This is a genomic window from Microbacterium testaceum StLB037 (genome assembly GCF_900104345.1).
GTDB classification, from domain to species: Bacteria; Actinomycetota; Actinomycetes; order Actinomycetales; family Microbacteriaceae; genus Microbacterium; species Microbacterium testaceum_A.
The window spans coordinates 223,132-279,878 of the sequence record NZ_FNJN01000004.1 but is presented as its reverse complement, the minus strand read 5'-3'; the positions used below and the strand labels follow the sequence as shown (position 1 = coordinate 279,878).

At 70.9% G+C, this 56,747-nt stretch carries 53 protein-coding genes (2 of these 53 only partly in view); 11 read left to right on the top strand and 42 right to left on the bottom strand.

What is annotated here, in order from left to right; all coding sequences use genetic code 11:
- The 4 genes from BLS25_RS10455 to gabT form a co-directional block, all read right to left on the bottom strand.
- Positions 1-1,250, bottom strand: the 5' portion of a protein-coding gene (locus BLS25_RS10455; RefSeq protein ID WP_074695545.1) for an APC family permease. Its footprint begins 313 nt before the window's first position; the window shows 1,250 of its 1,563 coding nt (coding positions 1-1,250); its start codon is at positions 1,248-1,250; the stop codon falls past the left edge of the window.
- Positions 1,247-2,119 (bottom strand): universal stress protein, encoded by an 873-nt coding sequence (locus tag BLS25_RS10450; protein WP_074695543.1) that lies wholly within the window; start codon positions 2,117-2,119, stop codon positions 1,247-1,249. Before BLS25_RS10450 ends, BLS25_RS10455 begins: the two co-directional genes overlap by 4 nt.
- Entirely contained in the window at positions 2,116-3,576 is a 1,461-nt protein-coding gene (locus BLS25_RS10445) for a flavin monoamine oxidase family protein (protein WP_074695541.1), read from the bottom strand. Before BLS25_RS10445 ends, BLS25_RS10450 begins: the two co-directional genes overlap by 4 nt.
- A gap of 93 nt (positions 3,577-3,669) precedes the next feature.
- On the bottom strand, positions 3,670-5,019 hold the full coding sequence (gene gabT / locus BLS25_RS10440) for a 4-aminobutyrate--2-oxoglutarate transaminase (protein WP_176786350.1): 1,350 nt from the start codon (positions 5,017-5,019) through the stop codon (positions 3,670-3,672).
- Between the two features lie 92 nt (positions 5,020-5,111).
- Here gabT and BLS25_RS10435 point away from each other — a divergent pair, with 92 nt between their 5' ends.
- A complete protein-coding gene (locus tag BLS25_RS10435; RefSeq protein ID WP_056230387.1) occupies positions 5,112-6,641 on the top strand; it encodes a PucR family transcriptional regulator in 1,530 nt (509 codons plus the stop codon).
- Positions 6,642-6,763: 122 nt separating this feature from the next.
- Here the strand turns inward: BLS25_RS10435 and BLS25_RS10430 are convergent, their stop codons facing one another.
- Genes BLS25_RS10430 through BLS25_RS10405 form a run of 6 tightly spaced genes read right to left on the bottom strand, consistent with a single transcriptional unit; the run spans position 6,764 to position 11,718 of the window.
- Positions 6,764-7,612, bottom strand: a complete 849-nt coding sequence (locus tag BLS25_RS10430) for a MurR/RpiR family transcriptional regulator (RefSeq protein ID WP_056230390.1) — start codon at positions 7,610-7,612, stop codon at positions 6,764-6,766.
- Positions 7,602-8,426, bottom strand: coding sequence for a phosphonate ABC transporter, permease protein PhnE (phnE, locus tag BLS25_RS10425; RefSeq protein ID WP_074695537.1), 825 nt, complete (start codon positions 8,424-8,426; stop codon positions 7,602-7,604). The genes BLS25_RS10430 and phnE (BLS25_RS10425) overlap by 11 nt, the downstream gene beginning before the upstream one ends.
- Entirely contained in the window at positions 8,423-9,217 is a 795-nt protein-coding gene (phnE, locus tag BLS25_RS10420; RefSeq protein ID WP_056230394.1) for a phosphonate ABC transporter, permease protein PhnE, read from the bottom strand. Before phnE (BLS25_RS10420) ends, phnE (BLS25_RS10425) begins: the two co-directional genes overlap by 4 nt.
- The gene (gene phnC / locus BLS25_RS10415; RefSeq protein WP_081349777.1) at positions 9,214-10,032 is read right to left on the bottom strand and encodes a phosphonate ABC transporter ATP-binding protein; all 819 of its coding nucleotides are present in this window, start codon (positions 10,030-10,032) and stop codon (positions 9,214-9,216) included. The genes phnE (BLS25_RS10420) and phnC overlap by 4 nt, the downstream gene beginning before the upstream one ends.
- Positions 10,029-11,006, bottom strand: coding sequence for a phosphate/phosphite/phosphonate ABC transporter substrate-binding protein (locus tag BLS25_RS10410; protein WP_074695535.1), 978 nt, complete (start codon positions 11,004-11,006; stop codon positions 10,029-10,031). Before BLS25_RS10410 ends, phnC begins: the two co-directional genes overlap by 4 nt.
- A gap of 25 nt (positions 11,007-11,031) precedes the next feature.
- Positions 11,032-11,718: an HAD family hydrolase gene (locus BLS25_RS10405; protein WP_074695533.1), complete on the bottom strand. Its 687-nt coding sequence runs from the start codon at positions 11,716-11,718 to the stop codon at positions 11,032-11,034.
- Between the two features lie 125 nt (positions 11,719-11,843).
- Between BLS25_RS10405 and BLS25_RS10400 the strand changes: the two genes are divergently transcribed.
- Positions 11,844-12,467, top strand: coding sequence for an amino acid deaminase (locus BLS25_RS10400; protein ID WP_256335573.1), 624 nt, complete (start codon positions 11,844-11,846; stop codon positions 12,465-12,467).
- Positions 12,468-12,503: 36 nt separating this feature from the next.
- Here BLS25_RS10400 and BLS25_RS10395 read toward each other — a convergent pair whose 3' ends face one another.
- From BLS25_RS10395 to BLS25_RS10375, 5 genes are read right to left on the bottom strand one after another with little or no spacing between them, the layout of a single operon-like run.
- Positions 12,504-13,631: a LacI family DNA-binding transcriptional regulator gene (locus BLS25_RS10395; protein ID WP_074695529.1), complete on the bottom strand. Its 1,128-nt coding sequence runs from the start codon at positions 13,629-13,631 to the stop codon at positions 12,504-12,506.
- A 10-nt stretch (positions 13,632-13,641) separates the two neighbouring features.
- Entirely contained in the window at positions 13,642-15,519 is a 1,878-nt protein-coding gene (locus BLS25_RS10390) for a glycoside hydrolase family 3 protein (protein ID WP_074695527.1), read from the bottom strand.
- A 50-nt stretch (positions 15,520-15,569) separates the two neighbouring features.
- Positions 15,570-16,466: a carbohydrate ABC transporter permease gene (locus BLS25_RS10385; RefSeq protein WP_074695525.1), complete on the bottom strand. Its 897-nt coding sequence runs from the start codon at positions 16,464-16,466 to the stop codon at positions 15,570-15,572.
- Positions 16,467-16,477: 11 nt separating this feature from the next.
- Entirely contained in the window at positions 16,478-17,425 is a 948-nt protein-coding gene (locus tag BLS25_RS10380) for a carbohydrate ABC transporter permease (protein ID WP_074695523.1), read from the bottom strand.
- Positions 17,426-17,429: 4 nt separating this feature from the next.
- The gene (locus BLS25_RS10375; protein WP_074695521.1) at positions 17,430-18,692 is read right to left on the bottom strand and encodes an extracellular solute-binding protein; all 1,263 of its coding nucleotides are present in this window, start codon (positions 18,690-18,692) and stop codon (positions 17,430-17,432) included.
- 394 nt (positions 18,693-19,086) lie between these two features.
- On the opposite strand from BLS25_RS10375, the gene BLS25_RS10370 reads away from it, so the two are divergent.
- On the top strand, positions 19,087-19,908 hold the full coding sequence (locus BLS25_RS10370) for an endonuclease domain-containing protein (protein ID WP_074695807.1): 822 nt from the start codon (positions 19,087-19,089) through the stop codon (positions 19,906-19,908).
- Positions 19,909-20,081: 173 nt separating this feature from the next.
- Here the strand turns inward: BLS25_RS10370 and BLS25_RS10365 are convergent, their stop codons facing one another.
- The 9 genes from BLS25_RS10365 to BLS25_RS10325 form a co-directional block, all read right to left on the bottom strand.
- Positions 20,082-20,687 (bottom strand): TetR/AcrR family transcriptional regulator, encoded by a 606-nt coding sequence (locus BLS25_RS10365; RefSeq protein ID WP_074695519.1) that lies wholly within the window; start codon positions 20,685-20,687, stop codon positions 20,082-20,084.
- A 75-nt stretch (positions 20,688-20,762) separates the two neighbouring features.
- Complete coding sequence (locus BLS25_RS10360) at positions 20,763-22,379, bottom strand: glucoamylase family protein (protein WP_074695517.1); 1,617 nt, start codon at positions 22,377-22,379, stop codon at positions 20,763-20,765.
- A gap of 192 nt (positions 22,380-22,571) precedes the next feature.
- Entirely contained in the window at positions 22,572-24,074 is a 1,503-nt protein-coding gene (locus BLS25_RS10355) for a PucR family transcriptional regulator (protein ID WP_074695515.1), read from the bottom strand.
- The gene (locus tag BLS25_RS10350; RefSeq protein ID WP_074695513.1) at positions 24,071-25,078 is read right to left on the bottom strand and encodes an S-methyl thiohydantoin desulfurase domain-containing protein; all 1,008 of its coding nucleotides are present in this window, start codon (positions 25,076-25,078) and stop codon (positions 24,071-24,073) included. Before BLS25_RS10350 ends, BLS25_RS10355 begins: the two co-directional genes overlap by 4 nt.
- Positions 25,079-25,080: 2 nt before the next feature.
- Positions 25,081-26,208: a DUF917 domain-containing protein gene (locus tag BLS25_RS10345; protein ID WP_074695511.1), complete on the bottom strand. Its 1,128-nt coding sequence runs from the start codon at positions 26,206-26,208 to the stop codon at positions 25,081-25,083.
- On the bottom strand, positions 26,205-27,293 hold the full coding sequence (locus BLS25_RS10340) for a DUF917 domain-containing protein (protein WP_074695509.1): 1,089 nt from the start codon (positions 27,291-27,293) through the stop codon (positions 26,205-26,207). Before BLS25_RS10340 ends, BLS25_RS10345 begins: the two co-directional genes overlap by 4 nt.
- The gene (locus BLS25_RS10335) at positions 27,290-28,843 is read right to left on the bottom strand and encodes a hydantoinase/oxoprolinase N-terminal domain-containing protein (RefSeq protein ID WP_074695507.1); all 1,554 of its coding nucleotides are present in this window, start codon (positions 28,841-28,843) and stop codon (positions 27,290-27,292) included. The genes BLS25_RS10340 and BLS25_RS10335 overlap by 4 nt, the downstream gene beginning before the upstream one ends.
- Positions 28,844-28,875: 32 nt before the next feature.
- The gene (locus tag BLS25_RS10330) at positions 28,876-30,216 is read right to left on the bottom strand and encodes a purine-cytosine permease family protein (RefSeq protein WP_074695505.1); all 1,341 of its coding nucleotides are present in this window, start codon (positions 30,214-30,216) and stop codon (positions 28,876-28,878) included.
- Positions 30,217-30,336: 120 nt separating this feature from the next.
- On the bottom strand, positions 30,337-31,815 hold the full coding sequence (locus BLS25_RS10325; protein ID WP_074695503.1) for an XRE family transcriptional regulator: 1,479 nt from the start codon (positions 31,813-31,815) through the stop codon (positions 30,337-30,339).
- 129 nt (positions 31,816-31,944) lie between these two features.
- On the opposite strand from BLS25_RS10325, the gene aceA reads away from it, so the two are divergent.
- Both aceA and aceB read left to right on the top strand, forming a co-directional pair.
- Complete coding sequence (gene aceA, locus BLS25_RS10320; protein ID WP_074695501.1) at positions 31,945-33,261, top strand: isocitrate lyase; 1,317 nt, start codon at positions 31,945-31,947, stop codon at positions 33,259-33,261.
- Between the two features lie 184 nt (positions 33,262-33,445).
- Positions 33,446-35,059, top strand: coding sequence for a malate synthase A (gene aceB / locus BLS25_RS10315; RefSeq protein ID WP_371129338.1), 1,614 nt, complete (start codon positions 33,446-33,448; stop codon positions 35,057-35,059).
- Positions 35,060-35,116: 57 nt separating this feature from the next.
- On the opposite strand, the gene BLS25_RS10310 is transcribed toward aceB, so the two are convergent.
- The 8 genes from BLS25_RS10310 to BLS25_RS10275 are packed head-to-tail and all read right to left on the bottom strand — an operon-like array spanning position 35,117 to position 44,077.
- Positions 35,117-36,463, bottom strand: a complete 1,347-nt coding sequence (locus BLS25_RS10310; RefSeq protein WP_074695497.1) for an AMP-binding protein — start codon at positions 36,461-36,463, stop codon at positions 35,117-35,119.
- Positions 36,456-37,064, bottom strand: a complete 609-nt coding sequence (locus BLS25_RS10305) for a phosphohydrolase (protein WP_074695495.1) — start codon at positions 37,062-37,064, stop codon at positions 36,456-36,458. Before BLS25_RS10305 ends, BLS25_RS10310 begins: the two co-directional genes overlap by 8 nt.
- The gene (locus BLS25_RS10300) at positions 37,057-38,874 is read right to left on the bottom strand and encodes a vWA domain-containing protein (protein WP_256335572.1); all 1,818 of its coding nucleotides are present in this window, start codon (positions 38,872-38,874) and stop codon (positions 37,057-37,059) included. Before BLS25_RS10300 ends, BLS25_RS10305 begins: the two co-directional genes overlap by 8 nt.
- Entirely contained in the window at positions 38,871-39,512 is a 642-nt protein-coding gene (locus BLS25_RS10295) for a hypothetical protein (protein WP_056223839.1), read from the bottom strand. The genes BLS25_RS10300 and BLS25_RS10295 overlap by 4 nt, the downstream gene beginning before the upstream one ends.
- Positions 39,509-41,080 carry an AAA family ATPase gene (locus tag BLS25_RS10290; RefSeq protein WP_074695493.1) on the bottom strand — a complete coding sequence of 524 codons (1,572 nt, stop codon included), beginning with the start codon at positions 41,078-41,080 and terminating at the stop codon, positions 39,509-39,511. The genes BLS25_RS10295 and BLS25_RS10290 overlap by 4 nt, the downstream gene beginning before the upstream one ends.
- A 9-nt stretch (positions 41,081-41,089) precedes the next feature.
- Positions 41,090-42,184 (bottom strand): AAA family ATPase, encoded by a 1,095-nt coding sequence (locus BLS25_RS10285; protein ID WP_256335571.1) that lies wholly within the window; start codon positions 42,182-42,184, stop codon positions 41,090-41,092.
- On the bottom strand, positions 42,153-42,761 hold the full coding sequence (gene pnuC / locus BLS25_RS10280; protein WP_074695491.1) for a nicotinamide riboside transporter PnuC: 609 nt from the start codon (positions 42,759-42,761) through the stop codon (positions 42,153-42,155). The genes BLS25_RS10285 and pnuC overlap by 32 nt, the downstream gene beginning before the upstream one ends.
- Before the next feature lie 20 nt (positions 42,762-42,781).
- Positions 42,782-44,077: a chloride channel protein gene (locus BLS25_RS10275; RefSeq protein WP_056223844.1), complete on the bottom strand. Its 1,296-nt coding sequence runs from the start codon at positions 44,075-44,077 to the stop codon at positions 42,782-42,784.
- 80 nt (positions 44,078-44,157) lie between these two features.
- Between BLS25_RS10275 and BLS25_RS10270 the strand changes: the two genes are divergently transcribed.
- Positions 44,158-45,357, top strand: coding sequence for a pyridoxal phosphate-dependent aminotransferase (locus tag BLS25_RS10270; RefSeq protein WP_074695489.1), 1,200 nt, complete (start codon positions 44,158-44,160; stop codon positions 45,355-45,357).
- A gap of 482 nt (positions 45,358-45,839) precedes the next feature.
- Positions 45,840-46,472, top strand: a complete 633-nt coding sequence (locus BLS25_RS10265) for a PDDEXK family nuclease (protein ID WP_074695487.1) — start codon at positions 45,840-45,842, stop codon at positions 46,470-46,472.
- A gap of 143 nt (positions 46,473-46,615) precedes the next feature.
- Here BLS25_RS10265 and BLS25_RS10260 read toward each other — a convergent pair whose 3' ends face one another.
- From BLS25_RS10260 to BLS25_RS10245, 4 genes are read right to left on the bottom strand one after another with little or no spacing between them, the layout of a single operon-like run.
- Positions 46,616-47,752 (bottom strand): UDP-N-acetylmuramate dehydrogenase, encoded by a 1,137-nt coding sequence (locus tag BLS25_RS10260; RefSeq protein WP_074695485.1) that lies wholly within the window; start codon positions 47,750-47,752, stop codon positions 46,616-46,618.
- The gene (locus BLS25_RS10255; protein ID WP_074695483.1) at positions 47,752-48,156 is read right to left on the bottom strand and encodes a MaoC/PaaZ C-terminal domain-containing protein; all 405 of its coding nucleotides are present in this window, start codon (positions 48,154-48,156) and stop codon (positions 47,752-47,754) included. The genes BLS25_RS10260 and BLS25_RS10255 overlap by 1 nt, the downstream gene beginning before the upstream one ends.
- A complete protein-coding gene (locus BLS25_RS10250; RefSeq protein WP_074695481.1) occupies positions 48,153-48,602 on the bottom strand; it encodes an FAS1-like dehydratase domain-containing protein in 450 nt (149 codons plus the stop codon). The genes BLS25_RS10255 and BLS25_RS10250 overlap by 4 nt, the downstream gene beginning before the upstream one ends.
- 40 nt (positions 48,603-48,642) lie before the next feature.
- A complete protein-coding gene (locus BLS25_RS10245; RefSeq protein ID WP_074695479.1) occupies positions 48,643-49,440 on the bottom strand; it encodes a sulfite exporter TauE/SafE family protein in 798 nt (265 codons plus the stop codon).
- Between the two features lie 308 nt (positions 49,441-49,748).
- Between BLS25_RS10245 and BLS25_RS10240 the strand changes: the two genes are divergently transcribed.
- Positions 49,749-50,384, top strand: coding sequence for an NADPH-dependent F420 reductase (locus tag BLS25_RS10240; RefSeq protein ID WP_074695477.1), 636 nt, complete (start codon positions 49,749-49,751; stop codon positions 50,382-50,384).
- A gap of 137 nt (positions 50,385-50,521) precedes the next feature.
- Here BLS25_RS10240 and BLS25_RS10235 read toward each other — a convergent pair whose 3' ends face one another.
- From BLS25_RS10235 to BLS25_RS10210, 6 genes are all read right to left on the bottom strand, one after another.
- Positions 50,522-51,682: a cystathionine gamma-synthase gene (locus BLS25_RS10235; protein ID WP_074695475.1), complete on the bottom strand. Its 1,161-nt coding sequence runs from the start codon at positions 51,680-51,682 to the stop codon at positions 50,522-50,524.
- Entirely contained in the window at positions 51,679-52,767 is a 1,089-nt protein-coding gene (locus BLS25_RS10230; protein ID WP_256335570.1) for a pyridoxal-phosphate dependent enzyme, read from the bottom strand. The genes BLS25_RS10235 and BLS25_RS10230 overlap by 4 nt, the downstream gene beginning before the upstream one ends.
- A 44-nt stretch (positions 52,768-52,811) precedes the next feature.
- Positions 52,812-53,660, bottom strand: coding sequence for an SDR family oxidoreductase (locus BLS25_RS10225; RefSeq protein WP_074695473.1), 849 nt, complete (start codon positions 53,658-53,660; stop codon positions 52,812-52,814).
- Positions 53,661-53,732: 72 nt separating this feature from the next.
- Positions 53,733-54,053: a hypothetical protein gene (locus BLS25_RS10220; RefSeq protein WP_056223863.1), complete on the bottom strand. Its 321-nt coding sequence runs from the start codon at positions 54,051-54,053 to the stop codon at positions 53,733-53,735.
- Positions 54,050-54,622 (bottom strand): Asp23/Gls24 family envelope stress response protein, encoded by a 573-nt coding sequence (locus BLS25_RS10215; protein WP_056223865.1) that lies wholly within the window; start codon positions 54,620-54,622, stop codon positions 54,050-54,052. Before BLS25_RS10215 ends, BLS25_RS10220 begins: the two co-directional genes overlap by 4 nt.
- A 5-nt stretch (positions 54,623-54,627) precedes the next feature.
- Positions 54,628-55,170, bottom strand: a complete 543-nt coding sequence (locus tag BLS25_RS10210) for an RNA polymerase sigma factor (RefSeq protein ID WP_056223866.1) — start codon at positions 55,168-55,170, stop codon at positions 54,628-54,630.
- Positions 55,171-55,291: 121 nt separating this feature from the next.
- On the opposite strand from BLS25_RS10210, the gene BLS25_RS10205 reads away from it, so the two are divergent.
- From BLS25_RS10205 to BLS25_RS10195, 3 genes are all read left to right on the top strand, one after another.
- Positions 55,292-55,705, top strand: a complete 414-nt coding sequence (locus BLS25_RS10205) for an Asp23/Gls24 family envelope stress response protein (protein WP_056223868.1) — start codon at positions 55,292-55,294, stop codon at positions 55,703-55,705.
- A gap of 124 nt (positions 55,706-55,829) precedes the next feature.
- The gene (locus BLS25_RS10200) at positions 55,830-56,672 is read left to right on the top strand and encodes an NAD-dependent epimerase/dehydratase family protein (RefSeq protein ID WP_056223870.1); all 843 of its coding nucleotides are present in this window, start codon (positions 55,830-55,832) and stop codon (positions 56,670-56,672) included.
- Positions 56,673-56,728: 56 nt separating this feature from the next.
- A protein-coding gene (locus BLS25_RS10195) for a hypothetical protein (protein WP_056223872.1) crosses the window boundary here: on the top strand, positions 56,729-56,747 show its beginning. It continues 275 nt past the right edge of the window; only the first 19 of its 294 coding nucleotides appear in the window; its start codon is at positions 56,729-56,731; the stop codon falls past the right edge of the window.

Below are 56,747 nucleotides of genomic sequence, written 5' to 3'. Positions count from 1 at the left end.
CACGCGAACGCGGTGAGCCCGTAGTAGAAGCAGATCATCGCGCCGAGGGCCGTGATCGTGTCGGTCAGCACGTTCTCGCTGAGCACGCGCATGACCGCGTAGAACACCGAGGCGACGATCGCCGAGACGATGGTGGCGTAGCCGGGGGTGAAGAAGCGCGGGCTGACCTTGGCGAACTTTTTGGGAAGAGCGTCGTAGTGCGCCATGGCCAGAAGCGTGCGCGCCGGGCCCACGAAGGTCGCCTGCAGCGAGGATGCCGAGCTGGTGAGCACCGCGAGCGAGACGAGGAACGCGAGCGGCCCGAGAATCGGCCCCGACAGGTGGAAGAAGACGTTCTCCTGGATGTCCTCGTTGCCCAGGCCCAGCTCCCCCGTGCCGTTGCCGGCGAACATCAGCAGCGCGACGGCGATCAGCAGGTACAGCGCCACGATGAGGAACACCGTCACGGTGGCGGCCCGACCGGGCGTCTTGTCGGGGTCCTTCGTCTCTTCGTTCATGGTGAGGATGACGTCCCATCCCCAGAAGATGAAGATCGACAGCGAGAGCCCGGCGGCGAACGCGCTGAACGAGTCGACCTCGAAGGGGTTGAACCACGACAGCTGCACCGGGCTCGCATCGAACGCGTTGCCGTTCATCATCTCGACGACCGCGGCGCCGGCGAAGACGAGCAGCACGACGATCTGGAAGCCGACGAGACCGTACTGCAGACGCTGCGTGGTCTGCAGGTCGCGGTACGACACGATCGTCGCCAGCAGCATGAACAGCAGGCACACCGCGATGTTGATCGGGACGACCCGCGTGAGCTCGGCGATCTCGGGGTTGCCCGTGACCTGTGCGATCAGCAGGAACAGGAAGTCGACGGCGATGCCGGCCAGGTTCGACAGCACGATGACCGTGGCGGCGATCAGGCCCCACCCGGCCATCCACCCGACCCAGGGGCCGAAGGCTCGAGCCGCCCAGGTGAAGGAGGTGCCGGCATCCGGCATCCGCGAATTCAGTTCTCGATAGCCGAGGGCCACCAGCAGCATCGGGATGAACCCGACGAGGATGATCGCCGGCACCTGGAAGCCGACCGCCGAGACGGTCGGGCCGAGCGCTCCGGTGAGCGTGTAGGCGGGCGCGATGGTCGAGACGCCGATGACGACGGCGCCGATCATGCCGATCGAGCCGACGCGGAGTCCCTTGTTGGAGATGCCGGTGGTGACGGCGCTGTCGGGTGCGGGGCTCGCGTCGTTGCGAGGGGTGGTCATGAGGAAGCCTCCGAGGTGCGGGGCACCACGATCATGGGGACGGGAAGGGCGCGCAGGATGCGCCCGGCGGTGGAACCGAGGAAGAGGCGACGCGGTTGCGCGAGACGGCTCGAGCCGACCAGGGCGACTTCGCCCGGCATCCAGTCGATGCGAGAGACCGCGTCCTCGATGTCGGATCCGGCTCCGACCAGGGCCTCGGCCTCGATCTCGGCGGGGAGGGCGGCGCGGACCGACTCCAGCACGCTCTCGGCGTGGGCCTGACCGGTCAGCCGGGTCAGCGACGCGTCGACGCGCCCCGGAAGATCGACGCCCGCGAGCGAGAGGAGTCGCAGCAGTGCCTTCGCCCGGCGGGAGACGGATGCCGCCGTCTCGAGCAGGACGTCCGCCCCGGGGCGCGTGCCGATCGCGGCGGTGATGCGCGGGAGCCCCACACCCGGGTCGACGTCGCGCGCGCCCTCGGGGGCGAGGGCGACCGGGACGGGCGCTGAATGCACGAGCTCTTCGGCGGTGGTGCCGAGGCGGTGTCGACCGCGCGGCCCTCCCCCGCCGGTACCGACGACAATCACGCCGGCGTCGAACTCCTCGGCGGCGGCGACGAGACCGTCCGACACCGCCTGCGCGAAGCGGACGTGACCGCGAATGCCGGGGTACGGTGCCACGGCCTCGCGCAACCAGCCGCGGGCGGTGTCCTGCACGAGCCGCTCGTAGCCGGCATCGGTCGGGATCGAGACGTTGTTCTCGGCGGAGGGAAGCACGACCACTGCGTGCACGGGGGCGTCGAGGGCCGCGCCCAGACGCGCCCCGAGCGCGAGCGCGTCGGCACCGGCGTCGGTCGCGGTGTATCCGACGACCACGCGGCGCGCGGTCATCCGCGCGTCCGCTCGAGGATCTCGGCGGCGGCGCGGCGGCCCTGACGGATGGCGCCGTCGACGTGCTGGAACCCGGCACCGGCCATGTCGCTGCACGCGAGGTGGATCGCGCCGACGGGCTCGCGGAGGTCGGCACCGTAGCGGTGCAGACCGCCCATGTCGAAGCTCGCGGCGTACGCCCCGCGGGTCCACTCCTCGGTGCCCCAGTCGCTCTCGTAGTAGACGACGGGGTTCTTCGCTTCGGGGCCGTAGTAGTGCGACAGCGACTCGAGGATGCGCTCGCGGCGCTCCTCGGCGCTGAGCCGGAACAGGTCGTCGGCGTTGTGGTCCGAGACGAAGCCCACGAGGGTTCCGCGCTCGTCGCCGTGGTTGGTGTTGTCGTAGGCCTCGTGGGCGAGCTCGTAGGGGCTGAAGGCGGTGCCCGACAGGCCCTTCTCGCGCCAGAACGGCGTCTCGTAGACGGCGTGCACCTTGATGACGAAGCCCATGGAGATGTGCTGGTGCATCTGGTGCTGCAGGCGCGGCAGCGGGGGCTCGAACGAGATGCGCGAGTACAGCACCGGCGCGAGGGCGAGGATCGCGAAGCGCGCGCGGACCGTCGCGCCGTCGGCGATCACGGTGACGCCGTCGGTCGAGGACTTCGCCGCGTCGACGCGCGCGGTCAGGGCGCGCAGGTCGTCGACCCGCTGCCCCGTCGCGCTGTCGGCGGAGCGAGCGGGCGTCGGCGCCTCGGCACCCCAGACGATGCGGCGCACCGGCTGGTTGACGATGACGTCGTCGCCCAGACGCTCGGCGAGCATCTCGGGCACCTGCTGGAGACCGCCGACCACGCGCTTGTCGAGGATGAAGTCGGCGTCGACGAGGTTCGAGTACGAGCCCGCGGATGCCGCCATGTGCAGCGACTGCAGCAGCGAGAACGTGTGCGTGGGCTTGGTGAGCATCGCCGAGCCCGTGGCGAACGCGAGGTTGCGGATCGCCTCGTCGTCGTCGGTCTGCTGGCGGAGCCACGCGTCCCACGAGATCGCATCCCACTCCGCGGCTCGGGGGTGCGCCCACGGCCGGTCGGGGTCGATCTCGGCGACCATGGCGTCGAGGCGCGCGGTGACCTCGTCGATGACCTTCTCGGTCTCGGGCGCGACCGGGAACATCTCGCCCGTGAACCGCTTCGCCTCACCGTCGGGACCGACGTACACGCTGTCGCCCTCGCGGTAGCGGCTGTACAGGGGCAGGCCGAGGTCGGCGGCGGTGTCGATGAGGGCCTGCTGGTCGGGCGAGACCCACTGGCCGCCGAGCTCGAGCATGGCGCCGTCGATGACGTCGGTCCAGAGGCGACCGCCGACGCGGTCGCGAGCCTCGAGCACGACGACCGAGAGGCCGGCCTTGCGCAGGTCGTTTGCGGCGGTGAGGCCGGCGGCGCCGGCTCCGATGACGACCACGTCGCGGGTGATCTCGTCCATGAAAGCGTCCTTACTTGTCGTGCGTCTGTGCGAACTCGGAGTGGCCCCGACGGCGGCGGGCTCTCGGGTCTTCCGCCGCCGTCGGGACGGCTGTCAGCTGTGGGCCAGGGCCGCGGCGACGACGTCGAGACCCTCGGTCAGCAGGTCGTCGCCGATCGACAGCGGCGGCAGGAACCGGATGACGTTGCCGTAGGTGCCGCAGGTGAGCACGATCACGCCCTCGCCGATGGCGGCCTTGGCCACCGCGGAGGTGAGGGCCGCGTCCGGCGCACCGGTCGCGGGGTCGACGAATTCGGCGGCGATCATCGCGCCGTGGCCGCGGACGTCGCCGATGCGCGGGTCGCTCTGCTGCATCTCGCGCAGGCGGCCGAGCAGCAGCTCGCCGATCTCGCGGGCGCGCTCGACGAACCCTTCGTTCTCGAAGGCGTCGATCGAGGCCAGGGCGGCGGCGCAGGCGATCGGGTTTCCGCCGTAGGTGCCGCCGAGGCCGCCGGTGTGCGTGGCGTCCATGATCTCGGCGCGGCCCGTGACCGCCGCGAGCGGCAGACCGCCGGCGATGCCCTTGGCCGTGGTGACCAGGTCGGGCACAATGCCGAAGTGCTCGCTGGCGAACATCGCGCCGGTGCGGGCGAAGCCCGACTGCACCTCGTCGGCGATGAAGACGACGCCGTTGTCACGGCACCAGTCGACGATCGCGTTGAGGAAGCCGTCGGCGGGGACGATGAAACCGCCCTCACCCTGAATGGGCTCGATGATGACAGCGGCGAGGTTCTCGGCGCCGACCTGCTTCTCGATCAGCGAGATGGCCTTGGCCGCGGCATCCGGTCCCGAGAGTCCGTCACGGAACGGGTACGACAGCGGAGCGCGGTAGACCTCGGCGGCGAAGGGGCCGAAGCCGCTCTTGTACGGCATGTTCTTGGCCGTCAGCGCCATCGTGAGGTTGGTGCGGCCGTGATAGGCGTGGTCGAACGCGACGACGGCCTGACGACCGGTGAACTTGCGGGCGATCTTGACGGCGTTCTCGACCGCCTCGGCGCCGGAGTTGAACAGCGCGCTCTTCTTGGCGTGGTCGCCGGGGGTGAGGCGGTTGAGCGCCTCGGCGACGGAGACGTACGAGTCGTACGGCGAGATCATGAAGCAGGTGTGGGTGAACGCCGCCACCTGATCCTGCACGGCCTTCACGACCGCGGGGTGGGCGTTGCCGACGCTGGTCACGGCGATGCCCGAGCCGAGGTCGATGAGCGAGTTACCGTCGGCGTCGACGACGACTCCCCCACCGGCGGCGACGGCCTGGATCGGCACGGTGTGGCCGACTCCGGATGCCACGGCGGCGGCCTTGCGCTCGAGCAGCTCCTGCGAGCGCGGGCCGGGGATGGCGGTGACGAGGCGGCGCTCCTGCGGAAGGGTCGGACCGCCGACGAGGGGAAGGGTGTCGAGGCTCATGCCGGCGATGCTACGGACGCCGCGACGCGCCGCGCACTCTCCCCCCTGTACAGTCGCAGGCACTGTCATATACGAGTCGTACAGGAGCTGACATGGTCGACACTGCCGTCGCGCCGCCGAGTCTGCGCGCCCTCCTCGCGCGCCGTGACCTGCGACTGCGCCTCGTCGCCGGCGAGGACGAACTCCCGGCCGGGAGCATCGATCGCCCCGTTCGGTGGGTGCACTCCAGCGACCTCGTCGACCCCACCCCGTTCCTCAGCGAGGGGCTCGTCCTGCTGACGACGGGGACGCAGTTCGCCGACACGGACGACTACACCGCGTACGTGTCGCGGCTGCTCGCCCGGGGCGTTCGAGCCCTGGGTTTCGGCACCGAGGTCGTACGCGACGGCATCCCGGTGGGCCTCGCCGCGGCCTGCCTCGCCGCGGGCGTGCCGTTGTTCGAAGTTCCCTACCGCACCCCCTTCATCGCCGTGGCCCGCGCCGGTGCCGAGGCGATCGCCGCGGAGTCCTACGCTCGGCGCAGTTGGTCTCTCGCGGCGCAGCGCGCGGTCTCGCTCGCAGCCCTGCGCCCCGACGGCCTCTCGGCGACGCTCGCCGAACTGTCTCGACAGCTGGACTGCTGGGTCGGCCTCTTCGACGCGGCCGGCACCCTGAGCACCGAGCACCCGGCGGGTGGACTCGGCGCGCCCGCCCTCGACGTCGTCGCCGCCGAGGTCACGACGATGCTCCGCCGCGGCACGCGCGCGGCATCCACCGTGCGCCCGAACGACACCTCGGTGAGCCTGCAGACCCTGGGCCGCGGCGGGCACCTCCGCGGCGTGCTCGCGCTCGCGGCCGACGACCTCGACCACGAGGCGCGCAGCGTCGTGACCGCCGTGGTCGCGATGGCCGCCCTCGCCCTCGAGCAGCAGGACGGGCTCGGCCGGGCCATCGGCACCTTCCGCGCCGGTCTCGTGCACTCGCTCGCGACCGACGATCCCGCGCTGGCCCGACGCGCGGGCCGCGATCTGTTCGGCCCGCTGCCGACCGCCCCCGTCGTGGTGGCGGTGACGCCCGCGGCATCCACTCGTTCCACCGCCCTCACCGAGTGGCTCGAGCTGCGCGCGCAGGAGCGTCGCGGCGAGATGTTCTTCGGTCGCGGTGACGACGGGCTCGTCATCGTCGTTCCCGCCGCAGCCCGCGACGCGCTGGCCGAGGTCGCCGACCGGTTCGAGATCGTCGTCGGGTGCTCGGCGCCCACCGGCTACGACGCCTTCTCGGCCGCCCTGACCCAGGCGCGCACCGCGCGCGACCGGCTCGCCACTCCCGGCGTCGCCGACTTCGCCGACACCGCGCGCGCGGGTCTTCTGGCCGCCCTCGGATCCGAGGCGGCGCGCACCGTCGCCGCGGGTGCCCTGGTTCCGCTGCGGACCTACGACGAGGCGCAGGGGTCCGCGTTGCTCGAGACGTTGGACGCCTGGCTCGCCCACGACTGCTCGCACGAGGCGACCGCGCAGGCCCTCGGCATCCATCGCCACACCGTGCGCGCCCGGGTCGCCCAGGCCGAGCGCGTGCTCGATCGCGACCTGTCGTCGTTCTCCGCGCGCGCCGAGCTGTGGGCGGCGCTGCGGCTGGCCGAGTAGCGCGGGCTCCGTCGTACGGAGCTGACGCCCGATACGCCGGATGCCGGCACCCCCGGGCCCGCGCGTCGCCCGCCCGATCCGCACGACGGGGCGACCGCACCGCCGTGACGCGGAAGCGGGTGTCAGCCGGCGTCGCCGAGGTTGTCGGAGAGGATCTCGAGCACGCGCTCGCGGGCGAGGTCGGCATCGCCCGCGCGGGCGCGGGCCACGGCGTCGACGAACGCCTCCGCGAAGACCGCGTGCGCGATGCGCGAGGTGTGCTCCAGCTCGTCGCGGAACGTCCCGCCCGACGCGAGGACCAGCGACAGGTCGGCGCGCTCGGTGAGCGGCGAGGCGACGAACGAGGTCAGGGCGATCACTCGCGCCCCGGCCGCGCGTGCAGCGGTGGCCGCGCGCAGGCTCGCCTCGTTCGCCCCCGAACCGCTGACCACGACGCAGACGTCATCGGGCGAGAGGTGGCGCGCGGCGATCTGCTGGCCGATCGGATCGCCCAGGGTCTCGGCCGGGCGCCCCACCGCCGTCAGGCGCATCGCGAGATCCGTTGCGACCGGAGCCGACAACCCACTCGCCACCACCAGCAGGCGACGGGCCCCCACGACCGCGTCGACGGCGGCATCGACCCCGTCGGCGTCCAGCAGGCTGGTGGCCGCGCGAAGATCGTCGGCGATGCGGTCGATGGCGGAGCGGATGCCGCCGAGCACGCCGTCCTGGGCGACCGGGGGCACCACGCGGCGTCCGCGCTCCGCCGCGAGCGCCACCCGCAGCTGCGGGTACCCGCGGTAGCCGAAGGTCTGGCAGGCGCGCACGACGGAGGAGCGACCCACCCCCACGCGGTCGGCGATCTGCTGCGCGGTGAGCTCGATCACGGCATCCGGATCATCGACGATGAGGTCGGCGACCCGACGCTCGCTCGGCTGCAGCGAGTTGCGCACGGCGGCGATGCGGGCGGTCACGGGAATCTCAGCGGACACGCTGGCCCTCCATGATGCGGCGGCGGATGCGGCCCGAGACCGCGTCGATCGCGACGGTGACGACGACCACGACGATCAACAGCATGCCGACCGTCGACCACTCACGGTACTGGGTGTACGAGGTGAGCATGTCGCCGATCCCGCCGACGCCGATCAGGCCGAGCACGGCCGAGGCGCGCACGTTGATCTCGAAGCGGTACAGCCAGAACGACAGGAACGTCGGCGAGGCCTGGGGCCACACTCCCCAGCGCAGCACCTGGGCGGTCGAGCCGCCCGCCGCCCGCGCGGCCTCGATGGGGCCGGGGGCGACGTTCTCGACCGCCTCGTAGCCCCACTTGCCGAGGGTGCCGATCCCCCCGATCGCGAGAGCGAGCGCCCCGGTCAGCGGGGTCAGACCGGTGACCGAGAGGATGATGATCGCGAAGACCAGCTCGGGCACGGCCCGCACCAGCGAGAAGACGAAGCGCAGGACGACGCGCACGGGCGCCGGGCCGAAGCCGCGCGCGGCGACGAGCGAGAGCGGGGTCGCGATCAGGATGCCGAGCACGGTGCCGATCCACGCCATCTCGACGCTGCGCCAGGTCTGCCAGAGCGCCTCGGGCAGCTTCTCCCACGCGGGCGAGAGGAACATCAGGCCGAGGTAACGCACGATCTCGGCGGGGAGCTCCCCGAGCCGCGACCAGGTGATGTCGGCCGACCAGAAGGCGGCGATGACGACGACCGTGACGACGACCCACGACAGGGTGCGCAGGGGCTTCCGACGGCGCGGCGGCAGCGCGAGGCTCACGGGCCGCGAGGGGGCGAGGGTGGTCATACGAGCCTCCGGCGGATCGCGTCGCTGACGGTGTCGAGCACGACGACGATCACGAGGATCTCGACGATGACGAGCGACAGCTGGTCGTAGCGGTAGAAGGTGCGCACGGCATCGATCAGCAGCCCGATGCCGCCGGCCCCCACGAGGCCGAGCACGGTCGAGGCGCGGACGTTGAGCTCGAAGACGTAGAGCGTCTGCGAGACGAACGCGGGCCAGGTGTCGGGCAGAGCGATCGCGCGGTTGATCTGCGTCTGGGTCGCCCCGGCGGCACGACCGGCCTCGAGGGGGCCGGCGTCGGTGGCGTCGATCGACTCCGACACGAGCTTGACGATGATGCCGACGTTGAACAGCACGAGCGCCAGGATGCCCGGGAGGGCGCCCACCCCGACCATCGCGACGAGGACCGCCGCGTAGACGAGCTCGGGCACGGCGCGGATCACGTTCAGGATGCCGCGCACCAGCGCCCGCGTCGGAGTGAACGGGTTCGTCGGCCGGGCCGCCCAGAAGCTCACCGGCAGAGAGATCGCCGCCCCGACCGCGGTGCCGATGACCGCCATTTGCAGCGTCTCGAGGATCGGACCGACCGTGCGCGGGAAGAACGACCAGTCCGGGGTGAGCAGTTCGCCCACCCGCAGCGCACCCTGCTGCCAGTTGCGCGCGATCGCACCGACGTCGAGGCCCACCCCGACCACCGGCAGGCACATGAACACGGTCACCGCGACGACGACGCCCGCGGCGGTCCACGGCATCCATCGCCCCTTCGGACGAGGCGGAACGGTGAGCACGGTCATCGCTCGAGCCTGTCGGCCGCGGTCACCGAGCGTCCGTAGATCTGCGCGAAATCGGCATCGGTGGCGGATGCCGCGGGGCCGTCGTAGACGACCTCTCCGGCGCGCATGCCGATCATGCGCGTGCCGTACTCGCGGGCGAGATCCAGCAGGTGCAGGTTGACCAGCACGGTGATGCCGAGGTCGACGTTGATGCGGCGCAGGTCGTCCATCACCCCGCGGGCGGTCGGCGGGTCGAGGCTCGCGACCGGCTCGTCGGCGAGGACGATACGCGGTTGCTGAGTGAGCGCGCGGGCGATCGCGACGCGCTGCTGCTGGCCTCCCGAGAGCGCCGATGCGCGGTCCCAGACCTTCGGCAGCAGCCCGACCCGGTCGAGAGCCTCGAAGGCGAGCCGGCGATCCGCGTCACGGTACGCACCGAACAGCGTGCGCCAGAGCGGGGTGTGCGCGAGGCGACCGACCAGCACGTTGTTGAGCACTGTGGTGCGGCCGGCGAGGTTGAAGCTCTGGAACACCATGCCGATGTGGCCGCGGAGTTCGCGCAGGCGACGCCCCGAGGCGTTGTCGACGCGTCGGCCGCCGACCTCGACGACACCGGAGGTCGCGGGCACCAGGCCGTTGATGGTGCGGATGAGGGTCGACTTGCCCGAGCCCGACAGTCCCACCACGGCGACGAGCTCGCCGGGCGCGATGTCGAGGGTGACGTTCTTCAGTCCCACCGTGCCGTTGGGGTAGCGCACCGAGACCCCGGCGAGACGGATGCCCCAGGGCGCCGAGGCGAGAGCCTCGACGCCCGGGGTGAGCGATCCGGTCGTCACTGGAGTCCGAGCTGCTGGGCGGCGCGCGCGACGACGTCGAGCGACGACGGGTCGGCCGGGGCGAGCTTGGTGATCGAGTAGACGGCCTTCAGGGCGGCGGAGCCCTCGTCGGTCGCGGAGTAGTCGGCGAGCGCCGTCGAGATCTTCTTCTGCAGCTCGGGCGACAGATCCTTCGAGACGGCCACACCGTCGTTGGGGATCTCGTTGGTCAGGCCGAACACGACGACCTTCTGGCCCACGTCGGGCTTGTCCTTCTTCACGAGCGTGCGGGCGTCCCAGAAGCTGAAGCCGACCTCGGCGTCGCCGTTGTAGACCGCCAGGACGGACGCGTCGTTGGCCGTGACCGGTACCTTCTGGAAGCCGCTGTCGATGTCGACGCCGGCCTCCTTCAGCGCGAGCATCGGGTAGATGTACCCCGCGGGCGAGCCGGGTCCGAGCACGGCGACCTTGGCACCGGCGATCTTGGTGATGCTGTCGAGACCCGCGGGGCCCTGCAGCGCGTCGGCGCCGTTGCAGAACGACATGCCGTCGCGCTCGACGACGGGGGTGCCGCAGTACTTGTCGGGGTCGTTCGTCATGAACTGGCCCGGGTAGGTGATGTTGCCGTTGCGCTCGGTCTGCAGCAGGACCGAGGCGCCGTAGCGGTCGTTCGCCTGCCACAGCTGCAGCGAAGGCAGGAAGCCGATCTGCGCCTGGCCCGCGCCCATCGCCTCGACGGCGGCCTGGTAGTCCTTCGACACGACGCCCGTGACCGGGATGCCGAGCTTCTCGGTGAGCATGTCGGTGAGGGGCTTCGCGGTGTCGACGAGGTTGGCCTGGTCCTGCGAAGGAACCAGCGCGAGCACGAGGGAGCTCGGGTCGGCGGCGGGGGCGGCCGAGTCGGCGCCGGCGGCACCGGAGCAGCCGGCCAGGGCGATCGAGGCGAGAGCGGCGGTGGCGAAGGCCGCGACGAGACGGGAGCGACGAGTGTTCATGATTCCTCTGCGGTTCGGGTGGGATTCAGGCGTGGGACGGGAGGTGTGCGGCGGGGGGAGCGTCGACGTGGGCGGCGTCGACCCACGCGGCGAGCGCGGGCAGCAGCTCGTCGAGGGTGTCGGCACGGAAGGTGGGGGTGGCGGCGGCATCGACGTAGCCGCCGACGAGCGCCGTGTCGAGACCACGGGCGTGGGCGGGGGCGAGGTCGTTGCGCCAGACATCGCCGACCGTGAGCACCGGCACGCCCTCGCCGAGGCTGTCGAGCAGGGCGTCGAGTCCGGCGGGCTTGGCGGCGTCGGTGATCACGCGGTCGAACAGGCCGGCCAGTCCGATTCCGGACAGGGCGGCGTCGAGACGGGTGGCGGGAGCGTTCGTGACGAGGAGTCGCTCGGCATCCACCTGCGCCAGGAACTCCGCCAGCCCCGCCGCGGTCGACACCGGCGCGTCTGCGCTACCGAGCTGCGTGCGGCTGAGGGTGTACGCCGCGGCCAGGGCGTCGTCGTCGACCCCGGCGTCGAGGGCGAGGCGGCGAACGGCGTCGTACCCGTCGATGACGTCGGCGGTCGGCGCGGCGAGGTGGGCCGAGACGGCAGAGACGAAGGCGTCGGCGGATGCCGTGTGGGCGGCGACCGCGCGGGCGTAGGCCAGCAGTGGGCCGTCGCCGACGGCGACGGTACCGTCGAAGTCGAAGATGAGGACGGGGCGGGGCACGGGGGAACTCCTGTCGTGGACGTTGCGTCCATGGTGCACGCCAAATGTGGACGGGATGTCCACGTCGTGTAAACGCTGGATGAACGGCGGCTGTGCGCCCCCGGAGCCCGCTTAGCGTGGGAACCGTGACCTCCACCGCCGCCCTCGACGTCGCCGCCGTCCTCGCGGCCGAGCACCCCTCGGCGGCGATCGCCTCACTCCCCTGGCTCGCGGCGTCGCTCGCCGACGACGCCGCCGCCGGCCGATTCGCCGCGTGGGGCCGCTCGACGATCGTCGACGAGAACGTCGGAGCGGCGGTGCTCCCCCGGGCACTGTTCGACGAGCTGCACGCGCGGGCCGGGCTCGAGGCCGCCTGGCCGGTGGGCAACGCCGGCCTGCTGCACGTCTACGGCTACCTGCTGTCGACCACACCGACCCCGTACGGTCTCAAGCGCGAGCGGTGGCTCACCGACGACCTCGCCCTCGCCTGCGGTCTCTCCCGCGGGGCGTTCTCGCCCTGGGCCGGGCCGGACACCCTGCTCTCTCGGGTCACCGCGGCCGCGGAATTCCTCCTCTCCCGCCCCGACGCGATCGACGAGGTCGTCGAGGGCCGCTCGACCCGCATCGCCCTCGGCGACGCGCTCCCCGACGGCACCACCGCTCTCGCCTACGCGGTCGACGGGCTCATCGTCACGACGTTCCCGGTGGCCGATGCGGCCGTCCTGCGGTCAGGACTCGGGGCGCCGCGGCTGCGGTGGAACGCGGCCTGACCCCTGCCGTGCGGGGCCGGGTGTCCGAGAGACCGGTCAGCAGCCGCAGCTCGCCCGCACGAGCACGCGGGGCTCGAACACCACGTCGAAGGCCCCGCCCGCCGGCGGCGAACCGGCGGAGCCCGCCAGGATGCGCGCGGCGGCGCGACCCATCGCCTCCATCGGCTGGCGGACGGTCGTCAGCGCAGGCGTGGTCAGGCGGGAGCCCAGCGTGCCGTCGAAGCCGGTGACGATCACGTCGTGCGGCACACGCACCCCCTCGGCGGCGAGCACGTCGAGCAGGGTGAAGGCGTTCTGGTCGGTCGCACAGACGAACGCCTGCGGCATCCGGCCCTCCGCCAAGAGCGCCCGCACTTGCGGGACGAGCTCATCCTCGCCGCGCACGGTGGCATCGACGGAATCGGGGCGGGGACGGATGCCGCGGGCCTCCAGCTCCGCGCTCATCGCGTCGCGTCGCTCGACGGCGTCCTCCGCCTCGAGGCGCCCCACGAAGGCCAGGTCCGTCGCCGCGTGCTCCTCGACCAGGTGAGCGACGAGCGAACGCATGCCGAGGGAGTTGTCGACGCGCACCCGGTGGTGACGGTCGTCGGCCGGGGCGGCACTGAAGAGCACGATCGGGATGCTCGGCGTGTGCCGCGCGAGAGTCGGCGCGGTTTGCGGCGAGGGGAAGATCGCCAACCCGTCGACGCGGCCGACGGTGTCGGCCACCGAGACATCGGCATCCGATCCGCTGCTGAGCATCACCGGTCGGCCGAGAGCCCAGCACTCCAGCTCGAAACCGCGCTGCACCTCGTCGACGTAGAGCGGGAACGCCCGCGGGTCCGACAACACGTCGTCGTCGGTCTGGTCCCAGGGGATCACTCCCCCGGTGTCGAGCGCCGGCGACTGCATGCCGCTCAGTGGCTGCGCGAGCGGGTCCGCGCGCTCGAGAAGGAGGTCGAAGGCGTGCAGGCCGAGGATGCCGGTGCGCCCGCGCGCGAGACCGCGCGCGGCACCGCTGGGTGCGTATCCCAATCGCCGCGCCGCGTCGAGCACGCGCTGGCGCGTGGCCTCGCTGAGCTTGTCGGGGCGCCGGAACGCGAACGACACCGACGCGATCGAGACGTTCGCCTCTTGAGCGACGTCGTACACCGTCGGCCGCCGCGTCGCCTGCTCCTCCGCCATCGGATCGGCCCTAGCCCCTCTGCGACACCGTCGCCATCGCGCCCGCCAGGTCGAGCCCGTGGTGAACGGGGAAGACGGGATCGCCGGTGTCCGACGGTACATCCTCGCGGGAGGAACGCACGGCATCCATCGACCGGGGGATCTCGATCGGCAGGCGACCGCGGGGAGCCACACGACCGGTGAGCGCGTCGAGCACAGCCGTCGACGAGCTGCCGTAATCGGCGACGATGGCCGCGGCATGACCCACGAACGGTGTGAGGATCGCGGGCCGGTCGAGGTTGACGACGATCACCAGGGGGCAGGACGCCGCGATCTGGTTCAGGCGGTACACCAGTCCGGGCGCGAACTCGAGAGAGCCCTGGTGAAACCACGCCTCGAGGAAGAGGTCGTCGCGCGGGTCGAACGGGGCGCCGATGCGCACCAGGGCGAGATCGGCCTCAGCGGGGTCGGTGACCGTGCGACCCAGTTCGGTGACCTCGTCGGGGCGGAAGCCCTCCACGTACACGGTGCCCACGGGCTCGAGCGGAAGGACGGGGCGGCCGTCACGCTCCTCGTTCACGAGCACGGTCAGCGACCGGGCCTGCGCCCGCTCACCGAGGGCTCGGAACTCGGCGTTTCCGACGATGCGTTCGGCCTCGTCGACGTCGACGTACGGGTCGTCGAACAGCCCGAGCTGGAACTTCACCCGCAGCAGGCGCCGCACCGACTCGTCGATGCGCTCCTCGCTCACTCGGCCTGAGCGCACGAGATCGAGCAGCATATCGACGCATTCCTCTCCGCCGAACTGGTCGCTCCCGGCATCGAGGATCTTCTCCATGCGCTCGATCGCGGTCAGGTGCTCGACACCCCACGCGCGGGCGGGCAACACCTGATCGCCCACGTGGTTGTCGTTGACGAGCTCCCAGTCGGTGACCACGACGCCGTCATAGCCGAGCTTCTCGCGCAGCAGGCCCGTGACGATCTGACGGTTGTAGCCGAAGCCGACCTCTTCGATCCGCTCGCCGTCGACGTCGAGTCCGACCGGCATGCCGTAGTACGGCATCATCGCGGCGGTCCCCCGGCGGATGGCCTCGCGGAACGGTTCGAGGTGGTAGTCGAACATCCCGCCCGGGTACACCTGCTCGCGGCCGTACGGGAAGTGCGCATCCTCACCACCGAGCTGCGGACCGCCGCCCGGGAAGTGCTTCGTCGTGCAGGCGACACTGTCGCGCCCGAGCTCGTCCCCCTGGAAGCCCTGCAGGTACGCCGCGGTGAAGGCCGTGACCCGCTCGGCATCCTGCCCCAGGGTCTGAGCCTGACGACCCCATCGCGGCTCTGTGGCGAGATCGATCTGCGGATGCAGCGCGGCGCGGATGCCCACGGCGACGTACTCCCGGCGCGCGACCTCGGCGAACTCGCGCACGGTGTCGACGTCGTCGAGAGCAGCGAGCCCCAGCCCCTCGGGCCACTGCGAGAAGGGACCGGCCGAGAAGGCCACGCCCGTGTTCTCGACGAAAGCGTGTCGCGGGTCGGTACTGATGGTGACCGGGATGCCGTGGGGCGTCGTCTCGGCGAGCGCCTGGAGGTTGTTGTTCCAGATCGCCGCCTGTCGGGCGGTGCGGATCGCGTGCACGTTGAAGTGGTTCATCATCTTGTGCACGACCACCGTGGTCGTCGGGGACTTCGAGATCTTGCCGGGCGTCTCAAGCACTTCGCCGTCGTCGCCGACCTCGATGACGGTCTGGAACATCAGCCCCGCCTTCTCCTCGAGGCTGAGGCGACCGAGCAGGTCGTCGACGCGTTCCTCGACGCCGAGCCGCGGATTCTCGTAGGGGTCCATCACGCCGTTGTGGTTGAGGTCGCGGAAACGCGTTCCGTCGGGCGCGGTGAGGAAACGGGGGGAGGTCATGGGGTCCTTTCGAGGGCTCGGGTCTCACGGGAGGGGCGCGCGGCCCCGGATCACTTGAGACCGGTCGAGGCGATGCCCTGGATGAAGTAGCGCTGCAGGAAGACGAACAGCAGGATGATCGGCGCGATGACCAGCACCGACCCCGCCAGCAGCAGGCCGTAATCGGTGGCGTTCTGACCCGTCGAGTACAGCGACAGCGCGACAGGGAGGGTGTACTTCGCCTCGGTCTGGGCCGCCACCAGCGGCCAGAGGAAGTTGTTCCACGAGGCGAGGAAGGTCAGGATCCCGAGGGTGGCCAGCGGCGGCCCGCACAGGGGCATGACGATACGGGCGAAGATCCGCAGCTCGCCCGCGCCGTCGATGCGCGCGGCCTCGAGCAAGGGATCCGGGATGCCGAGCATGAACTGCCGCATGAGGAAGACGCCCAGCGGGGTGGTGACGAAGGGCAGGATCAGCGCCGCGTAGCTGTCGACGAGGCCGAGAGACGACACCATCACGAACAAGGGCACGAAGGTGACGACGCCCGGGACCATCAGGGTCACCATGACCACGAGGAACAACGCCTTCTTGCCCGGGAAGTCCATCTTCGCCAGTGCGTAGCCGACCATCGAGCAGAACACGAGGTTGCCGGCCACGGTGACCAGCGCCACGAGGACGCTGTTGCCGAAGAACTGCCCGAAGTTCAGCTGCCCGAACCAGGTCGCGAAGTTGTCCCAGGTGAACTGCTCGGGCCACCACGTCGGCGGTCGCTGCAGGATCTCGCGCTGCGTCTTGACCGAACCCAGCAGCATCCACGCGAAGGGCAGGATCCAGACGAGCAGGCCGACGAGCAGCACCGTGTAGGTGAGCGCGCGCCCGGGGGTGACGCGCCTCTCAGCGCGGCGGCGCCTCGGCGGCTCGGGTGCTTCGACGACGGCGGCCGGAGCCGCGGGAGACGTGAGTGTCATGGCATCCTCCCTCAATCCTTGGCGCGCAGAACGCGGAACTGCACCAGGCTGAGCAGGGCGATCGCGAGGAACAGCAGGTAGCTCGCGGCCGAGGCCGTGCCGTACTGTCCGAAACCGAACTGCTTGAACGTGTAATAGGCCACCGAGAGGGTGGAATTGAGCGGGCCGCCCTGCGTCATCACGAAGGCCTCCTCGAAGAACTGCAGGAACCCGACCGAGATGAGCACCGCCCCCAGGAGCAGGGTCGGGCGCAGCAGCGGAAGCGTCACCGAGGTCAGACGCCGCCACGACGAGGCGCCGTCCATGAGGGCGGCCTCCTTGACGTCGGTGGGGATGGCCTGGAGCCCCGCGAGGAAGATCACCATGAGCGTGCCCACATTGCGCCAGACCGCCATCGCGATGAGCGAGGGAAGGGCGGTGCGTGTGTCGTTGAGCCAGTCGGGGCCCTGGATGCCGATGATCGCGAGCGCGGAGTTGAGCAGCCCCTCGGGCTGCAGGATGTAGCGCCAGACCACGGCCACGGCCACGATGCTCGTCACGACCGGCGCGTAGAAGCCGACGCGGAGCACCGAGACGAAGCGACCCGTGCTCGCATTCAATGCGAGGGCGAGAGCGAGCGCGACCGCCATGGTCACCGGGATGCCGACGAGGACGAACGTCGCGGTCACCCCCAGCGACGTGAGGAAGACGGGGTCCGAGAGGACGCCCGCGTACTGCTCGAGTCCCACGAAGTTCACCGCGAACGGAGAGCGGATGTCGCGCGCCGTGAAGTCGGTGAACGACATGGCGAACGAGCCCACGATCGGCACGACCATGAACACCGCGAAGACCGCGACGAACGGCAGGGCGAAGCCCCACGCGACCCATCCCTGGCGCCGGCGGCGGCTCGACGCCCCACCGGCGCGGGCGCGACCGGGAGCCGGGGCCCGCCCGGTCGCACCCACGACTGCCTGCGTCATGATCTCAGCCCAGGCCCAGCTGATCGGCGGTCGCCTGAAGCTCCTTGAGGCCGTCGGCCGGCGTCTGCTGGCCGAGACGGATCTTCTCGAGCATGGCGTCGCCGGCGGCGGCGACCTGGACCCAGGTGGTCACGGCCGGGACCGACTTGGCGGTCTCGAGCTGCGTCCCGAAGGCGGCGAGCGTCGCGGACGAGGCGAGGGCATCGGCCTTCCACGCGTCCTGGACGGCGGGGAGGTCGCCGGTCGCGTCGTACCAGGCGGCCTGCGTCTCGGGCTCGGTCAACCACTGGACGAGCTTCCACGCGCTGGCGGCGTTGTCGGAGTTGTCGAACACGGCGAGGTTGGCCCCGCCGCTGAACGAAGTCGACGACTCCTCCTTCGGCAGGACGGCGGTGGAGAACTTGTCGCTGAACCCCGCCCCGCCGAGCTCTTCGAGCTGGCCGATGAGGAAGGGTCCGTCGATGAGCATCGGCGTCTTGCCCGAGACGAAGTCCGCCTCCTGCGCCCCCGCCGAGCGGTCGGCGGCCGGGTTGGCGATGCCGTCGGTGTAGAAGCTCTGGTAGTAGTCGAGGGCCTCGGCGGTCTCGGGGGTGTCGAGGGTCCACTTCGCGCCGTCTTCGAGCTCGGCGCCGTTCGACCACGGCATCCAGAGGTTGCCCTGGAAGGAGTCGTTCCCCGCGGGGAAGCGGATGCCGTAGTCGGCACCTCCCTTCGACTGCATGTCGGCGGCCATCTTCTTCAGGTCGTCCCAGGTGGCAGGGGGCGTGGTCCAGCCGGCCTGGGCGGCGATGTCGGTGCGGTAGTAGAGCACGCGCGTGTCGACGTACCAGGGAACACCGGTCGCGCGATCGTCGATCATCGTCGAGTCGATCGCCCCGGGGAAGATGCCGTCGGTCGACAGGTCGGTGGGTACCGTCTGCAGGGCGTCGCCGAAGTCGGCCATCCAGGTCGATCCGACCATCGCGAGGTCGGGGGTGTTTCCGCCGGCGATGGCGGTCTGGAACTTGCTGTAGGCGGCGTCCCAGGGCACGGGGGTGACCTCGACGGTCACGCCCGGGTTGGCGTCTTCGAACTGCTTCACGAACGCGGGGAGCGCCTCGCCCTCGGCGCCCATCGCCCACATCGTGAGCGTGCCCTGGGCCTTGGCGTCGCCGATCGTCGAGGCTTCGGCGGCGCCGGAACCGGTGTCGGAGGTGCGCCCGCAACCGGTGAGGACGATCGCGGCGGCGGCCACCACGGCCACGGCGCTCCATCGGGACTTCTTCATCGTGTTCCTCCTCGAACCAGGCATCCGCCGTCGGATGCTCGTGTGAACGTCTGCGCATTAGTTTAAGCGCATAACCTCGCTGTCGCAAGCGCGAGGTTCACGCGCCGCACCGACCCGCCGCCCCGCGGAGTCGACGCCCGTCCCGTGCTGCGAGGAGCCGCCGTCCTGCGGAGTCGACCCGTGTCTTTTCCTGGATCCCGGGGGAAGGTCCGGTGATCCACCCCAGAACTCCGCAGGACGGAGAACGGTCCGCCCGGGCCCGCTCCGCGAACGTCGCACGACGGCGACCTGCGGGTGGAGGCGCCCTTCCTCCCCAGACCACCGGATGCCGCCGGCATCCACTCATCCGACCGTTCGCGGCGAAGCGCCGGTCGAGGACGACGACCATGGGGGCGTGTGCACGCCGGCCGACCGAATCCATCGACGTCTCGACCTCCTCGATGCCGGGCTCAGCCGCCACGACATCGACCGCGCGATCGGCCTCGGATCCCTCGTCCGCCTCCGGCGAGGGGTGTACGCGGATGCCGGGACCTGCGAGCCGCGGCGACGCGCGGCGCAGCACGGTGGAACCCTCGCGTGCGTGAGCGCGGCGACACACCTCGGGCTGTGGGTTCTGTCACCGGATGATCCGTTGCACGTCGCCCTTCGACCGCACGGCCATGGACACCCGCACGACGACTGCACCTGTATCGAGCACGGGGATCACGACGAGAACGACAGGTTCCGTCCCCCTCCCCTCCACGGCATCCTGAGGCAGATCTTCCTCTGCCGCGGCGCGGAGGAGTTCTTCGTCGCGCTCGAGTCAGCCCTCCACGCGCGCAAGATCGGTCGAGCGGGTCTGGACTGGCTCACGAAGAACACGTCGGCGGTGGCGCGCGAGGCGATCGCGCTCGCCGGGCGCGACGCCGAGAGCGGACTGGAGTCGCTCGTGCGCTGGCGGTTGCGGCATCTGGGTCTGACCGTGCGCACCCAGGTGCGGATCGACACCGTCGGTCGCGTCGACCTCGTCATAGGCGACCGCCTGATCGTCGAGGTCGACGGGGTCGAGAACCACGGCAGCGCGGAGCACCGGCACCGCGATCTGCTTCGTGACGCACGTGCGGCTGCCCGGGGCTGCATCACCCTCCGGTTCGACGACGCGCTGGTCGCTCACGACTGGGAGACGGTCGAGCGGGCGATCCATGCCCACGTCCAGCGCCAGCTCCACCTCCGCTGACCGCTCCGTGGACGGACACCCGCGCCAGAGGACCCGGCCGGCTCCCGTCCTGCGGAGTTGACCTGCACGCGACCCTCCCGCCGACCCCCGACACCGGTGCCACGACGCTCGACTCCGCAGGACGGCGCCACTGCGGACACCCGCCGGCGCGGATCGACACCGGATGCCGGCCCTCAGTCGAGCGGTCGGAGATACCCGCGCACGAACTCGGCGAACAAAGCCGACATGTCGACGGAGTCGTCGAGGAGCCACTGCTGCTGCAACCCGTCCATCACGGCGCTCAGCAGCCGCGCCGCGCACGCGGGGTCGATGTCGGACCGCACCTCGCCGACGGCCTGACCCGCACGCAACAGGTCGGCCGCGGTCTCGGCGCTGCGGCGATACCGCTCGGCGAACGCCTGATGAGAGGGATGCGCGGGGTCGCCCGCCTCGGCGACGACCAGCGTGTACAGCGACGTGAGCCCGCGGGTCGTGGCGTTGTGCGCCACCACCTTCTGCATCTGTTCGACGAGGGTGTGCTCACGCGGATCGCCGGCGGCGGCGCGAACGCGCTCGTCGCGCTGGCGCAGCACCTCGGCGAACAGTTCCTCCTTCGACGCGAAGTGGTGCATGAGCCCCGCGGGTGTCACGCCCACGCGCGTCGCGACCTCGCGCAACGATCCCGCGGTGACGCCGGAACGCCCGAATACGACGACGGCCTCGTCGACGATGCGCTGGCGGGTCTGCTGGCCTTTCGGATAGCTGCCGCGACGCGCGCGCGCCCCTGTTGCGTCGGTCATCGGCATCCCTCCCCTGTCCGGACGCACCGCTGCCCGGCACCTCCGTGAGGCACCGGGTAGCGGTCGCGCTCGTCGTCAGGGACGTCGATCGCCCCACGAGGAGCCGAAGACCTGCTGTTCGATGGCGGGCCGGAGGTTCTGCTCCATCCTGTCATCGACCATGTAGTCCTTGAGGCTGTCGCCGGTCAGAGCGTTGCCGACGGCCGCCATGATCATCGACTGGTCGAGCGACAGGTATCGCTCGGCGACCGTTCCGCTCCCCACCGCCACCGCGTCGTAGAAGCCGCCGGGACCGTAGGCGCCCATCTTCTCGAGGCCGCGCAGGTTCTTCAGCACGCCCGGGCGGTCATAGGGCAGCGCCAAGAACGATGCGTGCGGGGTGACGACGCCGTCGCCGAAGGTCGGGTCGGGGTTCGTGCCCTCGCTGCAACCGGGCCGGTCGACGTCGACGTCGGTCTTCTCGGCATCGGAGGTGTATCCGTCGGAGCGCATGCCGGCGATGTCGACGCCGTACTCCGCGTATCCGCCGAACGGGTTGCTCGCGGGCGAGAAGCCCCACGAGCCGTAGCCCGCCTCGTCGAGACCGTGACGCTTCTGGATCTCGACCGTGATCGGGTGGTTCACGGCCCACGACGTCGGGCCCCACTCGGTCTCGGGGATGAGCAGGTCGGGCATGAGGGCTTCGAACATGCTGCCGCCCCAGCTCGGCACGAACGACATTCCGTCGTACGAGTAGACGCCCTCGTAGACGTCGACGCCGTCGTAGGTGCGCGTCTCGCCGGTGGGCAGTTGCTCCTGCCACGCCCAGTCGCAGCCCGCGGGCATGGTGCGATGGGTGCCGTAGAGACCGGATGCCGGGATCGAGCCCTCGGAGATGCCGAGGTAGGTCGCGATGCGGCTCTCGCTGACGGTCGTGTCGTAGTGGTGGCAGGTGTAGAACGCCTGCTCGCCGCTGCCGTTGTACATCGGGACCTCGACGGCGCAGCCGTCTCCGGGAGGGGCCTCCCAGAAGCCGCCGCGGTTGGTGCCCGCGGGGAGGTTCGCGGCTCCGGCGGAGTCGAAGAACGCCGAGAAGTCCATCGAGCGATACAGCGCGTCGGCGCGGTCGGCGAGCGCCGGCTCGGCCTCGCGGACGATCCGCAGACCCGCGGCGAGCCACCCGTTGTCCACCGTGCTGAGGAAGGGGTGGATGACCTCGCCCGAGGTGGGGAAGATCTCGAGCTTCGCCCCCGTGTCCGGCGCGTACCAGTTGTAGTACATGCCACTGCCGTCGTTTCGCTCCATGGTCTCGAGCGTCGACACGGTCGCGGTCAGGCGTTCGCGCGCTTCGTCGGCGCTGATGATCCCGAGGTCCCGGGCGGTCACCGTCGACCAGAGGTAGCCGCCGATGTTCGTCGGCGAGGTGTATCCGGATGCCGTGTCCGGATCGAGCGCGCCGCCGATGTTGTCGTCGGGAAGACCGGTGTTCTCGTGGGCCATCGCGGCCATCGACTTCCAGGTGTCCGTGGCGTAGCGCTGGAGGTCACGTGCCCCGGGACCCGCGTGCGCGGGGGGACCCGCGTGCGGCGGGGGCCCGGCGTGCGGCGGCGGGCCGGGCTGTCCCGGTGGCGCGGCGAAGGCGGGGGATGCCGCGGCGAGGCCGCCCAGGACGAGTCCGACGATCGCGGTGGATGCCGCGAGGGTGTGCTTCATGGCTGCTCTCCTCATCGAAAGCGCTCCGGGGGGATGGAGCTCGTGAGCTAAAACCATACACGTGTCAGGTTTTATCGCAACCCCTTCGCGCCCTCACGACCACGACGGGAACGCGGGCGCGACCCCGCTTCACGGCATCCCGGACAAGAGCATCGGAGGCGATCACGCGCCAGGGAGATGCCGACCCCGACGTCAGCGCAAAGCGCGGCAGGCCAGATGCAGCGCCAACCGGGCGTCGGTGTCCGCCAGGTCGACTCCCAGCAGCTCCTGTGCCCGCGCGATGCGCATCGCGACCGTGTTGCGGTGCACCCCCAGCGCGATCGCGGTGGCCGAGACGCCGGATTCGTGGTCGAGGTACACGGTGAGGGTCTCGAGCAGCTCGGGCCCCTGAGACGCGAGTGGCGCGAGCAGCGACTCGGCGGCGGGCACGAAGGTGTCCGATCCCGCCCACGAGAGCAGCACCTGCTCGATCCCCAGCGCATCCACCCGCACGAACCACCCCATCGCGGCGCGACCCGCGGCGATGCGGGCCCCGTCGACGGCACCGTCGATGCTCGAGAGCAGTCCGCCTGCACCGCTGTCGAGCGATCCGACCCCCGTCGCGACGTCGAATGAGCGGCGCGCTCCGTCGTGCAACGCCCGCACCGACGCGACGTGCCGGTCGAGGAGCGCGGCCGACGGCGGCTCGGCGAAGCTCAGCCACCCCGTCACTCCGCGGCCGCTCGTCACGGCCTGCGAGTCGAGCGGCAGGGTCGCCAACCCGCGACGGACGAACCGCAGCAGTTCCAGGGTGTCCAGGCGACGGCGGCCCGCGATGCGGAACGCGAGATGGTATCCACCCGTGCGCCATCCGCGCTCGCTCATGCGCTGCTCGACATCGGGGTCGCGCGCCTCACGGGCTTCGAGGAACTCTCGGAGCAGACCGGATGCCACGGCGGCGTCGCTCACGTCGGCGACCTCGTCGATGAGGATCCGTGCGGCGACCGCCGGCATCGCGACCTCCGCCGCGACGGCGAGGGCGGACAACTGCGCCGCACTCAGCCCGACGCCGAACATGGCCAGGCGGAGCCCCGCGCGGCTCGGACTGTCCACGCGGACGGAAGCGGCGGCGCCCTCGTCGACGGACACCGCGTCCTGCCACAGGCCGAAGTCGATGGCGGAGCGCACCGACGCGGGAAGCTCACCGCCGGCCTGGAGCAGCACCCCCTCGGCATCGATGAGCGCGACGCCGTGCCCCACACTGGACGAGAGGTGGCGGAGCAGGTCGGCGAGGTGCGCGGCGGAGTACTCGATCGACTGCGCCACGCGACGCACGTAGCCGAGCGTCAGCGCGTCGCGCCCCTGGACGAGCTCCCAGCCGGCGCGGGCGAGTGCGAGGGGGTCGTCGACCGTCAGGACGGTCACGCCCAGGCGCGCAGCGAGACCTCGGGTGCCGGCTCCGAGCTCCTCCGCACCCGACAGGGCCAGTCCGCGAAACCCGCGGTCGCGGACACGGCGCACCAGCGCATCCTGCTGCCACACGGCCGTCGGCAGCGGCTCGGTGAGCGCGGCGAGCTCCCCCGTCCCCTGGTCGGGCAGCGTCGCCTCGCGCGCCGCGATCACGACGCCGCTGAACGCCCCGACGGCTTCGACCACGACGCGCAGGCCGCCATTGGCCGGGTGCGCGAGCAGTGCGCCGAGTTCGAGTGGAGTCACCGACCGACCTCCAGATCGCGCAGACCGTAGGTCGCGGGCACGACCCGGGAGAGCCGCCGCTCGGAGGCGAGCCACCACGACGGGGCGTCGAGCGCGACCACGCGGACGTGTCGGGCGAGGGTGAGGGCGTCGACCTGCAGCACGTCTCCCGACACGGAGTCGATGGCGACGAGGATCTCCGGGGACGCGGCGACCGTGCGGCCGTCGCGGGTGACGGCGAGGAACTCCGAACGCGCCACGAGCCGAAGGAGAGCGCCGTCGTCGCCGGCGATCTCGACCGATCGGGCGAAGGCATCGTCGGGCACGGCATGGACGGCGTTCACCCTCCCGCTCCCGAGCAGGCGCGCCTCGTCCGAATCGTCGAAGGACATGTCGGCGTCGCCGAGCGCCAGGGCACGGGCGGAGGTTCCCGGGACGCCGCGGACGGCGAGGTCCCCGACGGTGAAACCCGCGACCAGGACCGCGCCCGCCCCGCCCGCGCGGATCACGCTCGCCCGCACGAGACTCTCGGCGTCTGCGGCGCGGGACGAGTCCACGAGCATGACGCCACCGCCCGTGTCCGCTACGACGATCACGCCCGGGACGGCGTCGACGAGCAACGAGAGTTGATCGATCCCCGGCAGGGCGCGGCCCATGAGGTCGGCGTCGACGAGCATCCGGTCACGGGCGAGGAGGAAGGGGGTCAGGCCGTTCAGTCCCGCGCCCTCCATCGCGCACACCGCAGCCGCTACGACACCGGTCCAGCGCTCCGCGGCCTCGAGCAGCGGCCCGAACGCGTCGTCCGCGGGCACGCGTTCGCCGAGCAGATACGTGGAGCCCGCGAACCCCACCGCGACACACTGCGTTCGGGGATCGATCTCGTGGACGTCGTGGAGGTCGACGGATTCTTCGAGCACCCGCGACGCCATCAGTTCGAGCAGGGTGGTGGTCCCGCCGCCGCCCGAGCCGAGCAGGGCGAACCCCCGGGCGAGCGCGGGAAGGCGATCGGGCCCGAGGGTTCTCATGCTCACAGGGTAATGAGCGCCCGAGCCTCGGCGATCTGCAACTGCTCGACCGGCGTGAACGCGTCGGTGAGTCCGAAGGCCGAGGGACCGAACGCGGCGAGCGCGCCCGGGGTGCGCATGAGCTCGGGCGTCGAGATACCGAGAACTCGGACGCGCTGGCCGTACCGGAGCCCTTCCGTCGTGACCGGTTCGGCTGATTCGATGTCGGTGATGCAGATCAGATCGGGGACGATCGCCGCGAGGACCCCGTCGCGGCGTGCGACGAGGTTCTCGTTCTGGAAGGCCACCTCGAGGGTCGAGTCGTCGTCGGGGCCGAGCGCCGTGATGGTCGCCCGTCCCTTCGCGAATCCGTCGGTGGTGCGTCGCTCGACGTCGGTGACCTTCCCCACGAACAGTTCGCGCACGTGTGGATACAGCGTCGTCGACAGGGTCTCGGCGATGGCCTCGAACGGGGAACGGTGCTGTTCGCGAGCCTCACGGATGCCACGTCCCAGGGCCAGCGCCATCGACAGCGTCCGCGGGATCGCGGTGCGACGGACGTCCGCTCCCGTCATCGCGTACTCGGCGATGTGGGCGACCCCGCCGAGACGGATCGTGACCCCGCGGGCCAGCCACTCCATCTGGCGGTCGTCGTCGCCGGTGTCGATGACGGCGGTCTCACCGCGCTCCCCCGCGAGGGCGAGAGGCGAACCGTGCACGCCGTAGACGGCGAAGGTCTCCATGGACAGTTCCGGGAACGCACGGCCCATGCCGTCGGCATCCACCACCGGAAGGCCGGTTTCGGCGGCGACGATGAGGGGGATCATCGAATTGATACCCCCGCACTCGATCGGCATGGTGGCGTCGGCGGTGCGGCCGAGGTGCTTCTCGAGAGTGCGAAGGGCAAGCGTGGGCTCGGTGCCGGCGGGGATCTTCTCGACCATGACGGTCGGCGCCCCCATCTGCGCGGTCGGGATGACGAACATGTCGTCATCGATCTCATCGGGGTCGAGCACCGTGATGCTCCCTTCCCCCAGGACGCGCTCGACGAGCTTCTGCCCGATGTAGGGATCGCCTCCCCCGCCCGTGCCGAGCAGGGTCGCGCCGCGCGCGAGGTCGGGCAGGTCCGCGGCGGTCAGGGTCCAGCTCATGCGGCGGCCTCCCGGGTCTCGATGGTTCCGTCGAAGCGGTGCGCGGGCATCTCGTAGCCGAAGTACCCCGGGCCGACCATCGCGAGCGCCTCGGGGGCGTGCCAGCGTTCGTCGCTCGGAGCGGCGATGACACGGACGCGCTGGCCGTAGCGGAGCCCCTCGGTGGTGATGGGTTCGGCGGATTCGGCGTCCAGGACGATGATGAGGTCGGGCGTGGTCACGAGCACGCCGGCACCGGTACGGGCGATGAGGTGCTCGTTCTGGAACGACAGGGTGAGCGTGTCGTCGGTACCGTCGACGCGGGCGTTGCCGCGAGCGAAGCCCGCCGTCGTTCCGCGCTCGACGTCGACGACCTTGCCGGCGAAGACCTCGCGTCCACGCAGCGCGGCGACGACCGCCGCGACGGGGTCGGTCTTGGCCTCGCGTGCCTCGACGATGCCGCGACCGATCGACACGCACGCCGAGAGCGACGCCGGTACGAGCGCCTCGCGGGCCGTGGTCCCCGACATCGCGAATCCGGCGATCATGACGGAGCAGCCCATCTCGACGCACGCGACGCGGGCGATGCGTTCCGTCCAGGTGTTGTCGACGGTCGAGAGGACCGCCGTGTTGCCCTTCTCGTCGGCGAAAGCCAGCGGTGAGGCGGTGACCCCGTACAGGGTCGGCAGCACCATCTGCAGTTCGGGGAACGCACGACCCATTCCATCCGCGTCCAGGAGCGGCAGCCCCAGGGCCGCGGCGGCGGCGACGGGGATGGTGGAGTTCACTCCCCCGGCTTCGGCGCAGGCGATGTGCGTGACGGGACGCCCGAGCGATGCGGCGAGCGCGTGCACGGGGGCGACCACCTCGTCGAGGCTCGGGAGCTTCTCGACCATGACGGTGGGGGCGCCCATCATCGCGACCGTCAGCACGAGAGCGTCGTCGGGCAGCTCGTCGAGGCTCACGACCGTCACCGGACCGTGCTCGGCGAGTGCCCGGCGAGCGAGGAGGGCTCCGATGTACGGGTCTCCGCCTCCGCCGGTGCCGAGCACCGCCGCGCCACGGGCGAGGTCGGTCACCTGCGAAGCGGACAGCTCCCAGCTCACGCGCGCACGCCCATGTCGAGGTCGCCGACCGCTTTCACCCGGACGCGCGTGGCGTTGCCGGGGAGGTAGGGAATCGGCACCTCGTCGAAGTCGACGATCGACACCGACGACGGGCGCGCGCCGGCGGCGATCGCCTTGTCGACGGCTTCGGCGCGGATCGCGGCGATACCCTCGTCGCGGCGGCCCGCCTCGATCGCGTAGACCTTGTCGATCTCGCCGCCCACCTGGGCGATCGAGGCGCCGATGGCGTTGGCGACGGCATAGTTGCGGGGCCGGTGGACGGCGCCGAACAGCGGGAGGTCGTCGGGGAGGAGGATGCTGCCACCCCCGACCGCGACGACGGGGATCGGCTCCGGCGACGTGCGCATGCGGTCGACGGCCTCGGCCACACGCTCGGCGATGCGGGCGAGCACCCGGTCCACGAACGCCGGGTCGAGGTGCGCGACACGGGAGGGGTCCCCCACCTGTGCGCGGCCCGCCGCCACGGCGATGTCGGTCGCCGTCAGGGTGGAGCCGCCGAACACGAGGGCCTCCTCGGTCAACCGGTACCCGACGGACGCGGGGCCGACCTCGGCCGTCTCCTCGTCGACGATCGAGCCACCGCCGATGCCGATCGACAGCACGTCCGGCATCCGGAAGTTCGTCCGGATGCCGGCGACCTTCACTTCGTTCGCCGTCTCCCGGGGGAACCCGGCGTTGAGCAGGCCGATGTCGGCGGTCGTCCCACCGATGTCGACGACCGCGCACGTCTGCAGTCCGCTGGTGAGCGCGGCGCCGCGCATGGAGTTGGTCGGTCCTGAGGCGAAGGTCGCGACCGGGTATAGGCGCACGTAGTCCTCGTCCATGAGCGTGCCGTCGTTCTGGCTCAGGAAGATGGGCGCCTCGATCCCCTGCGCGCGCACCGCGGAGGTGAGTCCGTCGACGATCTCGGAGGCGAGTTCGCGCAGAGCCGCGTTGATGATCGTGGCGTTCTCGCGCTCGAGCAGGCCGATCCGGCCGATCTCGTGAGAGAGCGAGATCGCGACGTCCGGTCCGAGCACCTCGGCGAGGATCTCGGCCGCGCGCACCTCGAGGTCGTGGTTGACCGGCGAGAAGACCGATGAGATCGCCACCGATCGCACCCCGTGCTCCGCCATGTCGGCGGCGATGCCGCGCAGCTCGTCCTCGTCGAGCGGTGAGATGGGACGCCCGTCGAACTCGTACCCGCCGTGGGCGAGATAGCTGCGCGCCTGGATCGCCTCGGTCAGCACGTCGGGCCAGTCCACGAGCGGCGGCAGAGCCTTCGTCGCGGGAAGGCCCAGGCGCAGCGCGGCCGTGGGGGCCAGGCGCTGGGCTTGGACGAGCGCGTTGATGAAGTGGGTCGTCCCGATCATGACGGCGTCGACGTCGGAGCCGGAGAAGTCGTGCTCGGCGCGCAGCGCCGCGATGGCGTCGACGATGCCGGAGGTGACGTCGGGGCTGGTGGACTTCTTCACGCCGGCGAGGGTGTCCTTGCCGTCCATGAGCACTGCGTCGGTGTTGGTGCCGCCGACGTCGATGCCGATGTGCATGGGTGGAGCTTCTTTCGTTCGAGGAGAGCGGATCAGGATGCCACGGGCGCGGCGCTCGCTGCCGGGGACTGCGCGGTCGTGGCCTGACCGATGCCGCGCACCCAGCCGAGCTTGCCGGCGACGGTGTAGAGGACGATCGACAGCACGAGCGAGGAGATCGCCGGGATGCCCCAGGTGAAGAAGTACCCGACGAGGGCCGAGATCACCCAGATCACGAGGGTGACCGGCACGATGCGCGGGGAGGTCTGCGGGAGCCGTCCCTCGGCACGTGAGGCGTCGAGCTCTCCGCGCCACCGGCGAACGAGGAAGTATTCGGCGACCATGATGCCGGCGATGGGCGGGAAGGCGACGCCGAGGATGATGAGGAACTCGGTGAACTGCGACAGGATGCCCGCGGCCGCCAGGACCGAACCGACGACACCGAGCACGATGGTCGTGGTGACTCGATGGAGGTTCTTGCCGAAGGCCGTGGAGATGAAGTTCACCAGACCGAGGGTCGAGGAGTACAGGTTCCAGTCGTTGATCTTGAGCGTGCCGGTGATCACGATGATCAGACCGACGAGGCCCACCGATGAGGTCACGATCGCGACGATGTTGCCCGACTGGGCGGCGTGGGCGAGCAGTACGCCCGAGAGACCGATGACGAACTCTCCGAGGGTGACGCCGAGGACCGTCTGCTTGACGACGTCGGCCTTCGACCGGTTGAAGCGCGTCATGTCGGCGGTGATGATGGCGCCGACGATGAGGCCACCGGCGACGATCGCCGTTCCCTGCCAAACCGACATCGTCGGGCCGGGGGCGGGCGAGGTGAGCAGATCCCCGAACGAGTGGTTGCTGAGCTCGGAGATGATCGACCACCCCACGAGCACGAGGAACAGGGGCACCGTGATGTTGGCGAGCCACTGCATGCCGACGAAACCGACCGCGACGATCGCGGTCACGGCCAGACCGAACAGCAGACTCCACGCCCACGTCGGCATAAGCCCGGGGAGCAGGGAGTCGAGCGACTCGGCCGAGATGGCGGATTGGATGCCGAACCAGCCGATGAGGCTGATGCCGATCGCGAGGCCGACCAGCGATGCCCCGATGTCTCCGAAGCCGGTCCAGCGGGCGAGGAGCGCGGTGTTGAGACCCTCCTTCTGCCCGATGATCCCCACGATGCACATGATGACTTCGAGGATGATCGAGCCGAGCAGGAGCGCGAGGAAGGCGTCGCTGAAGGTCATCGCGTAACCGAGGGTGGCGCCGAGCAGGAACTGCGACAGGGCCGACACCTGGCCGAAGCGCTGCACGGCGATGCCGAACCAGTGCTTCTGGGCGTCGGGTGTCACGCGGCTGAGGGCGAAATCGTCGGCGTGTGCCATACGTGCCATGGGGTGTCCTTTGCGGGGAGGGACGGTGCGGGTGCTGCACACGCTATTGCCGTCCCCGCGGGCGAGACATGGGCATGTCGCCTCACATTGCATCCGAGCTGTGCAGCTTGCACATTTCGATCACTCGCGCGGCGCGTGCGCCTCGAGGAACTCGTACATCTCGGTCGTGTCCACGCCCGGGAACGCTCCGGTCGGCAGGGTCGCCAGCAGGGTGCGCGGCGTGCGGACGTTGGGCCACGCCCGACCGCGCCACGCGTTCTCGAGCGAAGCGGGCGCCCGACGGCAGCACGCCTCGACCGCGTGACGCGAGATCGCACGGTTGGAGGTGTCGCGACCACGGAACCACTTCGTGTCGTCGAAGCGCACGCCCACGCTCACCGAGTGCGCACCCTCGCTCGACTGCTCCACGCGCGCGGTGCACCAGTAGGTTCCGTTGCCGGTGTCGGTGTACTGGTAATACGGGTTGAAGAGGTCGTCTTCGTCGAAGACCACGCGGCTCGTCCAGCGCCGACAGCACATCTGCCCCTCGATCGAGCCGAGGCGATCGGTGGGGAAGTTCACGTCGTCGTTCTCGTAGGCCTTCGTGATGGTGCCCGACTCGTGCACCTTCAGGAAGTGCACCGGGATGCCGAGGTGCACGGTCGCCAGGTTCGTGAAGCGGTGCGCGGCGGTCTCGTACGACACCGAGTAGGCGTCGCGCAGGTCCTCGATGCTGATCGTGCGCCGCTCCTTCGCCTCACGGAGCGCCGGCATGACATGCGCCTCGGGCATGAGCAGGGCGCCGGTGAGGTAGTTCGTCTCGACCCGCTGCCGGAGGAACTCGTCGTAGCTCGTCGGCTCGCCGTGGCCGAGCATGCGGCTCGACAGCGCCTGCAGCACCGACGCGCGCGGGTCGCCTTTCGCGACCTTCGTGGACAGGTACAGCCGGCCGTTCTTCACGTCGGCGATGCTCCGCGTCGACGAGGGCAGGTCGGGCACGTAGTGCAGCGTGAAGCCGAGGTGGGCGGCGATGTCGCTCGCCCCGCGTTGGGTGAGGGGACCGCCAGGGTGCTCGATCGCGGTCAGGATCCCGGATGCCGTGCGCTCGAGGTCGGGAAAGTGGTTGTCCTGCGTGCGCATGAGGCGGCGCAACGCCACGTTGGCCCGCCGCGCCTCTTCGGGGGTCGCTGAGCGCTCCTCGCGGAGGCGCTCGATCTCGCCCTGCAGCGCGAGCATCGCCGACAGCACCTCGTCGGGCACCGACCGACCGACGCGGAACGGCTCGATGCCGAGCGCCTGGAACGTCTGCCCGCGCATCGCGCGCTCGACCGAGATCTCGAGCGCCGCGCGCTCGTCGAGGGGCTCGGCGTCGAGGATCTGCTCGAGCTTGCACTCGAGCGCCCGCGCGATCGCCTGAAGCAGCGTGAGCTTGGGCTCGCGACGGCCGTTCTCGATCATCGACATCTGGCTCGGGGCGCGACCGACCGCCGCGGCGAGCTCGTCGAGCGTGAAGCCGCGCGCGGTGCGCAGCTGACGGATGCGTCGGCCGATGGTGAGGGTGTCCACCTCGTCATCGTCGAACGGGAGGGATGCCGAAGAAGCGGAGACGCCGGTGTCCATACGTCATGTTCTCACCGGAACAGAAGATCGCGCGATCTTCACACGACAAATGCACTTCGAGGGGGCTGTTCTTCGCCGACAGTGGTCTCCACGGGGCACCGCAGCCCCGACATCCGAAGGAGAACGCTCATGACGATCCAGGCCACCCCCGCCCAGCAGCCCCTGCGCCCCGGCGACCAGACCGTGACCGCCGACGAGATCCGCGCCGCGTGGGAGAACGACCCCCGCTGGGACGGCATCGAGCGCACGTACTCGGCGGAAGACGTCGTGCGCCTCCGCGGCAGCGTCCGCGAGGAGTCCACCCTCGCCCGCCGCGGAGCCGAGAACCTGTGGAACCTCATCCACACCGAGGAGTACGTCCGCGCCCTCGGCGCCTACACCGGCGGACAGGCCGTGCAGCAGGTGCGCGCGGGTCTCAAGGCCATCTACCTGAGCGGCTGGCAGGTCGCCGCCGACGGCAACCTCGCCGGACAGACCTACCCCGACCAGAGCCTCTACCCCGCCAACAGCGTGCCCGCGGTCGTGCGCCGCATCAACAACGCGCTGCTGCGGCAGGACCAGATCGAGCGCGCCGAGGGAGAGATCACCCAGGACTGGCTCGCCCCGATCGTCGCCGACGCCGAGGCCGGGTTCGGCGGTCCGCTCAACGCCTACGAACTGGCCCAGTCGCTCATTTCGGCCGGCGCCGCCGGCATCCACTGGGAAGACCAGCTCGCGAGCGAGAAGAAGTGCGGCCACCTCGGCGGCAAGGTGCTGGTGCCGATCCAGCAGCACATCCGCACCCTGAACGCCGCGCGCCTGGCCGCCGACGTCGCCGGGGTGCCGACCGTGATCATCGCCCGCACGGACGCCCTGGCCGCCGACCTGCTCACCAGCGACGTCGACCCGCGCGACGCGGAGTTCCTCACCGGCGAGCGCACCAGCGAAGGCTTCTACCGCGTGCGCCCGGGCCTCGACGCGGTCATCGCCCGCGGACTCGCCTTCGCGCCGTACGCCGACCTCATCTGGGTCGAGACGGGCGAGCCCGACATCGAGCTCGCGCGCCGCTTCGCCGAGGCGATCCACGCCCGCTACCCGGGCAAGAAGCTCGCCTACAACTGCTCGCCGAGCTTCAACTGGAAGCGCCACCTCGATGACGAGCAGATCGCCACGTTCCAGGCCGACCTGGCCGCCCTCGGCTACGCCTTCCAGTTCATCACGCTGGCCGGCTTCCACGCCGTCAACCACTCGATGTTCGCCCTCGCCCGCGGTTACGCCGAGCGCGCCATGAGCGCGTACGTCGAGCTGCAAGAGGCCGAGTTCGCCGCCGAAGCGAACGGCTACACCGCCACGCGCCACCAGCGCGAAGCGGGCACCGGCTACTTCGACGTGGTCTCGACCGCGCTCAACCCCGACAGTGCGACGCTCGCCCTGGTCGGCTCCACCGAGACCGCCCAGTTCCACTGAGCCCTCACCCGCTCTCGCCCACCCCTCGTCCCCCTTCTCGCAGTGCATGTCCCATTTTCGGCTGCCTGGGCCACCCCCAGGCCGCCATTTTCGGGACATGGTCCGAGAAGCGGACGCGCCACAGAAAGCCACGACCATGACCCTCATCGACACCTCTCCCCCGCCGACCACCGAAGAATCCCGGATGCCGAGCACCCCGGCATCCGCCCCGCACCTGCGCCTCGAGCGGCCCGTGCACGGGCGCGACGGCGAGATCCTCACGCCCGCGGCGCTCGCCTTCGTCACCGAGCTGCACGACCGCTTCGCCCGGCGCCGGCACGACCGGCTCGCCGCACGCCTGCGCCGCCGCTTCGAGATCGGCACGGGCGACGACCCGCACTTCCGCGCCGACACTGCGCACATCCGCGACGACCCGTCGTGGCGCGTGGCGGGCGCCGGCCCGGGCCTGGAGGACCGCCGCGTCGAGATCACCGGGCCCACCGACCCGAAGATGACGATCAACGCGCTGAACTCCGGCGCGCGGGTGTGGCTCGCCGATCAGGAGGACGCCACGAGCCCGACCTGGAGCAACGTCATCGGTGGCCAGCTGTCGCTGTTCGACGCGATCCGCGGACAGCTGTCGTTCACGAGCCCCGAGGGCAAGCGCTACGAGGTCACCGCCGAGCGCACCCCCACGATCGTGATGCGCCCGCGCGGCTGGCACCTGCCCGAGAAGCACGTGAGCTTCATCGATCGCGCGGGGCGGGAGCTCCCGGCATCCGGATCTCTCATCGACTACGGGCTGTACGTCTTCCACAACGCGCACGCGCTGATCGCGGCGGGCCGGGGACCGTACTTCTACCTGCCGAAGATCGAGTCGGCCGAAGAGGCACGGCTCTGGGACGACGTGTTCTCGTTCACCGAGGAGCGCCTGGGCCTCGACCACGGCACGATCCGCGCGACCGTGCTGATCGAGACGCTGCCGGCGGCGTTCGAGATGGAGGAGATCCTCTTCGCCCTGCGCGACCACTGCGCCGGGCTCAACGCCGGGCGGTGGGACTACATCTTCTCGATCATCAAGACCTACCGGGGCCGGGGCGCCCGCTTCGTGCTCCCCGACCGCAGCGAGGTCACGATGACCGTGCCGTTCATGCGGGCCTACACCGAGCTGCTCGTGCAGACGTGCCACAAGCGCGACGCCTACGCGATCGGCGGCATGAGCGCGTTCATTCCGAACCGCCGGCGACCCGAGGTCACCGAGGCCGCGTTCGAGAAGGTGGCCGCCGACAAGCGGCGCGAGGCCGGCGACGGCTTCGACGGCACGTGGGTGGCCCACCCCGACCTCATCCCGGTGGCCCGCGCCGAGTTCGACGCGGTGCTCGGCGACGAGCCGAACCAGCTCGGGCGCACCCGCGACGAGGTGGCGGTCGACCCCGCCGACCTGCTCGACGTGCGCATCGGTCTGCCGGTGACGACGGCGGGTGTGCGGGGCAACGTCTCGGTGGCGATCCGCTACATCGAGGCCTGGCTGCGGGGCCTGGGCGCCGTCGCGATCGACGACCTCATGGAAGACGCCGCGACCGCCGAGATCTCGCGCTCGCAGATCTGGCAGTGGATCCACCAGGACCACTCCACGGCCGAGGGCACCGCCATCACCCGCGACTTCGTCGAGGCTCTCGTGACGGACGTGCTCGCCGAGGTGCGGCGCTCCGAGGGCGACCGCTTCGACGACGCCGCCGCGGTGTTCCGCGAGGTGGCGCTGCGCGAGGAGTTCCCCGCGTTCCTCACCCTGCCGGCGTACGCGAAATACCTGAACTGATTCACCGGATGCCGAGGGGCCGGGGCCACGAGCCCCGGCCCTTTCGTGCGGCGGGAGTCAGCGCGCGGCGGACCGGAAGCGTCGGGGCTTGCCCTCACCGAGGTCGGCGAGACGCTCGACGCGCTCGAGCCGAACGGGCTGACCGAGCAAGGCGCGCAGCGCGGTGGTGATCGCCGTGCCGTCGCCGCCGGCGATCCTCACCTCGAGCCCGCCGTCCGCTCGCTGCTCCACCGTCCAGCCGTGCGCGCCGTGGCTCTGCAGCTGCTGCGTGAGGTCGACCGACGGCACGCGCGTCCCCGCGGCACTGACGAAGTCGGTGTGCTCGCGCCCCTCGAGGTCGGCGATGCCGACGCCGCCGCCGGGGAGGTCGACGAGCCGACCGACGTCGCCGGTGCGGTACCGCACGAGCGGCAGCAGGGGGTTCTCGCCCGCGGTCACCGTGATCTCGCCCATCGCTCCGTCGGCGACCGGCTCGCCCGCAGCATCGAGCACTTCGACGTGCACCCGCCGGTCGAGCACGCGGAACGGTCCGTCGTCGGTGCGCACCGCGATCGGCCGGGTCTCGTGCAGGCCGTACACGTCGAACACGGGGCACGAGAACGCGGCCTCGAGCTCAGCGCGCAGCGGCGCCGACAGGGCCATCGCGCCCGAGAACAGGGCGAGCGGGTGCACGACGGCCCGCAGTTCGGGGGTCAGCAACTCGGACAAGCTGGTGGGGTTGCCCGAGATCACCTGCGGATCCGCGTCTCTGAGGAAGATCGAGCGATCGGATGCCGCCCGCCAGGCGCCCTCGTTCAGATTGACCCGCGCCATGGCGCGCTGGGCGAAGCCGCTGACGATCGACACGTACGTGAAGGCCTGGCGCTGCTGCAGCACCCACATGATCGCGAGCCGCTCGGCATCCGGCTCCCACTTCACACCCGCTTCGCGCACGAGGCGGACGAGCAGGTGGAAGCCGCGCGCCACCTCCTCGACGTCGTCGGGGATGACCAGCGCCGCCCCCGTCGACCCCGAGCTCGTGCCGTGCAGCATGCGGTCGAGGTCGGCGTCGAGGGGGACGAATGCCGAGACGTCGGCGACGAGATCGCGCCGCTCGATCGTGGGGAAGTCGTCGAGGGTCCGCAGCCCCGTCATGCCTCGATAGAACGGAAGTCGCCGCGCGGTGTCGAGGTGCGCGTCGAGCCACCCGTCGAGCGGCAGCGGCGTGCGAGCGCGGTCGACGGCCTCGGCGGTGAGTCGGTCCCCCGTGGCATGCACCCACGCGGGGGCCGCCGGGTGCGTGCGCCACCGCTGCAGGCGCGCGGCGCCGCCGGTGTCGAGGGTCGGCCAGCGCTCGGCATCCGTCAGCACCGCCGCCGATCCCGGCCGGTACTCGCCGAGGGCGAGCGGGTCGTCGTCACTCACTCGAGTACCTCGCGGCGGCTTCCCGGGCGCGCGCCTCGGCGAGGCGGCGGGCGATCTCTTCGCGGTGACGGTACGCGGCGTACGCCTCGGCGAGCGCGGCGTTGCGGCGGAGCGAGTCGCGCGCGTCGAGGAGGGCGCGCGCGGTCTCGCGGTCTTCGCCGGCCGGCAGGAAGCCCGCCCACAGCACGAAGGTGCGCGCCGCCTCTTCTCGCCGCTCGGCGTCGGCGAGCCAGTCGCGCGGATCCACCACGGGCGCGAGGCGCAGGGCCAGGGCGTCGATCGCGCGCGCCACGTCGCCGCCGGCGAGTGACGGGACGAACGGTTGCACGAGGTCCTCGCTCGCCACCACCCACAAACCGATGGCCGCGCCCGTGCGCACCCGCTCGTCGTCGGCGTGATCGATGGATGCCAGGGGTCTGCCCAACACGTCGCCGGCGAGCGCGCGCAGCGAGACGTCGTCGTCGAGGAACGGCCGCGGCACGCTCGACAGGCGCGCCGCGATCTCGTCGACCCCGGGGCCGGGCCGGGCGCTCGCCCACGCCGTGTCTTCGGGCGGCGCGATCGCCGACCACACGCTCAGCAGATCGTCCGCCTCAGCCACCGAGCACCTCCGCCAATCGCGCGCACACCGCGGGTGCGTCGTCCATCCGTTCGATGTACATCACCTCGTATCCCGCCCGCAGCGCCGGCTCGGCGACCCGGTGCTGTCGATCGAGCACGACGAGGGTCGCCGTGCTGAGTGTCTCGCGCACCCGGGGCGCGACATCGGCGCGAGCGGGATCGCCGTCGCCGAAGAGCGAGGTCAGCCCGTCGTCGGAGAGAACCACGAGGTGACGCCGGTGCGCGGCATCCGGAATCCCCCGTCCGGCGTACCTCTTGTCGAGCAGGTCGAGGGGGAAGGTCGTGCCGCCGGCGAAGAAATGGGCGAGGTCGGCGATGACCCGGGCGGGGTCGCGAGAGTACTCCTCGCGGCCGGCGACCTGGCCGGGTCCCGAGAAGCTCGTGACGCGCACACGTCCGCCTCCCCGCAGCACCGACAGGGCGAGGATGGTGCCCGCGAGCACGGCGGGCGAGCCCGTCTGCGGCTGCGGCATCGAGCCCGAGCTGTCGATGTAGAGGTCGAGATCGATGCTCGACGACACCGGCGGCGGATCATCGGGCAGGTAAGAGCGCCGCAGCGTCGTCACCCCGGGCACGACCGCCCCGCCCGCCTGCAATGTCGCGGGCCAGTCGAGATCGGCGAGGTCGTCACCGGTCTCCCAGCTCTCGAAGGGTCCCGGGAGGTCGGCCGAGACCGCACGCGGCAACCGCTGCGTGAACGGACGCACCCAGCGCGTCGCCTCGGCTCGGTACCAGGCCGCGATCACGGCAGCCGGGTCCGCGTCGGCGTACAGCTCGAGGGTCTGCGCGATCCCGAGGGCCTGCCCCGTGGCCGAGCCCTTCGCCGCCGGCGCAGCAGCGGCCCCCGCGGAGGAAGGCACCGCGCCGCTCAGCCGCCGATCCGACAGCACCCGGCCGAGCTCCGAGGGGGTCGCGGCGGCGTCATCGGCGGCGCAGGTGCCTCCGGGGAGCGAGGCCGCGCCGTCGGTGCGCGGATCGATGAGGTAGGGCGCCACCACGACGCCGAAGCGCAGGGCCCCGGCCACGGCGTCGCCCGCGAAGGTGCGCACGAGCGAGGCGAGCACGTCGGCGTCGAGGGCGGGACGCGTGACCGTCGCTTCGGCGAGTTCGTCGGACACGCGCTCGGCGGCCCTGCGCGCCTGCCGCAGCGCCTTCTCGGCCGCGCGGTGCTCCGCGGCGATGCGCGTCCAGGGCAGTTCCTGCTTCTGCTTCGGCGGGCGTCGGGCGGGCTCCGGCGGCTCGGGGTCGCAGAGGGTTCCGCGGGGCAGGTTCCACAGCAGCTCGTACGTGCGCAGGTACACCCACCACAGCGGGCTCGGCGACGAGCGCGAGGCGCGGTACAGCTCTCGCGACAACCGCACGATGCCGGGCTCGCCCACCCCGTCGCGCCGTCGCTGCAGGACGGCGACACGGGCGTTGACGAGCAGGTCGGTCCACAGGTTCGACATCAGCGCGAGATCCTCGTCGCGCAGGGTGGGTGCCCCCGCGGCCTGCAGGGCGCGGGCCATCTGATGGCGGATCTTCAGCGCGTCCAAGCGCGTGCTCGGGGCGAGCACGTGGTGCCCGAGTTCGTGCGCGAACACGCTCTCCATCTCGCCTGCTCCCCCGAGCTGCGCGACCATGACCGGGTCGACCGTGACGACCGGCGGAAAGGTGAACCACGCGGGAGCGCCGTGCTCGTCGCCTGCGCCGGGAGCCATGCGCGCCTCCTGCAGCCGCACGCCCCACAGTCGCTGCGCCGCCTCCCACGCCAGCAGCTCGCCTCCGATCGGCGACATCGTCGTGCTCACGCCGGCTCCGCGACGTGGATCCACACCAGGTACGAGTCGGCGAAGGTGATGACGGATGCCGCGCCCGCGGCGCCCGGATCGGGCTCATCGTCGAGCGGGCTCAGGCGCGACCCCCAGGCGTCGGCGTCGATGCGCCACCACCGCGCCCCGGTGCGCACGGCGAACGCGCCGTCGACACCGAGCGGTCGACCGTCGGCCGGAGGCGCCGTCCACGCGCCGCCGAGACCGCGGAACCCTCCGACCGCGCAGACGTAGCCGTTGGCCTCGCGGCGGCCGGGCCACCAGTACCGGTCGGTTCTCTGGCGCTCGACGAAGACGCCGAGGTGGGCGGCATCCATCCCCAGGGCGGCCGCCGCGGCTGCGCCTTCGCCGGACGACCACGCCCGCTCGATGCTGCCCAGAGCGTCGTCGCGCAGGCCGAGCGCGCCGGCTCGCCAGCCCGCGATGCCGGCGAGGGCGATCGGGTCGAACCCCTCGCCGGCCGCGCGCCCGGCCGCGAACGACACGGCGAACCGCTCGGCCGAGCCGCCCGCCGCTTCGACGTTGCGTCCCGCCAGCGCCAGGTCGAGCCCCTCGACCGGCACCGGGGTGCCCACCGGCGGAGTGCGATCGGCGAGGTGGCCGGGGCGTCGGATCACGAACGCCCCTCGAGCCAGCGCAGGTAGGCCGTGTAGCGCTGGTGCAGGTACTTCAGCGCCATGAGGTCGTCGAAGTCGCGGCCGTAGAGCTTGCCGGTGCCCGCGACGGTGCGCAGCCGTGCCTCGATCTCGGTGAGGCGCCGACCGGCCTCGACCGCCCCGACGCCGTCGAGGCCCGCCTCGAGCTGCGCGAGCAGCGCGCCGACCGGGTCGTCGCCCCCGCGGCCGAGGGCGTCGAACTGTCGGCCCGACTCCGCGAACAGGTCGGCGAGCCAGCTCATCACATCGGTGCTGAGCTCGCGCTCGGCCCCCACATCGAACCGAGGATGGGTGGGATTGGGCAGCAGCTTGCCCCGCAGCACGAACGGCAGCATCGCGCCCACGTCGGCGACCGATACCGCGTCGCGACCACGGAACCAGGCGACGGCCTTGGCGTAGACGATGAGGGTCTGCAGCGCCCGCACCGACAGGCCGTTGAGGGTCTGCGCGCCGGGATCGGTCATGAGGTCGGCACCGGAATTCGCCTCGATCGCCTCGGCGACCCGGCCTCCGGCAGTGGTCACCGTGTCTTTCGTGCGGTACTCGAACCGGCGCCCGCCGCCCTGCACGAACTCGAAGTGACTGAGGAAGAACTCCAGCCGCCGACGCACCTCGGCCGGCACCGGCACCGCGCGGATCGCCGCGCGCATCGCCGACTGCTCGTCGGGAGCGAACACGAGCTCGGCGGGCACGTGCTCCTCGGGCTTCTCGCCGGCTTCGACGCGGGCGACGAGCTCGTCGAGGAAGCGGCTGTTGAACCCCGCTGCGGGCACGGTCACGTCCATGCGGTCGCGCAGCGCCTGGATGACGGGGAAGGTCCCACCGCCCGCGTCGTCGTTGGCGGTGAAGAACCAGCTCTCCACGCCCGAAGCGGGGGCCGTGCGACGCATCTGGTCGTGGCTCTCGACGTAGCCCTCGGCCACCATCGTCAGCAGGGCCGACTGCGTCTTGGTGGGGATGCGGTTGTACTCGTCGACGATCTTGACGGGCCGCGTCAGCCACTCGCGCCACGCGATGCCGATCTCGGCCAGGCTCGACGCGTTCATCAGATCGCGCGGCAGAGGGATGCCGACGAGGTCGCTGATCGACAGCTGCGGCTGCCCCTGCTGCACGCCGCGCCGCACCTCCTCGGGCGTCGACCCGGCGAGCACTCCCATGAGCACCGCGACGGTGGTCTTGCCGCGGCCCGGGCCGCCGATCAGCAGGCACTTGCCACCCACCGCGAAGCTCAGCAGCGGTAGCAGCACGTTCGAGGAGTACGAGGGCTCGTTCGGCAGGGTGAGCTCGGCGCCGGCGTCGCCCAGCTCGAACGTGAGCGGGCGCCCCGACGAGAACTCCACGTCGTAGTAGGGCGAGATGACCGCGCGATTGACGATCCAGTAGTACGTCTGCCGCAGCTTCTCGTCGAGAGGCGGCGCGGCCGGGGCGGGTGCCTCACGGAAGAGGTCGGCCGCGGCGAGCGGGGCGACCCCGTCGGCGGCGTTCGACGTCGTGGGTGACTCGGAGAGCTTGTGCCAGCGGTCGGCCATCGCGCCAGCCTAACGTCCGGCCCGTCGCCGCAGCTCCTCTTGCTCGGCGAGCGACCGCCCCTCCATCGGCGGGGTGAACGACGTCGCCCGCGCCACGGCGTCGCGCACGGCGGGCAACGCCTGAGCGAGCCGCGCGGCGACCGACCCGCGCACCTCGAGCCAGGGAACGGGCTGCGCGGCGAGCACCTCGCGGAAGCGCTCCTGCATATCGGTGCGGATGTGCTCGCCGTCGCGCATGCCGTCCTGCACGAAGGGGATCTCATCGCCCGTGAGGATGTACAGCGCCGGGCGGTGCTCCGCGGCCCGCGCCAGGATGCGCGGTGCCGGGGTGCCCACGTACCTCTCGTGCCAGAGCGCCGTGGCGAGGACGTCGGTGTCGCAGACGAGGACCGAGCGGGGAGCCCGCCGCACGGCATCCTGTTCCCACCCGATCTGGCGATCGACGACGAGATCGAATTCGTCGCTGCGCCACGGGGCGTCGAGTCCGCCCTCGCGCGTCTCGCTGAGCTCGCGGCCGTACTCGGGCACCCAGATCGTGCCGAGCTCGGCGGCGAGGGCTTCGGCGAGGGTCGTGGAGCCCGTCGACTCGGCACCGAGGACGACGACGCGCGCGGCCAGATCGGCCCGCACCGCGGGCGACAGCTCGTGCCAGTGACCGTCGAGATCGGCACGGATCGCCGTTCCCGACACGGGGTTGAGCCGGCGTCCCGGGTCCACCTGCACCCAGTCGGCACCGAGACGGCGCGCGAGCTCGGCCCCGTACTCATCGGAGGTGAAGACCACATCGACCGGCTCGTCGAGCAGGCCCGCGATCGTCGCGGTGTGCGCGTCCCACGCGGTCTCGGAGGCGAAGTCGACCGGAGTGTCGTCGAGGAGGTCGACCACGCGCACCGTCGGGTGGTCCTCGCGCACCCATGCGGCCCGTCGCTCGAGGGGGATCGATTCGACGGATGCCGCGATCACCTCGACCGTGACCCGCTCGCACGCCCGGGCCGCCGAGCGGATGAGGTGCGCGTGACCGACGTGGAGGGGGTAGAACTTCCCCACCACCACGCCGTGCCGATAACGGCGCTCAGGCACGCGCGGCGCTGAGGTCATCGGCATCCGTCGTCTCGTTCCGCAGCCGACTCCACGACCGCAGTCCGCCGACGCACAGGACGATGAAGAGGGCGTAGAGGGCGGCGATGATCCACAGTCCGGTGGCGATCGACAGCGCGACGAACACCACATCGACGCCGATCCACACCCACCAGCTCTCGATCCACTTGCGGTTGAGCATGTACTGGGCGACGAGGCTGGCCGAGGTCGTCGCGGCATCGGCGAGCGCCACCTGCGAGTCGGTGTACGTGTCGAGAAGCCAGGTCAAGACGAGGGTCCCCACCACCGCGACGACGATGAGCCACGGCACCGCCCGTCGAGGCGTGCGGGCCACGTACTCGCGATCGTGTTCGATACGACGCGTCCACCGGAACCAGCCGTGCACCCCGAGCACCAGGTACACCACCTGCAGTCCCGCGCTGGCGTAGATCCCGGCCGGCACGAACACCGAGAGGAAGACGAGGTTGTTGGCGATGCCGATGGGATAGGTCCACACGTTCCGCCGGGCAGCCAGCAGCACGCACGCCGCCCCCGTGACGAAACCGAGGATCTGCATCCACTCGGCGAGAATCCAGTCGATCACCCGTCGAGCCTAGGCGGGTTCTACGGTCGGGCCGGGTCCATCGGCGCGAACGGGCGCAGGCTCTCGCGCGAGGTGAGCTTGGAGGCCACGAGCGACCCGGCAACGGCGAGGAAGATCGGCAGCAGCAGCGTGAATCCGGTGTTCGTGAACTCGATGATCAGTGCGATGGCCGTGAAGGGGGCGCGCATGTTCGAAGCGAGAAACGCGGATGCCGCGACGATCGCGAGCGCCGTGCCGTCGGCGCCGGGCCAGACGAACGCCCAGCCCGCCGCAGCGGCCGCACCGAGCGCCGCACCGATCGCGACCGACGGCTGCAGCGTTCCGCCGATCGCCCCCGAACCGAGCGACACGGTCGTCGCGACGTACTTCAGCACGGCGAGCGCGAGGAGCAGCAGGGCCGGCTGCGAGAGGTCGAAGCCGGCGGTGGCGAGCGCCCGACCGTTGCCGAGGATGAGGGGGAACGCGGCGCCGAGCGCTCCCACCGCGGTGAAGGTGAGGGGCAGGACCACCAGCAGCTTCCAGCCGTGGGGGCGGAAGCGCGACAGCTTCTTCGTGATGGTCGCGAAGCTCGCCGCGCCCCATCCCATGAGGGGGCCGATGAGCACGGCCGCGACGATCAGCGAGGCGTTCACCTCGAGCGATCCCACCGAATACAGCGACCCGTCCCCGACGAGCGGGCGCGCGACCAGCGTCGCGATCGCGCTCACGGTGAGGGCGACCACGGCCGCGCCCACGCTGAACTGCGCGAGCAGGATCTCGACGGCGAACAGCGCGCCGGCCAGGGGCACGTTGTAGACCGCGGCGAGACCCGCACCCGCGGCCGAGGCGATGAGGATGCGGCGCCAGCGCGCGTCGAGGCGGAACCAACGGACGATCTTCGAGCCCGCCATGGCCGACAGCTCGCGCGGGGCGACCTCTTTGCCGATCGAGGCGCCCATGGCGACCGACCCCACCTGGATGACGGTGTCGGCGAGGGTTTCCCACCACGGCATCCGGGCCCCGTCGACGCCCTGCTCGACCGTGGCGAGCTTCCGCCCGAAACGGCGCAGGAGATACCAGCCGACGGCGGCCACGACACCCGCACCGCCGACCGTCGCGATCGGCAGCCACCACATCGCGGGGTACGCCAGGCCGTCGAGGAACGGCCCCTCCTCGTGGCCCCACACGAGGTGCTCGAGGCTGTGGACGATGAACACCAACAGCAGGACCGCGAGACCGGTCGCCACCCCGACGATGAGGGTCGCGAGTCCCAGACGAACGAGCGTGCCCAGCCCTCGACGACGGGAGGGCAGCAGGGTGGGTGTCTCAGCGGTCACCCCGACACGCTAATGGAGCTGTGTTTCGTAAGTCGTCACGACCCTCGGCTGGGGCGGGCGCGAACAGTAGGCTCGGAACCGTGACTTCCCGCGCCCCGCTCTCCCGCAAGCTGTCCGCCATCGCCGAGTCCGCGACCCTCAAGGTCGACGCCAAGGCCAAGGCCCTCCAGGCCGCCGGTCGACCGGTCATCTCGTACGCGGCCGGCGAGCCCGACTTCGCCACACCCTCGTTCATCGTCGATGCCGCAGCGAAGGCGCTGCAGGACCCGAAGAACTACCGCTACACCCCCGCCGCGGGCCTCCCCGTGCTGCGCGAGGCGATCGCCGCGAAGACCCTCCGCGACTCCGGCCTCGAGGTCGCGCCCTCGCAGGTCATCGTGACCAACGGCGGCAAGCAGTCGGTGTACCAGGCGTTCCAGACGGTGGTGAACCCCGGCGACGAGGTGCTGCTGCCCGCCCCGTACTGGACCACCTACCCCGAGGCGATCGCCCTGGCCGACGGCACGCCCGTCGAGGTGTTCGCCGGCGCCGACCAGGACTACAAGGTCACCGTCGCCCAGCTCGAGGCCGCGCGCACCGACAAGACCACGGTGCTCGTGTTCGTCTCGCCCTCGAACCCCACCGGCTCGGTCTACACGCCCGAAGAGACCGCCGAGATCGGTCGCTGGGCCCTCGAGCACGGCATCTGGGTCATCACCGACGAGATCTACCAGAACCTCACCTACGAGGGCGTCAAGGCCGTCTCGATCGTCGAGGCCGTGCCCGAGCTCGCGGGGCAGACCATCCTGGTCAACGGCGTGGCCAAGACCTACGCCATGACCGGATGGCGCGTGGGCTGGATGGTCGGACCGGCGGATGCCATGAAGCTCGCCGGCAACCTGCAGTCGCACCTGTCGAGCAACGTCAACAACGTCGCGCAGCTCGCCGCCGCCGCGGCGCTCAACGGACCCCAGGACGAGGCCGAGCAGTTCCGCCTCGCCTTCGACCGTCGTCGTCAGCTGATCGTGTCGGAGCTGTCGAAGATCGACGGCGTCGAGGTGCCCAACCCGCTGGGCGCGTTCTACGTCTACCCCGACGTGCAGGGCCTGCTGAACCGCACGTGGGGCGGCGTCACGCCCGCCACCTCGCTCGAGCTCGCCGACCTCATCCTCGAGCAGGCCGAGGTCGCGGTGGTGCCCGGCGAGGCCTTCGGCCCGAGCGGATACCTGCGCCTGTCGTACGCCCTGGGCGACGACCAGCTGCTCGAGGGCATCCAGCGCCTCCAGCGCCTGTTCGCCTGAGCATCCACGTCCGTCGGGGCGGTCGCCGGGATCCCGGTGGCCGCCCCGCGGTCGCCTCGGGCGCTCCTCCCCAACCCCCGCATCTTTCCGCGTGAGGGGTCAGTTCTTGTCGCCCACAGCCTCGCTCGGCGACACGAAATGACCCCTCACGCGCGGCCGGGCTGTGGATAGCGTGAGCGGGCCGGCGGGCCGGATGAACAAAATGGCAGATGCCGACTCCCCGCTCCCCCGCGTCGCTCGCTCCCTCTTCCGCATTCACGGTGGCCGAGGGGCGGCGCGCCGGGCTCTCGACGACGACATTGCGCTCGGCTGCCTGGCGGGCGCCCCACCGTGGAACGCGGGTAGCCCCCGAGCACGATGACCGCGCACGGCTGGCCGCGCTCCTTCGCGCCTGCCCCGATGCCGCGTTCTTCTGCGGCGCGACGGCCGCTCTCCTGCATGGGCTCCCGCTCCCTCTGCGCATCGCGGAGAGTGCCCGACGGATGCCGGTCATCGGTGTCCCGCACGATCACGTGCGGATCCGCCGATCGGGCGTCATCGGCCGACGGCTGATCGTCGAGGTGAACGATGTCGTCGAGGTCGACGGCATCCGATGCACGTCCCTTCTGCGTACGTGGGCGGAGCTGGCGGAAACGCTGCCGGTTCCGCATCTGACAGCGGTGTCGGACTTCCTCATCGCGCACCGGATGACGCTGGCGACGCGTGGCCAGCTGGAGCAGACGCACCGACGGTTCCTCGGCGGTCGAGGGTCGAAGGCGAGACCCCTCGCGATCGATCTTGCAAACGAGAAATCGGAGTCGCCCCGTGAGTCCGAGCTGCGGGTGCTTCTCGTGATGGCGGGCCTTCCCGAGCCGGAGTGCAACGTCGAGATCTACGACGGGCCTCGATTCGTGGCGCGGGTCGATCTGCTCTACCGGGACAAGCGGACCGTCCTCGAGTACCACGGCGATCATCACCGCGACCCGCAGCAGTGGAGCCGGGATCAGCGCCGACGCGCGGAGCTCGAATCCCTCGGGTACCGGTACACGAGCGTGACCGCGCGCGACTTCGACGACCCGTCAGCCCTGCTCGCTCGGGTCCGACGCTTCCTCGCCCGGCCCGCCAACCACGCGTGAGGGGTCAAGAACTGTCGCCTCCCAGCCGCCCAGGCGACACCGACTGACCCCTCACGCAACCAGCCGCGTGAGGGGTCAAGAACTGTCGCCTGGCGTGCGCGCAGGCGACACAAAACGACCCCTCACTCGACGAAGGACCGGTGCTACAGCTCGACGTTGACCAGGACCGGTTCCGGCTGCAGCACGAGGCCGAACTCCGACGCCACCCGGTTCTGCACGAAGCGGGCGAGCTCGGCGATCTCGGCCGCGGTCGCTTCTCCGCGGTTCGTCAGGGCGAGCGTGTGCTTGGTCGAGAGCCCGGCGCGCGAGCGCGGGAAGCGGAACCCCCGGCGGAGACCGGCGTTCTCGATGAGCCAGGCTGCGCTCACCTTGACCTGCCGCGACACCACGGGGGGCGGGGGCAGGATGCCGTCGAAGGCGGCGAGCGGAATGACCGTCACCGGATCGAGCACCGGCGTGAGGGGCCACTGGGGGCACTCGGCCGGGAGGGTGCGGGCGAAGGCCTCCGAGACGATCGCGTTCTGGAAGAACGACCCCGCGCTCCAGGTGTCGGGGTCTTCGGCGTCGAGGACCATACCCTTGCGGGCGCGGGTGGTGAGGACGTGGTCGCGGATCCACCGGAGCGAGACGGTCTGGCCCGGTTCGAGACCGAGGGCGCCGCGCAGCTGCTCGCCCGCGATGGGCCGCTCCTCCGCGCCCACGCGTTCGAGCTCAAGCGTCACCGAGAGGATGACCGCGGAGCGCTCGGGCACCGAACCGTAGTGGCGCTTCAGCACCGACGTGCGAAAGCCCAGGCCCAGTTCTTCGGCGGAGACGGTCGAGACCTCACCGGTCGACTCGTCGATCAGCTCGACCTCGACGAGGGTCTGCACGATCTCCTGGCCGTAGGCCCCGACGTTCTGCACGGGCGCGGCACCGACCGTGCCGGGGATTCCCGACATCGCCTCGATGCCGGCGAAGCCGCGCGCGACCGTCTCGGCGACGAGGGCGTCCCAGTCGTGTCCGGCCTGCACGCGCAGGCGTACCGTGCCCTCGCGCGAGCCCGGCAGCTCTTCGATCCCCGACGTGCGGAGCCGCACGACCGTGCCCTCGAACGGCTCGTCGCCGACGAACAAATTCGAGCCGCCGCCGAGCACGAACCACGGCTCGCCCTCGGCCCACACCTCGCGGAGCGCGGCGACCGCCTCGTCGAGCGTCGAGGCGTCGATGAGACGGGAGGGTTCTCCCCCCGTGCGCAGGGTGGTCAACTGCGAGAGGGGGACGGGGGCGACCTCGGGCATCAGGACAACCGCACCCGCACCTGCGCCTTGCCGAGCACCGTCGTCTCGGCGAACGTGACGGTCAGGTCGATGCGGGCGGTCTCGTCGTCGACGGCTCCGACCTTCGCGCTGACGTGCAGGTCGGCTCCGGCCTCCGGGTCGACGACGACCGGTCGGGTGAAGCGCACGCCGTATTCGGCGATGCGTCCGGTGTCGCCCAGCGCGTCGGCCAGCGTGCCGACGGCGATGCCCATGGTGAGCATGCCGTGCGCGAGGACGCCCGGCAGACCCACGGCGGCGGCGACGTCGTCGCGGTAGTGGATGGGGTTGAAGTCGCCCGACGCGCCGGCGTAGCGGACGAGAGACTCACGCGTGAGGTGGACGGAGCGTTCGGCGATGACCTCGCCGACGGTGAACGGGCTCATGCGCCGGCCTCCCCTGCGAGCAAAACGCTCGTCGTCGTCACGACGTGGGCGCCGTCGGCATCCACGATCTCGGCTTCGCTCGTGATCATCGCGTTACCGCCCAGGGTCCGGATGCCGGTGACCGAAAGCGTCGCGACGAGCTCGTCGCCCGCGACGATGGGCCGCGTGTAGCGGAACCGCTGCTCGGCGTGCACGAGGCGCGACAGCTCGATGCCGGAGTCGGGGTCGCCGAGCAGCTGCTGGAGCGTCAGGTCTTGGACGACCATCGCGAAGGTCGGCGGGGCCACCACGTCGGCGTACCCCAGGGCGCGCGCGGCCTCGGGGTCGGTGTGCTGCGGGGCGTCGGCGAAGACGGCGCGGGCGAACTCGCGCACCTTCTCGCGGCCGACCAGGTAGGGAGCGGTCGGCGCGAAGGCACGACCGACGAGTTCGGGGTTCACGGGCACCCGTCCAGTCTATCGAGCGGGTTCGCGCCACCGCCGTGGATCAGCGCTGGTGACGCCCGCGAACCGCCTTGACCGCCATCTGCGAGGCGATGAAGACGAGGAAGATCGCGAACAGCACGTTGCCCACGAACGGATCGACGAACTTCGCGATGAGGGCGCCCACCGGGGTGGTGAGGCACGCGGCGATCCCGATGCACAGGGCGGCACGGATGTCGACGTTCGAGCGGCGCAGGTTTCCGACGGTCCCCGAGATCGCCGTGGGGATCATCATGAGCAGCGAGGTGCCCTTGGCGATGAGGTCGCTCGTGCCGAACAGCAGCAGCAGGGCGGGGACGACGATGATGCCGCCGCCCACGCCGAGCAGACCCGCCAGGGTTCCGGTGATCACCCCCAGCAGCGCAAGCCCCGGTCCGGTGATCCAGGTGAGCTCGAGTTCGGCGTCGCGCGAGGGGATGACGAAGAACAGACTCACCATCACCACGATGAGGAACGCCACGAACGCCCAGCGCAGCGCGGTCTGCGACAGCTTCGGGAGCAGCCACGTGCCGATCTGGGCGCCGACCACCGCGAAGGCGGCCAGGATCAACGCGGGGAGCCACGCGACGTGCCCGTCGATGGCGTAGGTGATGACGCCGACGGATGCCGTGGGCACGATCGCCGCGAGCGAGGTACCCGCCCCGAGACGCTGGTCGAAGCCGAGCAGCAGCACCAGCAGCGGCACGATGACGGTTCCGCCCCCGACGCCAAACAGGCCCGACATGAGACCGGCGAGAAGACCGACACCGATGCAGACGAAGAAGAAGCGGGCGGAGCGCGCGGGGCGGGTCTCGGGGGTCACGGCATCCAGTCTTCCACCGTCCGCGCGACGCCCCCGACGAGGTGACTCGCCCGGAAACGAAAGCGGCCCCCGGTGGTCCGAAGCCGCGTCCACCGGGGGCCGTCGCCCTCACAGGTCAAGCAGGACGGTGACCCGAACACCGGACTGCGACCACTCGCGTGAGGGTGCGACAGGAATGACGATAAACGGACGCCGTCCACGAACCCGACCGGTTGACACCGATTACTAGGAATGCTAAATATTTAGGCCGCTGAAGGTTTGGTACCGCTCCCGGGAATGAGCCACCGGATGCCGCGGTTCTCCCCTCCATGACGACTGTAGGAATCATCGGAGCAGGCAACATCGGTTCGGCCCTGGCGAAGGGCTTCGCGGATCACGGTTACGACGTGGTCATCGCCAACTCGCGAGGCCCCGAGACGCTGAGCGACCTCGTCGCCGAGGTGGGCGACAAGGCGCGCGCGGCGACGGCTCAGGAGGCCGCCGAGGCCGGAGACATCGTCGTGGTGACGGTGCCGCTGAAGGCGATCGACGCCGTGCCCGTGGCCCCCCTCGTGGGCAAGACCGTTCTCGACACGAACAACTACTACTTCGAGCGCGACGGACAGATCGCCGAGCTCGACGAGAAGAAGACGACCACCTCGCAGATGCTTCAGGAGCACCTTCCCGAGTCGGTCGTCGTGAAGGCGTTCAATCACATCCCCGCCGCGGACATCCTCACCGACGGCGCCCCCGCCGGTACCGAGAACCGTCGGGCTCTGGCGACCTCGAGCGACTCCGACGAGGCCGTCGCCCTGGTGACGCGCATCTACGACGAGTTCGGCTTCGACACCGTCAACGTCGGACCCCTCAGCGAGAGCTGGCGCGTCGAGCGCGACCAGCCCGCGTACGTGGTGCGGCAGAACCGCGAAGAGCTCGAGCAGAACCTGGCTCGCGCCGAGCGCTGACCCGCACCCATCCCGCGTGAGGGGCCAATTTCTGTCGCTTCGGGGCACCCGCAAGCGACGAAAATTGGCCCCTCACAAAGAGAAAGAACCCGGCCCCCGCGATGTGCGGGAGGCCGGGTTCGTCGCGTCCGCGCGGTTCAGACAGCCGCGAGCGCCTGGTCCACGTCGGCGACCAGGTCGTCGACCGATTCGATGCCGACCGACAGGCGGACGATGGTCTCGGGCACCGCGAGTTCGGTGCCGCGGACGGAGGCGTGGGTCATGGCATCCGGGTAGTTCACGAGCGACTCCACCCCTCCCAGCGACTCGGCGAGGGTGAACAGGCGCGTCGACTCCGCGAAGCGGCGGGCGGCCGCGCCGTCGGCGAGCTGGAGCGACACGATGCCGCCGAACCCGCTCATCTGCCGCGCCGCCAGCTCGTGACCGGGGTGCGAGGGCAGACCCGGGTAGTAGACCTTCGCCACGCGGTCGTGGGCGAGCAGGTGCTCGGCCACCGCCTGCGCGTTCGAGCTGTGCCGCTGCATGCGCACCGCGAGCGTCTTGATGCCGCGCGTGGTGAGGTAGGCGTCGAAGGGACCCGACACCGCGCCCGCGGCGAACTGCAGGAACTTCACCTTCTCGGCGAGGTCGGCGTCGGCGAACGCGAGCGCTCCCCCGACGACGTCGCTGTGGCCGCCCAGGTACTTCGTCGCCGAGTGCACGACGACGTCGGCGCCGAGGGACAGCGGACGCTGCAGAGCCGGCGAGGCGAAGGTGTTGTCCACCACGACGACGGCACCCGCGGCGTGGCCGAGGGCGGCGAGGCCGGCGATGTCGGTGATGCGCAGCATCGGGTTGCTGGGCGTCTCGACCCAGACCATGCGCGGCGCACGCTCTTCGATCGCGGATGCCACGGCATCCAGATCGCTCATGTCGACCACGCGCAGCTTCACACCCCACGGGCCCAGGACGCGGGCCAGCAGACGATAGGTGCCGCCGTACACATCGTTGCCGAGCAGAACCTCGTCACCGGGCTGGAGCGCGGCGCGCAGCAGCGCGTCCTCACCGGCCAGGCCCGAGGCGAACGACAGCGCGCGCGCCCCGCCCTCGAGGGCGGCGATCTGCGTCTCGAGCGCGGTCCGCGTGGGATTGCCGCTGCGGCCGTACTCGTAGCCGCCGCGGAGCCCGCCGATGCCGTCCTGCGCGTACGTCGTCGAGACGTGAATCGGCGGGATGACCGCCCCCGTGCTCTCGTCGGGCTCTTGACCGGCGTGGACGGCGAGGCTGTCGAAGCCGCGGGCGGCGTCGTGGGTGCTCATGCGGGGTGCTCCTCGGAAGGGGTCGGAAGAAGGGATGCCACGGGTGCAACGTCGTAGCCGCGCTCGATCATCCAGTCGTCGTCGAAGATCTTGCTGAGGTAGCCGCGACCGTGGTCGGGCAGGACCACGACGACCACGGCATCGGCCGGCAGCTCCCGCGCGACACGCAGGGCACCGACGACCGCCATGCCGCTGGAGCCGCCGACGAGCAGCCCCTCTTCGCGAGCGAGGCGGCGGGTCATCGCGAACGACTCGGCGTCGGAGACGCGCTCGTAGCCGTCGACGAGGGTCGGGTCGAAGGCCGCGGGCCAGAAGTCCTCACCGACGCCCTCGACGTCGTAGCCGTGGATGTCGTCGCCCGAGTAGATCGAGCCCTCGGGGTCGACCCCGACGATGCGCACCGCCGACCCGGCGACCTCGCGGAGGTACCGGCCGGTGCCGGTGATCGTGCCGCCCGTGCCGACGCCGGCGACGAAGTGGGTCACCTTCCCCTCGGTGTCGCGCCAGATCTCGGGACCGGTGGTCTCGTAGTGGCTGCGCGGGCCGTTCGGGTTGGCGTACTGGTTGGGTTTGAAGGCGCCGGGGATCTCGCGAACGAGCCGGTCCGACACGCTGTAGTACGAGTTCGGATCGTGGGGCTCGACGTTCGTCGGTGTCACGACGACCTCCGCACCGTACGCCCGCAGCACCGCCCTCTTGTCCTCGGCGACCTTGTCGGGCACGACGAAGACGCAGCGGTACCCGCGCTGCTGCGCGATGAGGGCGAGGCCGACGCCGGTGTTGCCGCTGGTGGGCTCGACGATCACGCCCCCGGGCTGCAGCAGGCCGTCACGCTCGGCGGCGTCGACGATGTTCGCAGCGATGCGGTCTTTGGCCGAGCCGCCGGGGTTGAAGTACTCGATCTTCGCGACAACCGTGGCGGCGATGCCGTCGGTGACGCGGGAGAGACGGACGAGGGGGGTGTTGCCGACGAGGTCGGCGACGCTCTGGGCGTAACGCACGATGAAGTCCTGGAGGTTGGTGCGCCCGGGGCGGGCGCGGCTGACGGGGTCGTCGAAAGAGAACGCGGGGGCGTTCAGCGACAACAGCGACAGGTCAGCACGCCGTCAGCATACCCGAGGAGCTGGCGTCACGACACGGCGCCGAGAAACTCCTCGAAACTCTGGGCGGGGCGGCCGGTGACGCGTTCGACATCGCCCGAGACGGCGGCTTGGTCGCCGCTCGCGATCGACGTGTAGGTGCTCACCCACGCGTCGACCTGCCAGCGCGGGGCGCCGTAAGCGGCCCGCGAGGCGTACGCCTCGTCGACCGTCTCGTCGACGAAGCGCACCCGGTGGCCGCGGACCGCCGAGATCTTCTCGGCGACCTCGGTCATGGTCAACGCCTCGGGCCCCGTCAGGTCGTACGTCACGTCGGCGTGCGCGGCCGGATCGAGCAGAACCGCGACGGCTGTGGCGGCGACATCGGCGCGTGAGACGAGCGAGCAGCGCCCGTCGCCCGCGGGACCACGGATCACGCCGTCGTCACCGGCGAAGAGCTCCATCATGTCCATGTAGAAGTTGTCGCGCAGGAACGTCCAGCGCATTCCCGATCCGCGGATGATCTCCTCGGTGGCGGCGTGGTCGCGCCCCAGGGTGAAGACCGCGTCCGGGGCGGCGGCGAAGAACGAGGTGTAGACGATCGAGCGCACGCCCGCCTCCGCGGCGGCCTCGACGAAGGTGCGGTGGTGCTCGACGCGATCGGCGGTCTCCGACGCCGACACCATGAACAACGTGTCGACTCCCCGCAGGGCCGTGCGGGCGGCATCCGCGTCGGAATAGCGCGCGACGTGCACCTCGGCTCCCTCGAGCGACGGCGCACGGGACGCGTCGCGCACGACGAGACGCTGCGGGATGCCACGGGCGGCGAGGTCTCGTGCGACCCGACCCCCCACAGCTCCGGTGGATCCGGTGACGGCGATGACGGGCGGCGTGGACATTCGGCCTCCGGGGACGAGTGGGCGGTGCTTCCAGCGTAAGCCGGTTCGCCGCCCCCTCGGCCGAGAGACGCCTCAGGAGCGGGGTGCGACCAGTCGCGCCACGCGGACGCGGACCGAGGACGGGACCTCGTCGTCACCCGCGCCCCGCGCCGCCGTCGCGACGGCGGCGGCCACGAGGGCCGCATCGTCGTCGGCGGACACGCCGATGCAGACGGTGATGGCGCGCGCGCCGCCGGCCTCTTCGACCTCGGCGAGTGAGCCCTCAACGTCGGCCACGTGCTCGATCGCACGGGCCACGACGGGGCGGGCCGAATAGCATTCCCGCACGCCCTCGACGGCGGTCACGGCGAGATCGATGCGCGGGGCGAGCTCCGCTGCGGAGATGGTCGTCATCGGTCTTCCCCCTCGTCGAGGTGCACGTCACCGACGGTGACGTCCACTCGTCCGACCCGAAGGTCGCCGTGTCGTTCGATGGCCGAGCGGATGCCGTCGCGCATCTCGTCGACCGCCGTGTTCATCGCGCGTCCGAATCGCACGCTGACGGTGACCCGCACATCGAGGGGAGCATCGGGTTCGGGCTGGTCGAGGCGCACTCGCCCCACCATCAGCCCCTCGATGCCGTCCCCGACCGTGCGGATCAGCTCGTACAGCGCGCCCTCGGTGACGACCAGCTCGGTCCCGTCGTCGGTGCGCGCGAGGGGGATGTCGCGGCCGGCTCGGAACTCGCGCATGACCTCGCGCATGATGTTGTCGTACCAGGACTCCGAGATCGGCTCGGCCGCCTGCTCCTCCACGATCTCGCGGGAGAGCCGTCCCATCCGCTCCATCGACGCCAGAATCGCCTGACACTCGGCGCTGCGCTCGATCGCCGGGATACGGGGGATGCGTCCGCGATCGAGGTACGCGGAGAGGTCTTCGAGGGAGTATCCCGACCCGCCGATGTCGTCGTTGGTCTCGCTCATTGGGGTCACCTCCACTCCTCCATGCGTTCCAGAACCGTTTTCCTCGCTCGCGCGAGGCGCCCGCGCACGGTGGCGGCGGACTCGCCCACTTCGACGGCGATCTCGTCGTAGCTGTGCCCACCGACCTCGCGCAGCACCCACACCACTCGGAGGTCCTCGGGCAACTCGCCCAGGATCTTCTTGAGCGCGTCCATCTGAGAAGATGCCACAACCGCGCGCTCCGGGTCATCGCGACCCGAGACCATCTCCTCGTCGATCTCTTCGGAGATCTTGCGCGAACGCAAGCGGTCGGTGGCCTTGCGCGACACGATGGTCGTCAGCCAGCTTCGCACCTTCTCGGGATCGGTGAGATCCGGAAGACGCCGCCACGCCGTGATGAGGGCCTCCTGCACGCAATCGTCGGCGTCGGCGCGCGAGCCCGTGAGCCTGGTCGCGAACGCGACGAGGAACGGCGCATGCCGACGCACCAGCACCCCGAAGGCGAGCTGGTCGCCGTCGGCCGCGCGCGACGCGAGGAAAGCGTCGGTGGCGGAGGTCAAAGAGGGCATCGAGGTTCCTGTCAGCAATCACTCAGGCTCGAATCGTGACGTTTCACGAACCGGGCTCGTCCACATAGCGAAACACCTCGGGGTCGGAACGCTCCGGGATCTTGACGAAAGGACCTTCCTCATGGCACAGAACTCCTCCCTCCCCACCGCGACCCGTACCGACGCCGGCAAGACCGTCATCGTCGACGCCGTCGTGGCCAAGGTCGCCGGCATCGCCGCGGCCGAGGTTCCCGGTGTCCACGCCCTCGGCGGCGGAGCAGCCCGCGTCATCGGCAACATCCGCCAGGCCGTCGGGGCGAAGGACTACGCGCAGGGCGTGAGCGTCGAGGTCGGCGAGACCGAGGTCGCCGCCGACATCGCGATCCAGGTGGAGTACCCCGAGCGGATCCAGAAGGTCGCGGCGAACGTGCGCTCGGCCGTGGAGAAGGCCATCACCGAGATCGTCGGCATGAAGGCCGTCGAGATCAACGTGACCGTCGTCGACGTCTTCATCCCGGGCGATGACGACGACGACGAAGAGGCGCGCGTCCACTGACGTCGCCCCGGCCCGCGGGACATGCTCCCGCGGGCCTTCGTCGTCGTCGCGGGTCGTCAACCCGCTCGATGGATGTCGGAGGCCGCCGCTATTGTCGGCTCATCCCCGATCCAGAAGGACACTCATGCGCATCGCCCTCACCGGTTCGTCCGGAAAGCTCGGCTCGGTCGTCGCCCGCGAGCTGCGTGCCGCCGGCCACGACGTCATCGGGCTCGACGTCCGCGGAGAACGCGGCCCGGGCTTCGTCCAGGTCGACCTCACCGACTACGGCCAGGTCATCGACGCCCTCACCGCCGTGAACGACCAGCACGACGGTTTCGAGGCCCTCGTGCATCTCGCGGCGATCCCGGCACCCGGCATCCGCTCCGACATCGCGACCTTCCACAACAACATGGCGAGCACCTTCAACGTCTTCTGGGCGGCGACACGTCTCGGCATCCAGAAGATCGTCTACGCGTCGAGCGAGACCGTCCTCGGTCTTCCTTTCGACGTGCCGCCCCCGTACATCCCGGTCGACGAGGAGTACGCACCGCGACCCGAGTCGGTCTACTCGCTCGTGAAGACGCTCGAAGAGCGCCTGGCGGTGGAGCTCGTGCGCTGGAACCCCGAGCTGTCGATCACCGCGCTGCGGTTCTCGAACGTGATGGTCCCCGAGGACTACGCGGAGTTCCCCTTCGACGACGACGCCCGCACCCGCAAGTGGAACCTGTGGGGCTACATCGATGCGCGTGATGGTGCGCAGGCCGTGGAACGCGCCCTCGAGACAGCGCCCGCGGGCTTCGACACCTTCATCATTGCGGCGGCCGACACGGTCATGACGCGCCCCAACGCCGAGCTGGTCGCCGAGGTGTTCCCCGGGGTCGCCACGCACGGCGACCTGGGTGAGAACACCACGCTGCTGTCGATCGACAAGGCCCGCCGCCTGCTCGGATTCGACCCGCAGCACTCCTGGCGCGACGCGCGCTGACACCCGGGATCCGGGTGCGACGGCACCCGGGTCCCTGCGCATGACAGACTCGCCGGATGGACGCCGACGCACAGA

Coding starts and splice junctions, on each gene's coding strand:
- gabT (WP_176786350.1), bottom strand. CDS start 5,019: ATGAGCCTCGACACCCTTCCCCTCGTCGGCGGTCCGACCCTTCCGCAG.
- BLS25_RS10290 (WP_074695493.1), bottom strand. CDS start 41,080: ATGGCCGACCGCTGGCACAAGCTCTCCGAGTCACCCACGACGTCGAAC.
- BLS25_RS10220 (WP_056223863.1), bottom strand. CDS start 54,053: ATGACGACCATCTCCGCAGCGGAGCTCGCCCCGCGCATCGATCTCGCC.
- BLS25_RS10445 (WP_074695541.1), bottom strand. CDS start 3,576: ATGGACGAGATCACCCGCGACGTGGTCGTCATCGGAGCCGGCGCCGCC.
- phnE (WP_056230394.1), bottom strand. CDS start 9,217: ATGACCGTGCTCACCGTTCCGCCTCGTCCGAAGGGGCGATGGATGCCG.
- BLS25_RS10200 (WP_056223870.1), top strand. CDS start 55,830: ATGCGCATCGCCCTCACCGGTTCGTCCGGAAAGCTCGGCTCGGTCGTC.
- BLS25_RS10350 (WP_074695513.1), bottom strand. CDS start 25,078: ATGAGAACCCTCGGGCCCGATCGCCTTCCCGCGCTCGCCCGGGGGTTC.
- BLS25_RS10240 (WP_074695477.1), top strand. CDS start 49,749: ATGACGACTGTAGGAATCATCGGAGCAGGCAACATCGGTTCGGCCCTG.
- BLS25_RS10380 (WP_074695523.1), bottom strand. CDS start 17,425: ATGACGCAGGCAGTCGTGGGTGCGACCGGGCGGGCCCCGGCTCCCGGT.
- BLS25_RS10260 (WP_074695485.1), bottom strand. CDS start 47,752: ATGCCCGAGGTCGCCCCCGTCCCCCTCTCGCAGTTGACCACCCTGCGC.
- BLS25_RS10325 (WP_074695503.1), bottom strand. CDS start 31,815: ATGGACACCGGCGTCTCCGCTTCTTCGGCATCCCTCCCGTTCGACGAT.
- BLS25_RS10450 (WP_074695543.1), bottom strand. CDS start 2,119: ATGACCGCGCGCCGCGTGGTCGTCGGATACACCGCGACCGACGCCGGT.
- BLS25_RS10205 (WP_056223868.1), top strand. CDS start 55,292: ATGGCACAGAACTCCTCCCTCCCCACCGCGACCCGTACCGACGCCGGC.
- aceA (WP_074695501.1), top strand. CDS start 31,945: ATGACGATCCAGGCCACCCCCGCCCAGCAGCCCCTGCGCCCCGGCGAC.
- BLS25_RS10215 (WP_056223865.1), bottom strand. CDS start 54,622: ATGAGCGAGACCAACGACGACATCGGCGGGTCGGGATACTCCCTCGAA.
- phnE (WP_074695537.1), bottom strand. CDS start 8,426: ATGACCACCCTCGCCCCCTCGCGGCCCGTGAGCCTCGCGCTGCCGCCG.
- BLS25_RS10330 (WP_074695505.1), bottom strand. CDS start 30,216: ATGGCACGTATGGCACACGCCGACGATTTCGCCCTCAGCCGCGTGACA.
- BLS25_RS10365 (WP_074695519.1), bottom strand. CDS start 20,687: ATGACCGACGCAACAGGGGCGCGCGCGCGTCGCGGCAGCTATCCGAAA.
- BLS25_RS10410 (WP_074695535.1), bottom strand. CDS start 11,006: ATGAACACTCGTCGCTCCCGTCTCGTCGCGGCCTTCGCCACCGCCGCT.
- BLS25_RS10265 (WP_074695487.1), top strand. CDS start 45,840: ATGCCGGTCATCGGTGTCCCGCACGATCACGTGCGGATCCGCCGATCG.
- BLS25_RS10390 (WP_074695527.1), bottom strand. CDS start 15,519: ATGACCTCCCCCCGTTTCCTCACCGCGCCCGACGGAACGCGTTTCCGC.
- BLS25_RS10225 (WP_074695473.1), bottom strand. CDS start 53,660: ATGTCCACGCCGCCCGTCATCGCCGTCACCGGATCCACCGGAGCTGTG.
- BLS25_RS10375 (WP_074695521.1), bottom strand. CDS start 18,692: ATGAAGAAGTCCCGATGGAGCGCCGTGGCCGTGGTGGCCGCCGCCGCG.
- BLS25_RS10285 (WP_256335571.1), bottom strand. CDS start 42,184: ATGCCGATGACCTCAGCGCCGCGCGTGCCTGAGCGCCGTTATCGGCAC.
- BLS25_RS10345 (WP_074695511.1), bottom strand. CDS start 26,208: ATGAGCTGGACCCTGACCGCCGCGGACCTGCCCGACCTCGCGCGCGGC.
- BLS25_RS10235 (WP_074695475.1), bottom strand. CDS start 51,682: ATGAGCACCCACGACGCCGCCCGCGGCTTCGACAGCCTCGCCGTCCAC.
- BLS25_RS10395 (WP_074695529.1), bottom strand. CDS start 13,631: ATGGCGGAGGAGCAGGCGACGCGGCGGCCGACGGTGTACGACGTCGCT.
- BLS25_RS10255 (WP_074695483.1), bottom strand. CDS start 48,156: ATGAGCCCGTTCACCGTCGGCGAGGTCATCGCCGAACGCTCCGTCCAC.
- BLS25_RS10335 (WP_074695507.1), bottom strand. CDS start 28,843: ATGCACATCGGCATCGACGTCGGCGGCACCAACACCGACGCAGTGCTC.
- BLS25_RS10360 (WP_074695517.1), bottom strand. CDS start 22,379: ATGAAGCACACCCTCGCGGCATCCACCGCGATCGTCGGACTCGTCCTG.
- aceB (WP_371129338.1), top strand. CDS start 33,446: ATGCCGAGCACCCCGGCATCCGCCCCGCACCTGCGCCTCGAGCGGCCC.
- BLS25_RS10210 (WP_056223866.1), bottom strand. CDS start 55,170: ATGCCCTCTTTGACCTCCGCCACCGACGCTTTCCTCGCGTCGCGCGCG.
- BLS25_RS10385 (WP_074695525.1), bottom strand. CDS start 16,466: ATGACACTCACGTCTCCCGCGGCTCCGGCCGCCGTCGTCGAAGCACCC.
- BLS25_RS10435 (WP_056230387.1), top strand. CDS start 5,112: ATGGTCGACACTGCCGTCGCGCCGCCGAGTCTGCGCGCCCTCCTCGCG.